This window comes from Streptomyces sp. NPDC058674 (assembly GCF_042716505.1).
Lineage (GTDB): Bacteria > Actinomycetota > Actinomycetes > Streptomycetales > Streptomycetaceae > Streptomyces.
Map to the genome: position 1 here is coordinate 1 of NZ_JBHXSC010000067.1, position 40,826 is coordinate 40,826.

General features: G+C 70.3%; 39 protein-coding genes and 11 pseudogenes. 17 read left to right on the forward strand and 33 right to left on the reverse strand.

What is annotated here, in order from left to right; all coding sequences use genetic code 11:
* Together ACFWU6_RS27315 and ACFWU6_RS27320 are read right to left on the reverse strand one after the other, a co-directional pair.
* Positions 1 to 632 (reverse strand): cbb3-type cytochrome c oxidase subunit I (locus ACFWU6_RS27315; RefSeq protein WP_383983572.1); only part of this gene is annotated, 632 nt, incomplete at its 3' end.
* Positions 633 to 726: 94 nt separating this feature from the next.
* Positions 727 to 1,266, reverse strand: coding sequence for a metallophosphoesterase family protein (locus tag ACFWU6_RS27320; protein ID WP_383983599.1), 540 nt, complete (start codon positions 1,264 to 1,266; stop codon positions 727 to 729).
* Between the two features lie 286 nt (positions 1,267 to 1,552).
* Between ACFWU6_RS27320 and ACFWU6_RS27325 the strand changes: the two genes are divergently transcribed.
* Both ACFWU6_RS27325 and ACFWU6_RS27330 read left to right on the forward strand, forming a co-directional pair.
* Positions 1,553 to 2,098, forward strand: coding sequence for an isochorismatase family cysteine hydrolase (locus tag ACFWU6_RS27325; protein WP_383813235.1), 546 nt, complete (start codon positions 1,553 to 1,555; stop codon positions 2,096 to 2,098).
* 153 nt (positions 2,099 to 2,251) lie between these two features.
* Complete coding sequence (locus tag ACFWU6_RS27330; protein WP_383813237.1) at positions 2,252 to 2,551, forward strand: hypothetical protein; 300 nt, start codon at positions 2,252 to 2,254, stop codon at positions 2,549 to 2,551.
* An 861-nt stretch (positions 2,552 to 3,412) separates the two neighbouring features.
* On the opposite strand, the gene ACFWU6_RS27335 is transcribed toward ACFWU6_RS27330, so the two are convergent.
* The 3 genes from ACFWU6_RS27335 to ACFWU6_RS27345 all read right to left on the reverse strand — a co-directional run bounded on the left by ACFWU6_RS27335 (position 3,413) and on the right by ACFWU6_RS27345 (position 4,792).
* The gene (locus ACFWU6_RS27335) at positions 3,413 to 4,057 is read right to left on the reverse strand and encodes a helicase associated domain-containing protein (protein ID WP_383813192.1); all 645 of its coding nucleotides are present in this window, start codon (positions 4,055 to 4,057) and stop codon (positions 3,413 to 3,415) included.
* A 66-nt stretch (positions 4,058 to 4,123) separates the two neighbouring features.
* Positions 4,124 to 4,465 (reverse strand): helicase associated domain-containing protein, encoded by a 342-nt coding sequence (locus ACFWU6_RS27340; RefSeq protein WP_383983574.1) that lies wholly within the window; start codon positions 4,463 to 4,465, stop codon positions 4,124 to 4,126.
* A gap of 99 nt (positions 4,466 to 4,564) precedes the next feature.
* Entirely contained in the window at positions 4,565 to 4,792 is a 228-nt protein-coding gene (locus ACFWU6_RS27345; protein ID WP_383813196.1) for a hypothetical protein, read from the reverse strand.
* A gap of 475 nt (positions 4,793 to 5,267) precedes the next feature.
* Here ACFWU6_RS27345 and ACFWU6_RS27350 point away from each other — a divergent pair, with 475 nt between their 5' ends.
* Positions 5,268 to 5,720 carry a GNAT family N-acetyltransferase gene (locus ACFWU6_RS27350; protein WP_383813197.1) on the forward strand — a complete coding sequence of 151 codons (453 nt, stop codon included), beginning with the start codon at positions 5,268 to 5,270 and terminating at the stop codon, positions 5,718 to 5,720.
* Positions 5,721 to 5,748: 28 nt separating this feature from the next.
* Here ACFWU6_RS27350 and ACFWU6_RS27355 read toward each other — a convergent pair whose 3' ends face one another.
* The 12 genes and pseudogenes from ACFWU6_RS27355 to ACFWU6_RS27410 all read right to left on the reverse strand — a co-directional run bounded on the left by ACFWU6_RS27355 (position 5,749) and on the right by ACFWU6_RS27410 (position 17,388).
* Positions 5,749 to 6,123 carry a transposase gene (locus tag ACFWU6_RS27355; protein WP_383813199.1) on the reverse strand — a complete coding sequence of 125 codons (375 nt, stop codon included), beginning with the start codon at positions 6,121 to 6,123 and terminating at the stop codon, positions 5,749 to 5,751.
* Positions 6,124 to 6,430: 307 nt separating this feature from the next.
* A pseudogene (locus ACFWU6_RS27360) lies at positions 6,431 to 7,237 on the reverse strand (IS5 family transposase).
* A gap of 69 nt (positions 7,238 to 7,306) precedes the next feature.
* The gene (locus ACFWU6_RS27365; protein WP_383983576.1) at positions 7,307 to 7,711 is read right to left on the reverse strand and encodes a transposase; all 405 of its coding nucleotides are present in this window, start codon (positions 7,709 to 7,711) and stop codon (positions 7,307 to 7,309) included.
* A 409-nt stretch (positions 7,712 to 8,120) separates the two neighbouring features.
* On the reverse strand, positions 8,121 to 8,387 hold the full coding sequence (locus ACFWU6_RS27370; protein ID WP_383983578.1) for a hypothetical protein: 267 nt from the start codon (positions 8,385 to 8,387) through the stop codon (positions 8,121 to 8,123).
* A gap of 214 nt (positions 8,388 to 8,601) precedes the next feature.
* A pseudogene (locus ACFWU6_RS27375) lies at positions 8,602 to 9,236 on the reverse strand (aminotransferase class I/II-fold pyridoxal phosphate-dependent enzyme); the annotation flags it as partial.
* Positions 9,237 to 9,590: 354 nt separating this feature from the next.
* A complete protein-coding gene (gene rbsD / locus ACFWU6_RS27380) occupies positions 9,591 to 9,980 on the reverse strand; it encodes a D-ribose pyranase (RefSeq protein WP_383811768.1) in 390 nt (129 codons plus the stop codon).
* Positions 9,977 to 10,879: a ribokinase gene (locus tag ACFWU6_RS27385; RefSeq protein ID WP_383811771.1), complete on the reverse strand. Its 903-nt coding sequence runs from the start codon at positions 10,877 to 10,879 to the stop codon at positions 9,977 to 9,979. The genes rbsD and ACFWU6_RS27385 overlap by 4 nt, the downstream gene beginning before the upstream one ends.
* Positions 10,880 to 10,955: 76 nt before the next feature.
* Entirely contained in the window at positions 10,956 to 12,905 is a 1,950-nt protein-coding gene (locus ACFWU6_RS27390) for a substrate-binding domain-containing protein (protein ID WP_383811774.1), read from the reverse strand.
* Complete coding sequence (locus tag ACFWU6_RS27395; protein WP_383811777.1) at positions 12,895 to 14,415, reverse strand: sugar ABC transporter ATP-binding protein; 1,521 nt, start codon at positions 14,413 to 14,415, stop codon at positions 12,895 to 12,897. Before ACFWU6_RS27395 ends, ACFWU6_RS27390 begins: the two co-directional genes overlap by 11 nt.
* Complete coding sequence (locus ACFWU6_RS27400; protein WP_383811780.1) at positions 14,412 to 15,428, reverse strand: LacI family DNA-binding transcriptional regulator; 1,017 nt, start codon at positions 15,426 to 15,428, stop codon at positions 14,412 to 14,414. The genes ACFWU6_RS27395 and ACFWU6_RS27400 overlap by 4 nt, the downstream gene beginning before the upstream one ends.
* A 494-nt stretch (positions 15,429 to 15,922) precedes the next feature.
* The gene (locus tag ACFWU6_RS27405) at positions 15,923 to 16,543 is read right to left on the reverse strand and encodes a zinc-binding alcohol dehydrogenase family protein (RefSeq protein ID WP_383983580.1); all 621 of its coding nucleotides are present in this window, start codon (positions 16,541 to 16,543) and stop codon (positions 15,923 to 15,925) included.
* A 38-nt stretch (positions 16,544 to 16,581) separates the two neighbouring features.
* Positions 16,582 to 17,388, reverse strand: a pseudogene (locus tag ACFWU6_RS27410) (IS5 family transposase).
* Between the two features lie 287 nt (positions 17,389 to 17,675).
* On the opposite strand from ACFWU6_RS27410, the gene ACFWU6_RS27415 reads away from it, so the two are divergent.
* Positions 17,676 to 18,332 carry a hypothetical protein gene (locus tag ACFWU6_RS27415; protein WP_383983582.1) on the forward strand — a complete coding sequence of 219 codons (657 nt, stop codon included), beginning with the start codon at positions 17,676 to 17,678 and terminating at the stop codon, positions 18,330 to 18,332.
* Positions 18,333 to 18,401: 69 nt separating this feature from the next.
* On the opposite strand, the pseudogene ACFWU6_RS27420 reads toward ACFWU6_RS27415, so the two are convergent.
* From ACFWU6_RS27420 to ACFWU6_RS27435, 4 genes and pseudogenes are all read right to left on the reverse strand, one after another.
* A pseudogene (locus ACFWU6_RS27420) lies at positions 18,402 to 18,558 on the reverse strand (IS630 family transposase); the annotation flags it as partial.
* 342 nt (positions 18,559 to 18,900) lie between these two features.
* On the reverse strand, positions 18,901 to 19,119 hold the full coding sequence (locus ACFWU6_RS27425) for a hypothetical protein (protein ID WP_383811789.1): 219 nt from the start codon (positions 19,117 to 19,119) through the stop codon (positions 18,901 to 18,903).
* Between the two features lie 275 nt (positions 19,120 to 19,394).
* Positions 19,395 to 19,580, reverse strand: a pseudogene (locus ACFWU6_RS27430) (GYD domain-containing protein); the annotation flags it as partial.
* A 905-nt stretch (positions 19,581 to 20,485) separates the two neighbouring features.
* Entirely contained in the window at positions 20,486 to 21,010 is a 525-nt protein-coding gene (locus ACFWU6_RS27435; RefSeq protein ID WP_383807053.1) for a hypothetical protein, read from the reverse strand.
* A gap of 447 nt (positions 21,011 to 21,457) precedes the next feature.
* On the opposite strand from ACFWU6_RS27435, the gene ACFWU6_RS27440 reads away from it, so the two are divergent.
* From ACFWU6_RS27440 to ACFWU6_RS27450, 3 genes and pseudogenes are all read left to right on the forward strand, one after another.
* Positions 21,458 to 22,777 carry a helix-turn-helix domain-containing protein gene (locus tag ACFWU6_RS27440; protein WP_383983601.1) on the forward strand — a complete coding sequence of 440 codons (1,320 nt, stop codon included), beginning with the start codon at positions 21,458 to 21,460 and terminating at the stop codon, positions 22,775 to 22,777.
* 113 nt (positions 22,778 to 22,890) lie between these two features.
* Positions 22,891 to 23,091: pseudogene (locus ACFWU6_RS27445) on the forward strand (DUF6368 family protein); the annotation flags it as partial.
* Positions 23,092 to 23,242: 151 nt separating this feature from the next.
* Positions 23,243 to 23,404: pseudogene (locus tag ACFWU6_RS27450) on the forward strand (DUF6368 family protein); the annotation flags it as partial.
* A 176-nt stretch (positions 23,405 to 23,580) separates the two neighbouring features.
* Here ACFWU6_RS27450 and ACFWU6_RS27455 read toward each other — a convergent pair.
* From ACFWU6_RS27455 to ACFWU6_RS27480, 6 genes and pseudogenes are all read right to left on the reverse strand, one after another.
* Positions 23,581 to 23,793 (reverse strand): hypothetical protein, encoded by a 213-nt coding sequence (locus ACFWU6_RS27455; protein WP_383807058.1) that lies wholly within the window; start codon positions 23,791 to 23,793, stop codon positions 23,581 to 23,583.
* 194 nt (positions 23,794 to 23,987) lie between these two features.
* The gene (locus ACFWU6_RS27460; protein WP_383983584.1) at positions 23,988 to 24,794 is read right to left on the reverse strand and encodes a hypothetical protein; all 807 of its coding nucleotides are present in this window, start codon (positions 24,792 to 24,794) and stop codon (positions 23,988 to 23,990) included.
* A gap of 148 nt (positions 24,795 to 24,942) precedes the next feature.
* Positions 24,943 to 25,194 (reverse strand): annotated as a pseudogene (locus ACFWU6_RS27465) (hypothetical protein); the annotation flags it as partial.
* Positions 25,195 to 25,571: 377 nt separating this feature from the next.
* Positions 25,572 to 26,474 (reverse strand): MBL fold metallo-hydrolase, encoded by a 903-nt coding sequence (locus tag ACFWU6_RS27470; RefSeq protein ID WP_383983586.1) that lies wholly within the window; start codon positions 26,472 to 26,474, stop codon positions 25,572 to 25,574.
* 51 nt (positions 26,475 to 26,525) lie between these two features.
* On the reverse strand, positions 26,526 to 26,984 hold the full coding sequence (locus ACFWU6_RS27475) for a hypothetical protein (RefSeq protein WP_383983588.1): 459 nt from the start codon (positions 26,982 to 26,984) through the stop codon (positions 26,526 to 26,528).
* Between the two features lie 202 nt (positions 26,985 to 27,186).
* Positions 27,187 to 27,630 (reverse strand): annotated as a pseudogene (locus tag ACFWU6_RS27480) (MFS transporter); the annotation flags it as partial.
* A gap of 128 nt (positions 27,631 to 27,758) precedes the next feature.
* On the opposite strand from ACFWU6_RS27480, the gene ACFWU6_RS27485 reads away from it, so the two are divergent.
* The 3 genes from ACFWU6_RS27485 (at position 27,759) to ACFWU6_RS27495 (ending at position 30,094) form a co-directional block, all read left to right on the forward strand.
* A complete protein-coding gene (locus ACFWU6_RS27485) occupies positions 27,759 to 27,968 on the forward strand; it encodes a hypothetical protein (RefSeq protein WP_383983590.1) in 210 nt (69 codons plus the stop codon).
* Positions 27,955 to 29,346: an amidase gene (locus ACFWU6_RS27490; RefSeq protein WP_383807038.1), complete on the forward strand. Its 1,392-nt coding sequence runs from the start codon at positions 27,955 to 27,957 to the stop codon at positions 29,344 to 29,346. Before ACFWU6_RS27485 ends, ACFWU6_RS27490 begins: the two co-directional genes overlap by 14 nt.
* Before the next feature lie 154 nt (positions 29,347 to 29,500).
* Positions 29,501 to 30,094 carry a TetR/AcrR family transcriptional regulator gene (locus tag ACFWU6_RS27495; RefSeq protein WP_383807035.1) on the forward strand — a complete coding sequence of 198 codons (594 nt, stop codon included), beginning with the start codon at positions 29,501 to 29,503 and terminating at the stop codon, positions 30,092 to 30,094.
* Between the two features lie 362 nt (positions 30,095 to 30,456).
* Here ACFWU6_RS27495 and ACFWU6_RS27500 read toward each other — a convergent pair.
* Both ACFWU6_RS27500 and ACFWU6_RS27505 read right to left on the reverse strand, forming a co-directional pair.
* Positions 30,457 to 31,547 (reverse strand): annotated as a pseudogene (locus ACFWU6_RS27500) (IS630 family transposase).
* Positions 31,548 to 31,694: 147 nt separating this feature from the next.
* Positions 31,695 to 32,282: a hypothetical protein gene (locus tag ACFWU6_RS27505; RefSeq protein ID WP_383807032.1), complete on the reverse strand. Its 588-nt coding sequence runs from the start codon at positions 32,280 to 32,282 to the stop codon at positions 31,695 to 31,697.
* Positions 32,283 to 32,648: 366 nt separating this feature from the next.
* On the opposite strand from ACFWU6_RS27505, the gene ACFWU6_RS27510 reads away from it, so the two are divergent.
* The 3 genes from ACFWU6_RS27510 to ACFWU6_RS27520 are packed head-to-tail and all read left to right on the forward strand — an operon-like array spanning position 32,649 to position 34,482.
* A complete protein-coding gene (locus ACFWU6_RS27510; RefSeq protein WP_383983592.1) occupies positions 32,649 to 33,395 on the forward strand; it encodes a hypothetical protein in 747 nt (248 codons plus the stop codon).
* Between the two features lie 2 nt (positions 33,396 to 33,397).
* Positions 33,398 to 33,835 (forward strand): phage holin family protein, encoded by a 438-nt coding sequence (locus ACFWU6_RS27515; RefSeq protein WP_383807026.1) that lies wholly within the window; start codon positions 33,398 to 33,400, stop codon positions 33,833 to 33,835.
* Positions 33,811 to 34,482, forward strand: a complete 672-nt coding sequence (locus ACFWU6_RS27520; RefSeq protein WP_383807024.1) for a DUF3618 domain-containing protein — start codon at positions 33,811 to 33,813, stop codon at positions 34,480 to 34,482. The genes ACFWU6_RS27515 and ACFWU6_RS27520 overlap by 25 nt, the downstream gene beginning before the upstream one ends.
* Before the next feature lie 24 nt (positions 34,483 to 34,506).
* On the opposite strand, the gene ACFWU6_RS27525 is transcribed toward ACFWU6_RS27520, so the two are convergent.
* A complete protein-coding gene (locus ACFWU6_RS27525; RefSeq protein ID WP_383807021.1) occupies positions 34,507 to 34,911 on the reverse strand; it encodes a hypothetical protein in 405 nt (134 codons plus the stop codon).
* A 338-nt stretch (positions 34,912 to 35,249) separates the two neighbouring features.
* Between ACFWU6_RS27525 and ACFWU6_RS27530 the strand changes: the two genes are divergently transcribed.
* The gene (locus tag ACFWU6_RS27530; protein ID WP_383807018.1) at positions 35,250 to 35,660 is read left to right on the forward strand and encodes a rodlin; all 411 of its coding nucleotides are present in this window, start codon (positions 35,250 to 35,252) and stop codon (positions 35,658 to 35,660) included.
* A 144-nt stretch (positions 35,661 to 35,804) separates the two neighbouring features.
* On the opposite strand, the gene ACFWU6_RS27535 is transcribed toward ACFWU6_RS27530, so the two are convergent.
* Complete coding sequence (locus ACFWU6_RS27535; protein ID WP_383807015.1) at positions 35,805 to 36,053, reverse strand: helix-turn-helix domain-containing protein; 249 nt, start codon at positions 36,051 to 36,053, stop codon at positions 35,805 to 35,807.
* Positions 36,053 to 36,550, reverse strand: a complete 498-nt coding sequence (locus tag ACFWU6_RS27540; protein WP_383807012.1) for a DUF2975 domain-containing protein — start codon at positions 36,548 to 36,550, stop codon at positions 36,053 to 36,055. Before ACFWU6_RS27540 ends, ACFWU6_RS27535 begins: the two co-directional genes overlap by 1 nt.
* Before the next feature lie 213 nt (positions 36,551 to 36,763).
* Here ACFWU6_RS27540 and ACFWU6_RS27545 point away from each other — a divergent pair, with 213 nt between their 5' ends.
* The gene (locus tag ACFWU6_RS27545; RefSeq protein ID WP_383983593.1) at positions 36,764 to 38,272 is read left to right on the forward strand and encodes a glutamate synthase subunit beta; all 1,509 of its coding nucleotides are present in this window, start codon (positions 36,764 to 36,766) and stop codon (positions 38,270 to 38,272) included.
* Between the two features lie 139 nt (positions 38,273 to 38,411).
* Positions 38,412 to 38,984: pseudogene (locus tag ACFWU6_RS27550) on the forward strand (helix-turn-helix domain-containing protein); the annotation flags it as partial.
* A gap of 514 nt (positions 38,985 to 39,498) precedes the next feature.
* Here the strand turns inward: ACFWU6_RS27550 and ACFWU6_RS27555 are convergent.
* The gene (locus tag ACFWU6_RS27555; RefSeq protein ID WP_383983595.1) at positions 39,499 to 40,170 is read right to left on the reverse strand and encodes a helix-turn-helix domain-containing protein; all 672 of its coding nucleotides are present in this window, start codon (positions 40,168 to 40,170) and stop codon (positions 39,499 to 39,501) included.
* 106 nt (positions 40,171 to 40,276) lie between these two features.
* Between ACFWU6_RS27555 and ACFWU6_RS27560 the strand changes: the two genes are divergently transcribed.
* A partial coding sequence (locus ACFWU6_RS27560) for an MFS transporter (protein ID WP_383983597.1) occupies positions 40,277 to 40,826 on the forward strand: 550 nt, incomplete at its 3' end.

Consider the following 40,826-nt stretch of genomic DNA (forward strand, 5'->3'; position numbering starts at 1 on the left):
AGCAGGATGTTCCACGTGAAGATCGGCATCCGGAACATCGTCATGCCGGGCATCCGCATGCAGATGATCGTCGTGACGAAGTTGACCGAGCCGAGGATCGTGCCGAAGCCCGCGAGCGCCAGACCCATGATCCACATGTCGCCGCCGATGCTCGGCGTGCGCACCTTGCCGCTGAGCGGGGTGTAGGCCGTCCAGCCGAAGTCGGCCGCGCCCTGGGGGGTGAGGAGGCTCGCCACGACGATCAGCCCACCGAAGAGGAACAGCCAGAACGACAGCATGTTCAGGCGGGGGAAGGCGACGTCGGGTGCCCCGATCTGCAGCGGCATGATCGCGTTGGCGAACCCGGCGAAAGTCGGCGTCGCGAAGAGCAGCAGCATGATCGTGCCGTGCAGGGTGAAGATCTGGTTGTACTGCTCGTTCGAGACGATCTGCATCCCCGGTCGAGCCAGCTCCGCCCGCAGCAGCAGCGCCATCACGCCGCCGATGACGAAGAACCCGAACGACGCGATCAGGTACAGGTGTCCGATCTTCTTGTGATCGGTCGTCGTCAGCCACGACACGATCACGCGTCCGGGGGTGCGGCCCGGTACGTGGATCGGGGTAACGGGCTCGGTCGAGGTCGACGTAACCACACAAGATCCTTCTCGCCAGGACAGACGGAACCGTCCGGCCATGCTGTCGTCTCGCGGCCCGGAGCGGCCGACCTACGGCGCGACACGCGCCGGCTCACCCCCTCGGCGCAACTTGCCCGGGCGCGGGGGGCCGGGGCCGGGCCGGCAGTCGGTGGAGGCGGACCTCGCGCAGGGCTCCGTCCGTGACGTGGGCCGTCATGTAGGTGTGGTGCGGCTGCTTCCTGCGGTCGGTCGGAGAGCCGGGGTTCAGCAGGCGCAGACCGCCCGGGGCGAGGGAGTCCCAGGGGATGTGGCTGTGGCCGAAGACCAGTACGTCCAGGTCGGGGAAGCTCTGCGCGCACCTGCGCTCCCGGCCCCGGGCCGGCCCCGTCTCGTGCACCACGCCGAACCGCACGCCTTCCAGGGTCGCGTACGCGACCTCGGGCAGGCGGCTCCGCAGTTCCGGGCCGTCGTTGTTCCCGTGGACCGCCAGGAGGCGACGCGCCCGGCCGCTGACCAGGTCCAGGGTCGCCGCGTCCGTCCAGTCCCCGGCGTGGAGTACGAGGTCGGCCCTGTCGATCTCGGCCATGACCTCGGGCGGCAGGACCTTCGCCCGTCGTGGAACGTGCGTGTCCGAGATGAGCAGCAGGTACATACCGGTCACGGTAGGTCCTGTCGTCACAGTAGCGCCGGTCAGGCCCGCGGTGTCCGGCTCCGTGCATCGCAAGGTGTCCGGCGCGGGCGGGCGCACTGCCCCTCGCTGCGTTGCGGGGCAGGGCGAACCGATGAAAGCTGATGCCATAGCCATGCATGGCGGTGGGCATCTGGATGACCCGCCGCTCCCCCTGCGCAGGGGGAGCCCGGTGCTCCGCACTCCCCCGCGCGCGGCCCGGGCCGGCCGGTGCGCCGCGAGCGGGGCCCGTGACGAAAGGCTGCTTCCCATGGCGCGGACGGCACTGGTCGTGATCGACATGATCAACGCCTATGAGCACGAGGATGCCGATGTGCTCGTCCCCTCCGTCCGCCGGGCGCTGCCGGGCATCGTCGCGCTCCTCGCGCGCGCCCGGTCGAGCGGCTCTCCCGTGATCTACGTGAACGACAACTTCGGGCAGTGGCGCTCCCACCACGGTGAACTCCTGCGGGTTGCCCTCGACGGCCGTCACCGCGACCTCGTCGAGCCCGTCGCCCCCGACGACGAGTCGCTCTTCGTCGTCAAGGCCCGTCACTCGATCTTCTTCGAGACGCCGCTGGCCTATCTGCTGGGGCAGCTGGGAATCGAGCGGCTCGTCCTGTGCGGGCAGGTCACCGAGCAGTGCGTGCTGTACTCCGCGCTGGACGCGCACGTCAGGCACTACCGGGTCACCGTGCCCACCGACGCCCTCGCGCACATCCACGCCGACCTCGCGGAAGCGGCCCTGCAGATGATGCGGCGCAACATGTCTGCCGAGTCCTGCCGCGTCGACGAAGTCGTGTTCGACGCCCCCTGACGCGTCCGTCCGGAGCGGGGCCGGGCAGCGGGTGCTGGGTGCGGGCCCAGTGCTTGAGCTGGTCTTGACCCGGGCCCGGTTGGCGTTGTCCTCGCGGTGACAGATGTGGACGTGCGGCCCCCGGCACTGGCCACATGTGGTTTGCTCGCGAAGGTGCAGGTCGACCAAGCGCAGCCCGCACAACTCGCGGCTCCCGCCCCGGCGCCCGCGGGCGCGGGCAGCGGTGCGAAGGTGTCGGGCAAGGCGCGGCAGGCGTTCGAGCGGGGTGTGGAGGCGCTCGCGCAGTACGTCGCGCGGGAGGGCGGCCTGCCCGCGCGCTCCGTGGTCGAGGTGCTGCCCGACGGCGCCGAGCACCGTACGGGGATCTGGTACGGGAATCTCAAGGCCCGCCGCGACAAGCTCGAGCAAGCCCAGCTGGCCGCGCTCGCCGCACTCGGGGTGGAGTGGGCTTAGAGCTGGGGTCGGACGGACTCCTCGCGAACCGTACGTATTGCGTACATCGCACCGGCCTTCCTGGACCTACGGGCAGCGCAGGGAGGAGGGCTCTGCTCAGGCTGAGCGGGGTGCATCGTCGTCAAGGCGCTGTCTGAGACGGAAGAGAGCGGCGATGTCCGCTCTGGCGTGTGGCACCGGCCCCGTGGATCGCGGCGATGCTGCTCGCCTTGCGTGTCTCCGTCCGCACGTACGGTGGTGGTCTTGTATGTGGCAGGTGCGAATCGGAATCGCCCGGAGCCCCCAGGCCACCCGTACGCTCTATGTACGCAATATGTTCGGTTGATGCGACCGCTGGGTCTGCGGGCTGTTCGGCCGCAGCGTGGGCGGGGGTGTCTCCCGGACGTAGGGCTGGGGTGGCTGCGCCCCTCTCCGGGTCGATTCCGCCCCCTCGGCCCGGTGGTGATCTGCAGGGATGTTTCAGCAGGCATTGAGCGTCCTGCTGACACGTACTCCCCGGCGGCGGGGCCGGTCCCCGGCGAGGCCAGGGGGCCGGTCTCCAGCGAGGCCAGCGCGAGCTCCAGAGCGGCGACCGCGTGCACCACGACTGCTTCATCGGTTCCCGGCCGGGCGCGGGCGAAGTCGGCGAACACGGCGGCGGCGCGCGGCCACGTCCCCGGCGCCATCGGCATCGGGCCCTCCCACAGCGGCACGACCCGCACCCGGGCCGCCGACTTCATCAGCCGGTCGAACTCCTCATTCGTATCCACGCGGTCCCCTCGTCGTCCGTGTCGCGTCTGCTGTACCTGCTACAAGTCCGGACCGGGCCCGGACGTTACGGTCCGGCCAAGCCGGGCCGGGCCGGGTCCTGCGGCACCGGGACTACCGGGCCCGTCCGGCGCCCCTGGCCGGTGCGGCCTGCCGACGGTGGGCGGGGAGCGCGGCTTCCGCCGCGGCCTGCCGGCCTGGAGCCGCCGCGGCAGCCGGGGTGGTGGTGGAGCGGGAGCGGGCCGCCGCCGGGGACACCCGGACGCGGGACCCGGGCGCGGCCGGGGCAGGACCTCGACCACGGAGCGAGCGGGCAGGCCGCCCCCGCGCGACGTACTGCGCGAGCGCCTCCACACCATGCTCGAACGCCTGCCGCGCCTTGCCCGAACCGCCCGTCGCCGTACCGGCCGCATCCGGCTTGGGGGCCGGTACGGGCGTCTGGACGGGCGTCACGCCGAGCGTGGTTAGCCGTTCCTGTTGCTCAGTCGACAGCTGCGCCCAGGCGCGAGCCTGCCGTGCCAGCCATCGTCCGAGGTCGTCGCCGTCGAAGATGACGCCCGGCGCGATGTAGGGCAGGACTCCGCCGGTGTCGACCAGGTCCGCGAGGATGCGGTGGTGGCGTTGCCAGTCCAGTGGCCAGGGACAGTTCCAGTCCGGGTCGATCGCGGTCAGCCGCTGCGCGCGGGTGCGGGCCCGTTCCGTGTCCTTGCCGAGGCCGCCTCTCCGCCGGAGGTTGGCGATGTGCTGCCCGATCGGCACGGGCCGGTCGGCGCCTTCCCGCGCGGCGTACTGTGCGAGGGCGGCCAGGCCCCGCTGGAACGCCTGCTACGCCCTGCCGGTACCGCTCTTCGCCGCACCGGCCGCGGCCGGTGCGGGTGACGGCGCCTGGGCGGGCATCACGCCGAGCGCGGCAAGTCGTTCCTGCTGTTCGGGGGATAGCTGTGCCCAGCCGCGGGCCTGCCGCGTGAGCCATCGCCCGAGCTCGTCGGCGTCGAAGTGGATGCCGGGCTGGATCGCGGGCAGGACTCCGCCGGCCACGGTCTCGGCGAGCTGGGCGAGGGACTCGAGCCGGTATACCCGGGTCCGCAGGAACGCCGCGATCGTCTCCGGGTCGCACCGCCCCGCTCCACGCCGCGGGCGCGTACGGGCGGATCGGTGGGCCCTCACGACGTGGCGCGGCGTTCCAGCAGACGCTCGACCGGGTGACCGTGCCGACGGAGACCTTGTGATTTCTCTACGCGGCAGCGGGCTTCGAAGGGCCTCCGGTCAGGCGACCTTCTGGCGCCGGGGCCTCTTCCGCGTCTTCACGCCGCCGACGATGAGCACCAGCCCCGCGGCGACGACGCCGAGGTAGGCGGTGGACGGGAGGTCGACGACCTTGTGCATCCAGCCCCACTCCGTGCCGAAGAGGGTCTGCGAAGCGAAGCTGACAAGCCCCTGGGCTCCTACGACGTAGCCGATGCTTTCGACGGTGTATCCGATGGTAGTGCGCATGGATCAACCCTCTCGCGGCGGTGCCGCAAGATCGTCCTCTTCAGGGCGGAAAACGCAGTAAGCCAAAGGATGCAGTCGCATGCGGCCCGTCCTCGGCGGGCCAAGGCCGATCAGGAGCGGTCGACGCGGCTATTGAAGGCGATCGACGAAGCCAGCGACGCCGCTCCGGGGGAGGTGACGGAGTTCGAGCGGATCGTCCTCTACGGCGTCGCCGAACTCCCCGGCCGTGGCTTTATTCACGGGTTGTGGGTTCTGGCACAGATCTTGGGGAGCCGTCGCGGAGCGTCATTCCAGCGTTCGATTACCAGGGTCTCATGAGACCGCCGCGTGTCCTGTCCGTCTCCCCAGTACCCGTCCACGAGCCGGGGAGCCCGCGAGAGGCGGCCGGGTCCGACAGTAAATCGATCTTGACGTGCCCGACGTGTGTGGTGTCGAGTTGACGGTGAGAAGTGGCACCAGTGCATAGGGGATCGACATGTTCATAGCAGAAGAGGGCGTTTTCGATCCTGTTGAGATGTTGAACCTCTACGACTCGGTCGGCTGGGAGGGCTACACCAGCGACGTCGACAAGCTCTGCCGCGGTCTCATGAACTCTCACCTCGTCATCACGGCACGAGACGGATCGGGAGCGCTCCTCGGACTGGCACGGACCGTCTCCGATGACGAGCACATCTGTTACGTCCAGGACGTCGTGGTCAATCCGGCGAACCACAGGCAGGGGGTTGGCCGGGCGCTGGTCGAGCACTTGATGCGGCGCTACTCCCACTGCCGGTTCCTCCTCCTGTCCACGGACCACGAGTCGTCATCTGAGGGCAAGCGCAACCACGCGTTCTACCGGAGCCTGGGATTCCTGTCCTACGAGGAAAAGGAGATGGCAGGCTTCGGACTGCCAAGGAACCGTCCCGACCTGCGCGATACAACTCCGTAGGCAAAAGATCCTGAGGAGTTGCGGAGTGTTACTGGAGGAGGATCATCTTGCGAAGTAGTTCGAATCCGGCTCGGCCGTAGAGCTGCCGCTTGATCTTCTTGATGCGGTTGACGGCGCCCTCGATGCTGCCGGAGCTCCAGTCGAGAGTGAGCCCGGCTGTCACGGCGTCGAGGTCTCGGAGCAGGTGGAGTGCGAAGCCGGTGAGGCCGGGTAGCTGGCTGGCGTCGACTGCGTCGATCCAGGTGGGGAGCGTTAAGCCGAGGCGGTCGGTGAGTATCTCGCCGAAGTCGCGGACGTGTCCGGCGGCCTTGTCCAGTTCGGGGCAGCGGGCCAGGACCTCCTTGAGGCCGGCCCGGTCTTCCTCGTTCAGGGTCGTGGGGTGCCGGGTGAGCCAGCCGGTCACCTCCCGCACCGTCGGCGGCCGCGGCGGCGCGCCAGTCGGAGCCCCGCGGAGGTGGCGATGTGGGAGCGGACCATTTGGTAGGTGACGGGCGCGTTGTCGACAAAGAGTTCACTGTGGAGGTGGGTGACGCTCGTGCATCCCGCGGCGAAGCGTCGCTCCAGGTAGGGCTTGTAGGGGGCCAGTCTGCTGGGTCGGGGGCGATTCTCGTGTCCTGCCAGCGTGCGGCGTTCGCGTACCGGAGGACGGTGTTGAGGCCCCAGCCCAGGTGCCGGGCGATCGCCCGGCGTGAGTGGCCTTACTGATCGTTTCAGAATGAGGTTCGGAGTCGTCGTAAGCAGATGATGCTGCAGGCGAGTTGGAGGAGACCGAGGTGAAGGTCGGCTCGTATCTCGTAGCGGATTCGAAGGCGTTTGAACTGGTGGAGCCAGGCGAAGGTGCGCTCGACGACCAGCGGGTCTTGCCCAGGCCGGAGCCGTGAAGTGTGCCGCGGCGGGCGATCTTGGGTGTGGTGCCGCGGGCCCTGATCAGACGACGGTACTTGTCGAAGTCGTAGCCGCGGTCCGCGAAGAGTTGGCGGGGCCGGTGACGTGGCCGTCCGCGAAGCCCGCGGATGCGGGGTATCGCGTCGATCAGAGGCATGAGCTGGGTGACATCGTGACGGTTTCCGCTGGTCAGGGAGACGATGAGTGGGGTTCCGTGCCGGTCGACGATGAGGTGGTGCTTGCTCCCCGGGCGGGCGCGGTCAACTGGCGAAGGTCCGGTGTGAGCCCCCCTTTGAGAGCTCTGACGTGCGAGGCGTCGATCGAAGCGTCATCCATGTCCAGCAGCCCGGAGGTCCGCAGCTCGGTCGGCAGGACTTCGTGGAGGCGGGGCCACACGCCGGCCTCGGTCCAGTCCCGAAGCCGGCGCCAGGCCGTCACACCGCTGCAGCCGATCCGCTCGGCGGGAACGTCCCGCCAGCTCACTCCCTTGCACAGCACGTAAACGATGGCTCTCAAGGCGGCACGGCATCCACCGGCAGTCGCCCGGGATACCGAAACCACCTGGCCGGCCGCCCCGGCAACAACGGGGCCACACGTTCCCACAAGTCATCAGGCACGAGATCAGCAGACACACCTCAGATCCTGCCGACACCACACCCAACTACCAAGCCCCGCAACGAATCTCATTCTGAAACGATCAGTTAGGCCAGGAGCTCGTGGACCAGGGCGTGTGCTGCCTTCTTCCGCTCGGCCCGCCGGCCGACGGGCTCCGAGTCGTCCTGTGGTCGACCGGAAACCAGTCCGGTGGCCTCTGGCAGCATGCCGCTGGGCGATGGGTTGCGCAGGCAGTCGCGATGGGCGGCGACGCAGGTCTCCACGGCTCGGCCGAGACCCTGCCACAGATGGAACCTGTCAGCGACCTGCAGAGCTCCGGGGGCACCGCGCCGGGCACCCTCGGCGTAGGCGCCCGCTCGGTCCCGGCAGATGATCTCGACACCGGGGTAACGAATCAACCACCCGGCCAGCGGCCCGGCTTCACGGGTGGGGAGCACATCGACCACGCGATGGTCTTCGACGCTGATGCCGGGGCACAGGTGCCTGGTCACGGGGTGCCGTTGAGGCGTCAAGGCATGTGAGCTATGTAGCAGCTCTTCACATGCCTAACGGCTATCCGAGGATTCTTCTGGCATGTTGGTGACCAAGTTGGACGATGTGGTCCGCTGCCCTGGCGCTGGTAACTGCAGTGCTCCATCAATCGAGGTCTGCGAACGCGGGTGGATCACGCCAGGTCCTCCCATGTCCACGAGGTGGCGACACTCCCATCGGGCTCCCGCCCGAGTCGGAACTGCTCTAGCTGGCTGCTGATCTTGATGAATTGATGGAAGCCCCCTGCGGCAGGAAGCCGTGCAACCAGGCCGGCGACCTGCTCGTCCGCCCCGACCGCTCGCAGGCTGTCCAGCAGCCTGGCCACCAAAGACGGGTTGTCGACGGCGATGTCAGCGGCGGCCCGTGTGGCTAGGGCGGCGATCTGCTCGTCCGCAGGACCGGATCGCTGATACAGCGACGCACGGTATCCCGGCTCGGCGCACCCATCACCAGGCGCTCTTCGGCGTCGGTTGCGGCGATGTCCTTGGCGATCTCATCCAGGATCGGCATACCCGCCGCCAGGTACACCTCGTAAAGCAGGTCCTTCAGCTCTTGCAGAGGGCGCGGCCATCCCACCCGTGCCCGTTCCAGCGGCCGCGGCCGCTTCACCGAACCGCCCCCCGTGTCGCGACTCATCGCATCATCGTTCCCCACCCCCGTGCCCGGCATGGGCTGAACAGCCCGAATAGGCGACTTGGTTCGCGCCTTGTCGCAACCGGGAGTCGATCTTCCTGCAGGTCCGAACGTGGATAGCGAGCCGGCCGGCTACCCACCCGCTGACCACAATCTGTGGAGGTCCCATGTCCCGCACGCGCCTGACACGCCGCGAGCGCCTGGTACTGGCTAGTGCCGCCCTCGGCGGTGTCGTCCCCGTCACCATGCTCTTGATCTTGGAGAGCTGGTCGGCGAACAGGCCTGTGACGCCCTGCGCGTCGCGGACGCGCTGATCGGCCACCGCGTAGCCGACCCTGGCTCCGGGGGCAGCACCGTCTTGGCGAAGGAGCCCAGATAGACCACGCGACGGCCGGTGTCCAGCGCCTTGAGGGTAGGCCTTCCCCCACCGCGGTGGAACAGGCCGTACGGGTTGTCCTCCAGCAGGAGGATGTCCTCCTGCTCGGCCACTTTCAGCAGTGCGCGCCGGGTGGCCAGGTCCATGCTTAGACCGGACGGGTTGGCGAAATCGGGCATCACGTAGCACGCCCGCGGGCGCTGCCCCCGCTGCCTCGCGCCGCGGATCTGCGCGACCAGGTCGTCCAGGTCGATGCCCGCCGCGCCGCCGGCGACGGGCAGGACGGGCATCTCGACCAGCCGTGCCGCGCCGGTGAGACCGACGTACATGGGCGAGACCGAGAGCAGGACGTCGCGCGGGTCGGCGCGCAGCGCCCGCAGGACCAAGAACATCGCCTCCTGGCAGCCGACGGTGACCACGACCGACTCCGGGTCGGCGTCGATGCCCTCGTCGCACGCGAGGCTGCGGGCGATGAGGCCCGCTCGTTCGAGACGGGCCGCCCCACCAGCGGAGCGGCCCGCTCTGAGGTTTTCCCCAGCCGTGACGGCTCCGGTAGGCACGGCGCGTGCCCCGGCCTCGGACCACCGCCGGTACCGGCGGCACTTCCGGCCGTGGCCCGCCGTCCAGGCGCGCGTACCTGGTCAGCGGACCCGCAGGGATCCTGCACGGACCCGGTCACGGCCGATCGACCTTTCACCCCGACAGTGGTAGCCCGGGGCGGTGGCCGCGCGGGGGGACTCCGGGAGGGTTCGCAGGGTTCCTGGCGGAGAGCGAAAGGCCGAGGGGACCCGGTCGACGGACCGGGCCCCCTCGAAACCGTACTGGTGGTCTCAGAAGAAGACGCCGCAGCGCAGCAGCACGTTCGCGTACGGCCGTGCCTCGCCCGTGCGGACGACGAGCCGGGCTCCCGCCGACAGCTGCTTGAGGCGCCCGTGCGGGACGAGGTCCAGGGCGGGGAAGTAGCCGTCCAGCAGCTTCGACACCTGCGGATTCGCCCGCCGTACCTCCTCCGCCGCCGTTGCCCGCTCGACGACCAGCTCCGCCAAAAGCCCGTCCAAAACCTCCGCGAACGCCGGCACTCCGGCCCGGAAGGCCAGGTCCACCACCCGCGGGCCGTCCGGTACGGGCATGCCCGCGTCGCACACCAGCACCCCGTCACCATGGCCCAGTTCGGCCAGGGCACCGGCTAGATGCCGGTTCAGTATTCCGGCCTTCTTCACAAGGCAGCAACCTCCGCCGCTGTCGGGAAGGACACCTGCGCGCCCTCCTTCGTCACTGTCGCCGCCCCGGCCCGAGCCGCGTACGCCGCCGCTTGGGCCAGGGACTCGCCGGCACCGAGCCGGTAGGCCAGCGCGGCCGTGAACGCATCGCCCGCGCCCGTCGTGTCCACCGCGTCCACCTGCACAGAGGCGACACGGCCGGCGCCCTCCGCCGACGCCACCAGCGCGCCCTCCGAGCCCAGCGTCACCACCACCGACCGCGGGCCCTTCGCCAGCAGGATCCGCGCCCATTCCTCGGGAGCGTCCCCGACGGCGGAGTTGCCCAGGATCACCTTCGCCTCGTGCTCGTTGACGATCAGCGGGTCGCAGGCCGCCAGTACCTCTGGCGGTAGAGGGCGCGGCGGCGACGGGTTCAGGACGAAGCGACTGCCGGGCGCCAGATTCCGTACAACCTCCACCACGGTCTCCAGCGGGATCTCCAACTGCGCCGAGACCACCCGGGAGCGCTGGAACAGGCACCCGGCGGCGCGCACGTCCTCCGGGGCCAGCCGGGCGTTCGCGCCCGGCGAGACGACGATGCTGTTGTCCCCGGTCGGGTCGACCGTGATTAGCGCGACCCCGGTCGGCGCACTGCCCACCAGGACACCCACCGTGTCGACACCGGCCTTTCGCTGGGAGTCCAGCAGCAGCCGGCCGTGCGCGTCGTCGCCGACCCGGGCCAGCAGAGCCGTACGGGCACCGAGTCTGGCGGCGGCGACCGCCTGGTTGGCGCCCTTACCGCCCGGGTGGACGGCCAAGTCGGAGCCGAGTACGGTCTCACCGGCACCCGGCCGGCGCTCCACTCCGATCACCAGGTCGGCGTTGGCCGACCCCACGACTAGGAGGTCGTAGTCGTACACAAGTTGTCTCCCCACGTGAGTGACATGGCCGCGCTGTCCCACCGGTGGTGGACGACCGCCCGGCCGTTGCCCGATGTCAGCCGCTGAAGCCGGCGACGTTCTCCTTCGTGACCACCTTCACCGGCACCTTCACCGTCTCCTCGACTTTCTCGCCCTGGAGCGCCTTTAGGGCGTTGTCCACCGCCATCCTGCCGAGCTGCGACGGCTGCTGTGCCACGGACGCGTACAGCGTGCCGCCCGCGACGGCCTTGAGTCCGTCCGGCGTGCCGTCGAAGCCGACCACCGAGACCGACGTGCCGGCCCTGGAGCCCAGCGCCTTGACCGCGCCTAGGGCCATCTCGTCGTTCGCGGCGATGACGCCCTGGACGTCCGGGTGGGCCTGGAGCAGGTTCGACATCACGTCGAGGCCCTTGGTGCGGTCGAAGTCGGCGGGCTGCTGGGCCACGACCTGGATGCCGGGGTAGGCCTTGAGGCCGTTGGCGAAGCCCTGGGCGCGCTCGCGGGCGGCGGAGGTGCCGGCCTGGCCCTGCAGAATCACGATCTTGCCCGTGCCGCCCAGCTTGTCGGCGATGGTTTTAGCGGCGAGTTCACCGCCGGCGACGTTGTCGGAGGCGACCAGCGTGTCAACCGGAGCCTTGTTGACGCCACGGTCCACCGCGATGACCGGGATCTTCGCCTTGTTGGCCACGTTCACCGAGTTGCTGGCCGCGTCCGAGTCCACCGGGTTGACGATGATCGCGCCGAGGCCGGCACTGGTGAAGTTCTGCAGCTGGTTTGCCTGTTGGGACGCGTCGTTCTGGGCATCCGTGACGGTCAGGTCTACGCCCCGCTTCTTCGCCTCGGCTTGGGCGCCCGCCTGGATCTGCACAAAGAAGGGGTTGTTGAGGGTTGACAGCGACAGGCCTATTTTCGGGCTGCTTGTGGCGGAGGAGCCGTTGTGCAGGAAGGACGTGGCACCGACGATCGCGACGGTGACCACGGCCGCGAGCGCGTACGTCGCCGCCTGCCTGCCCTTGTCGCCACCGGTGCCCGCCGCGACCGGCGCCGCCCCGGCCTTGCGGCGAGCGGTGTCGAGCAGCACCGCCAGCGCGATGACGACACCGATGACGACCTGCTGCCAGAACGCGGAGACGTTCATCAGGTTCAGCCCGTTGCGCAGCACGGCCAGGATCAGCGCGCCGATCAGTGTGCCGGACGCCTTGCCCGTGCCACCCGCGAGGGAGGCGCCGCCGATGACGACCGCGGCGATCGCGTCCAGCTCGTATCCGTCAGCGGCCTGCGGCTGCGCGGAGGACAACCGGGCCGCGAGCACGACACCGGCGACGGCGGCGAAGACGCCGGAGAAGGCATAGATGGCAAGTTTCTGCTTCTTCACGCGCAGGCCGGACAGCCGCGCAGCCTCCTCGTTGCCGCCGATCGCGTACATCGAGCGGCCGATGTACGTCCGGCCGAGGACGAAGGCGGCGATCAGGCCCATGACGACCATCACCAGCACCGGCACCGGCAGCCAGCCGCCGAGCACGTTCCCGAGGTGGGAGACCGAGTCGGGGAACGCGATGGGGGAGCCCCCGGAGATGACCAGGGACAGGCCGCGGGCCACGGACAGCATGGCCAATGTGGCGATGAACGGCGGCAGCTTGCCGTAGGAGATCAGGATGCCGTTGACCAGTCCGCAGACGATTCCCGTCGCTATGGCGAGGAGTACGGCGAGGAAGACCGGAACACCCGCCGAGGTGGCGCTCCAGGCGAGGACCGTGGCCGACAGTGCGGCGACCGAGCCGACCGACAGGTCGATGCCCGCCGAGACGATCACAAAGGTCACGCCGAAGGCGAGGATGGCGGTCACGGCCGCCTGGACGCCGACGTTGAGCAGGTTGTCCGCCGTCAGGAAGTCACCGGACAGTGCCGACATCCCGATAAAGAGAACGATGAGCGCGGTGAGCGCGCCGTTGTCGAGCAAGAGGCGTCGCAGGCCTGCGGAGGCGCCACCCGCGCCTATCGTGCTCTTGAGCGTGTCAGTGGCCACGGGAGGCCTCCGTTCCGGTCGAAGGAGTGCTGACGGCGAGTGCCATCACGGTGTCCTGGGTCGCCTCGTGGGCGGAGAGTTCACCGGCGATCCGGCCCTGGGCCATCACCAGCACCCGGTCGCTCATGCCGAGCACCTCGGGAAGATCGCTGGAGATCATCAGGACGGCCGCGCCGGCGGCGGTGAGTTCGTTGACGAGGTGGTAGATCTCGACCTTGGCGCCGACATCGATGCCGCGCGTCGGCTCGTCGAGGATCAGTACTTTGGTGTCGGCGAGCAGCCACTTGCCGATGACGACCTTCTGCTGGTTGCCGCCGGAGAGTGTCCGCACGTGCTGGCCGAGTCCGGCCATCCGCACGCCGAGTTGCTCGGCGATCCGCCCGGCGGCCGTGCGCTGGCCCTTGAGGTCGACGAGTCCCGCCCGCGTGGCCGACCGCAGCGTCACCAGACCGAGGTTCTCCTCGACGGACGCGTCCAGCACCAGGCCCTGTCCCTTGCGGTCCTCCGGGATGAGCCCGATGCCGGCGGTCATCGCCGCGTTGACGTCGTACTTGGCGATCGGGGTGCCGGCGACCTTCACGGTGCCCTGGTCGTACGGGTCGGCCCCGAAGACCGCCCGTACGACCTCCGTACGGCCGGCTCCGACGAGCCCCGCGATGCCGACGACCTCGCCGGCGTGCACCTCGAAGCTAACGTCGTGGAAGACACCGTCCTGGGTGAGCCCCTCGACGGACAGCAACGCAGCTCCGCGGTCGCCCCGTTCGCGCGGGTACTGCTGCTCGATCGAGCGCCCCACCATGAGCCGTACAAGCTCGTCCTCGGGCGTGGAGGCCGGGACCTGCCCGACGCTCCGGCCGTCGCGGATGACGGTCACCCGGTCGCCCAAGGCGGCGATCTCCTCCAGGTGGTGCGTGATGAAGACGATCCCGACGCCGTCCTCGCGCAACCTGCGCACGATCGCGAAGAGCTTCTCGACCTCCTCAGAGGTGAGCACGGCCGTCGGCTCGTCCATGATCAGCACGCGCGCGTCCAGGCTGAGCGCCTTGGCGATCTCGACCATCTGCAGGCGTGCGATGCCGAGCTCACTCACCCGCGCGCGGGGCGACACGTTCACGCCCACCCGTGCGAGGAGGACCTTGGCGTCCGCCTCCATCCTCTTCCGGTCGATCATGCCGAAGCGGCGCGGCTGGCGCCCCAGGAAGATGTTCTCGGCGACCGTCAGGTCAGGCACGAGGTTGAACTCCTGGTAGATGGTGGCGATCCCGAGCCGCTCGGAGTCCTGCGCACCCTGGATGCGTGTCTCCTCACCCCCGGCCAGGATGCGCCCGGCGTCGGGGGTGTAGGCGCCGGAGAGCATCTTGATCAGGGTGCTCTTGCCCGCGCCGTTCTCACCAAGCAGCACATGCACCTCGCCCCGGCGAAGGTCGAAGTCGACGCCGTCCAGCGCCACCACGCCCGGGAACGTTTTGCGTATGCCCTCGATGCGCAACAACTCGTCCGCGTTGCTCACGACTGGCTCCTGTTCGTTACGAGGTTCTCGCCGCAGGAGCGGCGTACGACGAGGCGGGCGGGGAGGGTGACGGACTCGCCGGGCCGTCCCTCGATGCGGTCGACCAGGGCCCGTACGGCGGCCCGGCCCAGCTCGCCCGTCGGCTGGGCGATCGCGGTGATCGGCGGATCGGTGTGCACGAACCACGGGATGTCGTCGAACGCGGCCAGCGCGAGGTCGTCCGGCACGCGCCGGCCACGGGCACGCAGCGCGTCCAGCGCGCCTAGCGCCATCAGGTTGTCGGCCGCGAACAGGACCTCGGGCGGCTCGGCCAGGGCCAGGAACCCCTCGGTGACCCGCCGGCCGCTCGCGGCCTGGAAGTCGCCCTGCCCTATGTAGGTGTCGGGCAGTTCGAGCCCGTACGCGCCGAGCGCCTCCCGGAAGGCCTCGACGCGCTCCCGGCCGGTCGTGGTCGCCGCCGGGCCCGCGATGATCGCGAGCCGTCGGTGCCCGAGCCCGTGCAGATGCGCCACGAGGTCCCGTACGGCGGCCCGCCCGTCAGCCCGGACGACTGGCACGTCCACGCCCGGGATCCACCGGTCAACGAACACCATGGGCGTCCCGGCCCGGGCGGCATCCAGTATCAGCGGCGAGCCGCCGTCCGTCGGGGAGATGAGCAGGCCGTCGATCCGGCGGTCCAGGAGGTTGCGTACGTGATGGTCCTGGAGCTCGGGCCGCTCGTCGGCGTTGCCGATGATGACGCTGTAGCCGAACGCGCGGGCCTCCTCCTCGACGGAGCGGGCCAGTGCGGTGAAGTACGGGTTCAGTACGTCGCTGATGACCAGGCCGAGGGTGTAGGTCTGGTCGGTGCGCAGGGAGCGGGCGACGGCGTTCGGGCGGTAGCCCAGGGTCTCGACGGCGGCCAGCACGCGGGTGCGTGCGTCGGCGCTGACCGACGGATGGTCGTTCAGCACGCGCGAGACCGTGGCGACGGAAACGCCCGCCTTGGCTGCGACGTCCTTGATGCTTGCCACCGCCGCTCCACCTCCTTGTGGTTCAGTCGTGCGAGTACCGGGTGGGCACTCGTGGAATCGATTACATCGACGGGTGCATGGAATCGATTCCACGCATGCAAAACAAGACCCCCGGGACACCTCTTGACCGGATCGTGATCTCGCGGGGCGCGGGCCGGCGGACCACGCCGGCCATAGCCGCCCGCGATCGGCGTGATGTGCAGCAGGTCGCCCCTGCCGGCCGTCGACTCCGCGTTCTTGCTCCCTACGCGGATGCGATGCGGCGGTGGTGACGGCGGGCACGTTCGGTGGCCCACGCGGGAGCCCACCAGGTTCTTCACCGCCACTGAGCCCGCCTCGCGGCCTCGACGGTCCGGAAAGGTGACACCGTGGAAACCGGCCTCCGCACCCCCACGTACCCGGCTGCCTGCCAGGTGTAGGGCGCGGAGGCCGGGGGGTGGGCCAAACACTGGTGTGGCGAGCGGGCCTCCGGTTTCAGGAACCGCGGCGAAGGCTCAGCGCGAGGTGTCGAGCACCAGCTTGCCGACCGTCCTGCGTGCGGGGAGGTCTTCGTGGGCTCTAGCCCCTTCCGCGAGTGGGTAGACGCGACCGACCCGGGGTGAGAGGCGTCCGTCCTCGACCATCTCCAGCAGCTCGGACAAGTGATCCTGGTACATGCCGGGGCGGCCGGTCGCGTGCATCAGCCAGAAGCCGACGGCCGCCCGGGACCGGCCCATCAGCTGAGCGGCATGGACCGGCTCCGGCGCCTGCCGGCCGGCCATGCCGTAGGTGACGAGCCGGCCGAAGGGCGCGAGGGCGGCGAGGGACTCCTCGAAGACCCGGCCGCCGGCCATCTCAAGGACTACGTCGACCTTGCGGCCCCCGCTGGCCTCCGCCAGCCGATCCTTCAGACCCTCCGCGTCGGCGTCGACCGCAACGTCCGCGCCCAAGGCGAGGGCGAGGTCGCGTTTCTCCTGCGTCGATGCGGTGGCGATGACACGTCCGGCCCCGAACGTCTTGGCGAGCTGGACGGCGGTTGAGCCGGTGCCCCCGGCGCCGGCGTGCACTACGACCGATTCGCCCGGGGCGACGCGTCCGCTCGTGCGGAGCAGGTGCCAGGCGGTGAGGCCCTTCATCCCGTCGTTTCATCCCGGATTGCCGGGATGGGGTTAGTTCAGGCTCCGCGCCAGCTGGGGGTGGATTCGGCGGTGAGTCTGCGGGTCATGAGGTTGATCATCGCGAGGTGGATCATGGCTTCGGAGCGGTGTGGGTAGGCTTCGGAGTCGCGGGCCAAGCGGCGGTGGTTCGTCAGCCATCCCAGCGTGCGTTCGACGGTCCAGCGACGGGGCAGGACGGTGAATCCCCTGGTGGTGGGGTCGCGGCGGACGACGTGCATGTCGATGCCGAGGGTGGCGGCGTGCTCGACGAGGTGCTGGCGGTAGCCGCCGTCCACCCAGGTCTTGCGGACGGTGGGGTGCTCGATGGCCAGGGTCGATGAGGGCCTGGCCGGCGATCGAGTCCTGCACGCTCGCCGCGGTGACCACGACGGCCAGGAGGAGTCCGCCGGTGTCGATGACGATGCTCCGCTTACGGCCGACGATCTTCTTGCCTGCGTCGATGCCTTGTTCACGGGCCGGCACGTTGGTGGAGGTCTTGATGCTCTGTGCGTCGATGACGCAGGCGGTCGGTCCTCCTCCCGGCCCTCTTGCCTGCGGACTTGGCGGCGGAGGAGACTGTTTCGCTGATCGAAGACTCCTTCCTCCTGCCAGCGCGCGAAGTACGCGTAGACCGTGTTCCAGTGCGGGTAGTCGTGCTGCAGACAGCGCCAGGGGATCCCGGTCCGGTTGGCGTAGAGGACCGGGTTCAGGAGGCTGCGCAGGTCGTGGTCGGGCGGCCGGCCGATGTCCAGTCCACGACCGCGGCGCTCGGATCGCCACGCGGTCAGGACTGGCTCGACCCACTCCCACCGAGCATCGGACAGATCGCTCGGATAGCGGCGGGGTGTTCAGGCATGGTCTGAACTACCCACCTGCCCCAGGCGCGCGGACCGGCGCCCGAAGCACACGGCGCGAAGCCCGGCATCTTGGGACCAAACAGAAGCAGCCAGGCCAACACGGCGCCGGAATCGCGACTCGTGCACCACCACTCACAGCGACCTCAGCGGCCCCAGACGAAGTGAAGCCCAAACCAAAAGACAACCGCGCAAACTTGGGCTAAACACCCCTTTTAAGGAGGGATGGCTCCCTCCGGTCGCGGTACGGTCCTTCCATGTCCCGATCAGCCGATATTGCCCTCTCTCAGCCCCCCGTCACCGCGGACGACCTCGACCTTGCCGTGCAACTCGCCGTGACAGTCCTTCGCGAGGCGCCCCCAGCCGCGTGGGAAGGCAAGGCCGGTTCGCTGGAATGGGACTGCTGGGAAACCGTTGAGCACCTCAGCGACGACCTCTTCGCCTACGCTGCGCAACTGGGCCCCAAAACACCGCCCTTGAATGGCGAGGTTCCCTTCGTGTGGGAGAGCCGACGTCCCGGCGGCCCAGCGAACGCCATTCACGCGAACCGTAAGGCGGGGCCCGTCGGCCTGCTGCAGGTCCTAGAAGCGAGCGGCGCGCTGCTGGTCGCCATGGTGCGCACGACGCCTTCGCAGACCCGCGCTCACCACGTCTTCGGCGTCTCGGACCCCGAGGGTTTTGCCGCGATGGGGATCGTGGAGACCCTGGTGCACACGCACGACCTGGCACAAGGGCTCGGTCTCGCGTGGAGCCCGCCTGCCGATCTGTGCTCTCGGGTGCTCGCTCGGCTGTTTCCGGACGCACCGTCGTCCACGGATCCCTGGCCCACCCTCTTGTGGGCCACCGGACGCGCCGAACTATTTGGACACCCCCGTCTCACCACATGGCGGTGGGACGGCGCACCCCGGGCATAGGCTCAGGCGTCTCCGCCGCAAAGGAGAAGTTCGCTCGGGAGTGCCTGGTCAGGCTGCTGCTGAGATCGGTCAGCCCCAGCGGATGCCTTCTCGCTTCGGATGCGGGCACGTTCCTACGCTCGGCGGCCAGGACGTCACGGCGGCGGGCGTTGGCGTTGCGCCAGCGCAGGTAGACGTGCAAGGCCCGGGTCTGCACGGTGTGGTTGGAGTTGGAGTTGGAGTTGGTGCCAGGCGGCATCCACGCCCAAAACACCCCACCCACGGCATCCGACCGGCACCGCACACGCCCCGCCCCATGGCGAGCCCGGCCTGCTGCCGGTGAGCGGGGACCACCGGCTTCGACGAGGACCTGGCCGGGTCTTACCTGATTGCCGGGGCGCGCAGATCTGCCGCCGAATCCGCTCGGGGGCGGGCGATGAACGCCCGACACTCCGCGCGAAGTTCTCCACACGGACAGGGTCTGCGCGCCGCGTCAACGAGGCTGGGTCAGTCCACTACCGAGGAGCAGACCGTCGGCACGAGCGTCTCGGGTCACGGTAGCGAGCCGACGACTTTGGGTCGTACGTGCTCAGTAGCCGCTGCTGCCGTAGACCCGCTGGCCATCGTACGTGCCGCCCTGGCAGTACCAGTAGCCACTGCTGTGCTTTGCCGGGTTTCCGCCAGCGTACTTGCAGTCTGCCCAGGACACCTGGGGTGCGGCCGCCTCGGCCGCGAAGGACGCAGTGACGCTCATTCCTGCGAAGGCCAGGGTTGCGAGGGTCAGGCCGAGCAGTCGTCGAACGCGCATGGCTTACTCCTCTCGAGGTTAGCCCGTTTGGGTCTTCCCAGAATGACTGCTCGACGTGTCCGCGGCACGCGCGGTTACTCCAATCGGGTGACCCTGAGGGGGGCCTTGACCTGCTGAAGGCCCGACATTCGAACGCGACCCCTGTTCATGATCTTACGCTTCGACAACCTTGATCATCAGGGGTCCCGTTCGTTTGCCAGCCGGCAGATCCCGCGAAGGGCCGCACCTGCGCGAACCGCTCATCTCGTCACCCGAGAACGCATTGGCCTGGACCGCTACGCGCCCGGCGCCCGGTACTGGACTCGTTCGGCTTTACGCAGGGCATCCATGGTTTCATCGACGGTCAGGAGAACTGTCGTCTCGAACGAGCTAAGCGCGCCGCCTCCACCAAACGCCAGAGCAACCGCGGCCATGGACACGTTGTCGGGGGCCTCCCACAGGCTGTAGCCGTCGTGCCGGCCGAAGGCGTACCAGAAGCCATGGAGCTTCCCGCCGACCGACTCGTGCGGCCTTTGCGCGGTCCTCGGGGTGGACGATCAGCCTCGCCCAAGTTCCCGGTGTGTAGCTGAACCTCTATAGGTAGAGCGGCATCAAGTCTCCCTTTCGTTCCGCCAAGGAATGGCCCGGCGAGGCAGGAAACGCGCCGATGCGGCCCACGTATCCCCCGACGACAGCGGTGCCGCAGGAGGCGATAGCGGTAGTGATGTCCACAACAGCATCGTGAACGCTTGCAGGGCTTGATCGGTAGGCGCCGCTCGCAGGCAGCCGCCGGCTCGAAACCAATCCTCGCAAGCGTCCCGTCAGCGCCCTCCATCACCGCTGGCACGCGCTTAAAGGGCCGTGGGTGCACGGCGTATCGACTGCCGTATATCAGTGACCGGTGCGGCTCGCATGCCTCGCGTCCCGCGAACGCCCTCAGTCGGCTCATTGCGTTCCTCAGCGCGCTGCAGGAGGAATTGGGCGGCGCCGGACCCGTTTTCGGGGAGGGCGTGGTTCGCTACCGAGGGCAGGAGTTCGACGAGATCCGAAAGTGGATGGAACCAGGCCCGAAACCGACGGCCCCACCTCAGGGGCCGCGCCCGTGGAGCAAGCATCTGCCGACCACCACGGCACGGTTCGCGGCCCATTCCCAGCGATGCGATCACCCTATTGAGGTGGGCCAGGCGATCGTGCGTATTGGGTGCACGCGGCGTGCCCCAAAGACACCGGGAAGGCATCTGGTGCCCCAAGTGAGACGTTCACCTCGGTGGACTACTGATCCCTCGCCCGGGGGGCCCGGGCGCACCCGGTACGCGTCCGGGCCGGGCGCCGAACCCTTCGCCCCCCCTCACTCGCACGTCCGGGCCCGGGGCGGAGCGGCCCGCCGTCAGCGGCTGCTCGTAGTCCCGATGTCGCTGATGTGGTTGTACCGCTCCATCAGCACGAAGAGCTTGGTCTTCTGCGTCGTCTCCCCGCTGCCGTAGGTCAGGGTGACGATGACCTCACGGCCGTGACCCACGGTCCCGTTGTCGGTCACCGTCCACTGCGCGGGGACGTTCTGGGCGCGCAGGACGCCGTCCACCCCGTTCTCCTCCTCCCAGGCCGCCAACCGCCCGGCGAAGTCGGGCGTCAAGTAGTGCTCGCGGAGCGCCGTGGCCAGCGTGGCGTCCGGGTCGGCGTAGTCGCCCTTCGCGTCGATGTACGCGCCGTAGAAGTCGGCGACCCGGGTCACCGCCTGGCCGGGCGTGCCGCTGACCGGCCGCGGCGCGGCGGTGGACGCCTTCGCGGAGGAAGGGACGGACGCCTGTGCCGACGCCTGTGCCGACAGACCCAGTCCGACAGCCAGGACGAGGCCGGTGGCGACCGCCGCGCGGCGGTGCGAACGACGGTGTGCGAGGGACTTCCTGTTCATGTGCGTCTTCCTCTTCTGGTTGGTGTGCGGTTGTTCTCGGCCGGTTCCGGCTCTCGTGCCGAAGCGGCCGACCGACGTGTCGCCACCTCGTCACCCTCCGTTGCGGCACAGGACGGCACGACTGCCCGATCGGACAGGAGTGCGGGTGTCCTGACCGGTGCCGCGACGAGTACGGCAACCGGCATGGTGAGCGTGGGTGACGACGCATCAAGCGCGGTGGCCGTGGAAGCAACCGTCAGCGCCTGTGTGTCGGGTGTCGCCCCGCCGCCGGTTGGTGGCCCGGCCCTGGTCGGTGCGACACCAAGAGCATGGGCGGTCACCGCAGGCCGGCGCAACGACTGCCACCCTTTCGGCGACGATGGAACCATCCCAGCCCATCTGACGTGCAGGGATATGAGTGCCCGGGATGCAGGCTGGGCGGGCGAACGACGGAGTGTAACGGTGCCGATGCGGGACGATGTCGAGGAGTTCGCGGCGCTGCTGCGCGAACTGAAGGACCGCACGGACCGGAGCTACGGCTCCCTGGCCCGCCGCCTCAACATGAACACCTCCACGCTGCACCGGTACTGCGCGGGCGAGACGGTGCCGCAGGACTTCGCGTCCGTGGAACGGCTCGCGGCCTTCTGCGGGGCGAGTCCGCAGGAGCGGCTCGAGCTGCACCGGCTGTGGCTGTCGGCGGTGGCGGCTCGGCAGCGGGTGCGTACGGCCGATACGGCGGAGGCGACTGGTCCGGACCAGGACACGGACACGGACACGGACGGGAGCCTCGTCGAGGCGCGCAGCTCCGCGGAGCAGCTCGGGGACGATCCCGGCCCGGACGAGGCCGCCCCCTCCCCCACCCCCCGCCCGTGGTACCGCCACCGACGAGTCCTGGCGTCCACCACGGTCGCCTGCGCGCTGCTCGCGACTCTGTGCGGCACGTTCGCCCTGTCGCACGGCCGCTCCTCCGAAGCGGACGCCGCACGCCCCGCGGGCCGGCGGACGACCGCCCCCGACACACGCCACCGCTCGGCGAACCCGTCGGCCGTCACCTCCCCCTCCCCGTCCCGGAACTCCGCGTCGCCCGGCGACCGGCAGAAGGCTCCCGCCCCATCCGCCACCCGCGGCGGTTCCACGTCGGCCGCGAAGCCGGACACCGGCCTGCCCCTCACCTGGAGCACCGACTCCCTGGTCTGGGACAAGGGCTGCGACCACGACTACGTCGTCGACAGGCCGCCCGCACAGGTGCCTCCGCCGCCGGTGCAACAGGACGCCGGTGTGTGGGCGGCGACGCAGGACGCGGTGCACGGGCGGCAGACGAGGGTGCGGATCTCGCTGCAGGGGCGGTCGTCCACGGCTGTGGTTCTGGAGGCGCTCCGCGTTCGCATCGTCAGCCGCGGCAACCCGGTCGCGGGCAGCGCGTACGCCATGGACCAAGGCTGCGGCAGCGACCTCACGCCCCGCCGCTTCACGGTGGATCTGGACATCGATCGCCCCATCGCCAGTCCGAGGGACGGCGCCGACAGTGCGCACACCTTGCCGGCCGTGCAGTTCCCGTACCGCGTCTCCGCCGAGGACCCGGAGGTGCTGCTGGTCGCCGCGACGACACAAACCTACGACGCCCGCTGGTACCTCGAACTCGACTGGTCCTCCCAGGGCCGCACCGGCACCATCCGTATCGACGACAACGGCCGCCCCTTCCACACCACCAGCATCAAGGGGATGCCGCACTACTGGTACGGCACGAACGACGCGGGCGAGCGCGCCTGGGTCCCCTACGACAGCTAGTGCTCTGACCGCATAGGTTCGCCGGGTTGGCGGCGTCGGTCCTCGGACCGGCTGGATTCGGTGTGGGAACAAAATTGAGCGGTCGCGGAGCCGATCAAAGCTAGGCTCCCAGCATGTCTGGTCCGACGTTGGTGATCGAGTTGGCGGAGCCGCTCTCCCCGGCTGCGCTGCGGGAGTTCCGCGTGCTGATTTCGGGGCTCTCCTCCCACTTCGACGAGAAGCGGCCCAGGTTCTTCGATGTCAATGTGCCCGCAGAGCGACTGGGCGTCGAGGACAGGCGAGGGGAGGACTGGCGAAAGCCGTTCCCGCTTCCACTCCTCGGCAACGCCACCGCGGACGAGGAGCTCACGGTCCTGGTGGGATTCAATCCGCAGCGCGAGGGACTGGCGTCGGCCCTTCCTGGTCTACTTGATGCGGCCCGGTGCCGGCGACGAGAGCACCTTCGAGGCTTAGCACGCGGACGAGCCCGAGGTGGAGATCGTCCTCGGCTTCAGACCGACCCATGCCGTCAATGTCAGCGCCTGCTGCAGTCGCGAGATCGACCACGTGACCACGGCCCTGCTGACCGCCGCTGTCATGGACGTCATCGGAGGCGTGGCCAAAGCCGAGCTGGATGCCCGACACTCCCCCACCGGCCGATGCTCGCCGGAGTGGAGTCCACTCCCACCCGATGGACATCGCGATGGGCTCCACCCACTCGGTGGACTCCACTCCCACCGGTGGCCGCCACGGTGGGCTCCACTCTCCACTCGGGTGCATCGGCCCGCCCAGACGCCGGATGCGGTGGAGTCCACCGTGCCCGCTCATCCCCGGCGACGGCGCGACCGGGCGGGGCCCCACGCGGAAGGCCGGCCACCGGGGTACTGCCTTGTGCGGGAGCGGTGTCGGATGGGCGGCGGCTTCGGCGCGGGGTGCAGCGCCGCGCGCAGCCGGCTCGCGTCGGCGAGCTCCGCCAGGCGCTCCAGCCGCTCCGGCGAGATGTACGTCGGGATCGGGTTGACCATCGTGGCCTCCATGCTTCGGCGATCACTCCCCCGCACCCTCGCCGACCCCGGACGCCTCCAGGTCGTAAGCCGCGGCCGCGTCCCGACTGCTGGCGCGGCGGCCTCGCTGTCTGTTCCGCAGGACGGTCCCGGTCCTGCGGCGCGACTGGTGACCCGAAGGAGTACACGATGACGTCCCACGGACACCTGGTCCGTGGGACGTTCCCTCAGCGGGGACCCGCTCCCCTGCCCTGGTCCGGCTGCGCCGTGGGGTGCCGCTGCTGCTGGCCGCCCGCGTCGGCGGCCGGGGCATGCTTGGCCTGAGTCGCCTGCTTCGTCTGGTCGGCCTGCTCTTCGACCGTGCGGCCACGGGCTTCGGACGCGTGGGTGATCGCGGCGATCCGGGCGAGGTTCTGCGGTGAGGTCACCCACGTCGCCGGGTCCGTCGTGCGGCCCTCCAGGTACTCCTGCGGCATCGCGGCCTGCTGGTGGACGTGGATGGCGGCGGCTCGCTGCGCCGGAGTCAGGGCGGCGTCCCGGCCGGGGTGGTCGACGGCGTGCGGCGCGGCCTGGTCGTGGTCGTGGTCGTGGTCGGGTGGTACGGCCGACGCGGTAGCGGCCGACGCGGTCTGCGCTTCGTCGCGTACGGCGGGCGGCGCGGTGAGGACGGCGCGGATCGCGTTCTGCAGGGTGAGGCTGGCGACCCGGGCTCGCTCGTACCGGCTCGACTCCCGGGGCGGCTTCCCATCGTTGCCTACGATCCACCAGCGGGTGGGCCAGGCGAAGTCGGCGGTATAGGTGAGCTGATCCGGGGCCGGGGCCCGCCGGCCCTTCTGGGGCACGGTGAGCTGACGGCCGTAGCGCTCCAGGGCCCGATTGGCGATGTAGCTGTCGATTCGGGGCGGGAGCGCGCGGCCCCGCAGGGTCTCCAGCAGGTGCCGACGCGCTTCGGCCAGGACGTGCCGGCGGGCGAAGACGTTGCGCACGGTGAAGACGACCGCGGCGACGTCGACGGCGGCGAGCGCGGTGTCCACCCGTGGCCCCACCCAGGCCCGCCGCCCCGGCCGCCTGGCACCGCTGAAGCAGCCCGTCGACCATCCGCTGCCCGAACTTCAGGAGCGCGGAGACGCGCCACCACGCGAGCAGCTGATCCAGCGGACGCGGGGGCTTCTTGTCCGGGCGGGTCTCCTGCGCCGCCCACCACGCCAGACCGTGGCGGGCGCGCTCGCTGGGCAGCCGGCCGTGCTTCTGGATGTAGTCGTCGGTGATGCCCTCCAGGACGTTCTCGATCCGTCGGCGGCGGGTGGCCGACCAGTCGATGAGTTCCTGGTCGACCCCGGCTATCTCCATCACGGGGCGCAGGCCCGGCGTCACCTCCCGGGGCACCGTCGCCAGCCCGAGCTCCTCGCACACCTCTACAGCGGAACGGGACATCCCGATTGCGCCTACATACGCGCTGGACACGGTCCGCCTGTACCAGCACGTCGTGGCGGCCGGGACGCTCTACACCCTCCAGATGACGACCGTGGTCTGCAGGTTTTCTGTATGTCTCATTCAGGGGACACCTCTCGCTGTCTCACGATCTTGTCCCTTCGAGGCTGCAGGTCAGCGTCGGCCGATTCGATCCCCGCCAGATACGACTGCAGCGCGGGAAACCCATCGACTCGAGCCGGCTATCCCCCGTACGTAGACGCCCTTCGCGTACTTGTCCCTGGCGTGTTCGACCTCGGCGGCGAATTCGAGAGGAGCGGCCCTGGTGGGGTCCGAGGGGCGGCCATACCTGCGGTGACCGGGGCGGCGTGGCAACGGCATCAGGAAGCGGGGACGGGCTCCAATCGGTAGGCGTCCCCGTGGGCGATCACGCGGCCGGCGGTGGGCGGTGCGAAGTGGGTGCCGAGGAGGAGGGTGTCCGTGCCGGCGAGGGAGCGGAGCAGCTTGCGACGGGTGGCCTCGGACTGCCGCGGGTCGATGTCGACGCAGGAGCCGATGACGGGGTGGGCGAGCTGGACGGGGTGGTGGACGCAGTCGCCGGAGATCAGTGCCGTCTCACCCTGGGTGGTCAGTTCCACGGCGACGTGGCCGGGGGTGTGGCCGGGTGTCGGGATCAAGCGCAGGCCGGGGGCGATCTCGGCCCCCTCGTGCGGGACGTCGACCGTGCTCAGCAGACCCGCCTGTTCGACCGGGATCACGGAGTCGCGGAACATCTGTTCGCGAGGCTCCTCCATGTCGTACGTGGCCCAGAACTCCCGCTCGGTGCGGGAGGTGAGGTAGCGGGCGTTGGGGAAGGCGGGGACCCATTCGCCGTTCACCTGCCGTGTGTTCCAGCCGACGTGATCGGCGTGCAGGTGGGTGAGGATCACCAGGTCGACGGAGTCCGGGGGGAAACCGGCGCCGGTGAGGTGCTCCAGGAAGTCGGTCCGCAGGTCGTGCCAGGCCGGGTTGGCACGCTCCTTGCCGTTGCCGATGCCGGTGTCGACGAGAACGCGCAGCCCGTTCACGACGAACGCGAAGCTGTGGCTGTCGATGTGCAGAATCCCGTCCTGGCCGGCGAAGTGGGGGTGCAGCCAGTCCTGGGCGGTCACCACCTCAGGGGTGGCGTCGGGCAGCAGCCAGGGTCCGGTCGCGGGCGGCAGGGCGACTTCGTCGATGCGGTGGACTGTGACGCCGCCCACGGCCCAGGAGGGGATGGGAGTGGTGCCGGGGGAGGTGTGCATGGTGTGTCGTTTCCTTTGGTTCTCTTCGGCGGAAGCGGTCGGTTGTTCTCTTCAGTGGGAGCGGTCGGCTTCGGGGCGGGCCGCCCCGTGTCGTGACGCGGTGAGTGCCGCCAGGGCCGCCAGAGCGAGGAGAGCGGCGGTGATGGCGTAGGCGTGTGAGGTGGCCCCCAGCCCGTAGTGCTGGGTGGCGGCGCCCGCGGCGACGGCGGGCAGGCTCATGGAGAGGTAGCTGAGGATGTAGTAGGCGGCCAGTGTCGCGGCGCGGTCCCGCTCGTCGAGCGAGGCGAGGAGCATACGCAGCGCCCCCTGGGAAACGGCGCCGAAGGCGATGCCGGCCAGTACCGCGCCGCCGTAGACCGCGGGCAGCCCGGCGCCGTGCAGACCGCTCAGGGTCAGGGCCGCGGCGGGCAGGACGGACAGGCAGCCGCCGATCGCCGTGGCGCGGGGCGGCCTGCGCCGCAGCGCCCATACGGTGAGCGCGGCGGTGGCACTGAAAATGAAAAAGACCATGCCACGGGCTGCTTGCGGGGCGTCGGGGGCCACCAGGCCTACGAGGGCCGGGCCGAGGGAGGAGTAGAAGCCGCCCAGCGCCCAGACGGTGCCGACAGCGGCGCCCGCGGCCAGCAGGGTGCGGCGGACCGGGGGCGGAGACGAGCACGCCGGTGGCCATACCGGCGACCGGGGTGACGGTGTTGGCCAGGGCGGACCGGCCCGGGCGCCGGGGGTTCTCCAGGTCGAGGAGCGCCGCGCCCGCGGCGCTGGTGGCCGCGCCGGTGGCCGCTCCTTGCAGGACCCGGGCGATGGTCAGGGAGCCCGCGCCGTCCGCTGAGGCCAGGAGGACCATGGAGGCGGCCGCCATGAGCAGGGCGCCTGCCAGGACGGGGCGTCGCCCCAGGTGGTCGGAGAGCGCTCCGGTGGTGAGCAGGGCCAGCAGCAGGGCCAGGGCGTACGCGCTGAAGACCACGGTGACGGCGAGCGCGGAGAGGCCCCACTGGTCCTGGTAGAGCGGGTAGAGCGGGGTCGGAGCGCTGGACGCGGCCAGGAGGGCCGCGAGTATCGACACGTCGAGGGCGAAGGAAGCCGTGCGCCTCTTCGTACGGGCGCGGGCGGCCCGATGGGCGACGTGCGCGGGTGCGTCGGACATGACGCCGGGCATGGGACTCCTTCCGTAAATGCAATGAATTTGCGTTAACCCGACAGTAGGACCTATGGTCGAGTTAAAGCAAACTGTTGGCTTTTAGTGCGGGGGGCTTCGTTGCCACGCCCCCTGATCAGGAGAAACCCGTGCCCTCCGTTGAACTCACGCCGCCCGAGGCCGCCCGCTGGGCCGCCCGTGCCGGACTTCCGCTGCCCGATGACCGCCACGCCGCAGTCGCCGCCACCGCCAACCACATCCACTCCGTCGTCTCGGTCCTGCGTGACCTGGACTTCGGGGACACCCCGCCCGCCGGCGCCTACCGCGCCGGAAAGGAGAAACACGATGCAGCCGTATGAGCTGACCCTCGCCGACGCCGCGCAGCAGATCCGGGCCCGCCGGCTGTCCCCCGTCGAGCTGGTGGACTCGGTCCTCGAACGCATCGACCAGGTGGACCCGCACGTCGAGGCGTACGTCGCGGTCACTGCTGAGCAGGCCCGCGGCGCGGCGCGGGAGGCCGAGCAGGAAGCGGCCCGCGGCATGTTCCGGGGCTCGCCGCACGGCGTCCCGGCCGGGCTCAAGGACCTGATCGACGTCGCCGGTTCGCCCACCAGCGCCAGTTCCCGGGTCCGGGCCGGCCACCGCGCCGCCGCCGACAGCACGGTCGCCGCCCGGCTGCGGGCCGCAGGCTCCGTCCTGGTCGGCAAGACCCACACCCACGAGTTCGCCTACGGCCTGACCACCCCGCAGACCGCCAACGCCTGGGACCGCGGCCGGGTCGCGGGAGGCTCCAGCGGCGGGTCCGCCGTCGCGGTGGCGGCTGGGGCGGCGATCTTCGCCCTCGGCACCGACACCGGCGGGTCGATCCGGGTTCCCGCCGCGCTGAACGGGGTCGTCGGCCTCAAGCCGACCTACGGGCTGGTGCCGCGCCACGGCGTCACATCGCTGTCCTGGTCGCTGGACCACGTCGGCCCGGTCACCCGCACCGTCGAGGACGCGGCCCTGGTCCTGAACGTCCTCGCCGGGCACGACCCGCGTGACCCCGCCTCGCTGGACGCCCCCGCCGTCGACCACCGGCCGGAACGGGAGCCGGACCTGGCGGGCGTGCGCGTCGGGGTACCGCGCAACTACTACTTCGACCATGTCGACGCGGAGGTGGAGACCGCCGTCCGCCGGGGCATCGCGCAGTTGGAGACGCTCGGCGCCCATCTCGTCGAGATCGACATCCCGATGAGCCGGTACATCCAGGCCACGCAGTGGGGGCTGATGGTTCCGGAAGCCACCGCCTACCACGAGGGCACACTGCGTACCGTCCCCGAGCTGTACCGGGCGGACGTCCGCATCCTCCTGGAGGCCGGTGAGCTGATGGGCGCGGGCGACTATCTGCGTGCCCAGCGCTCCCGGACGCTCATGCAGGAAGAATGGGCCCGCATTCTGGAGAAGGTCGACGTGATCGCCGCCCCGGCGGTCCCGATGACCGCGGTGAAGACCGGCCAGGAGAGCGTCACCTGGTCCGACGGCTCGACCGAGGCCGTCTCCGACGCCTACGTGCGTCTGTCCTCCCCAGCCAACATCACCGGAGTGCCCGCCCTGTCCGTCCCGGTGGGCCACGACACGGCAGGCATGCCGATCGGCATGCAGCTGCTCGGGCGACCCTTCGGCGAGCGGCAGCTGCTGCGAGTGGGCCACGCCTACGAGCGGACGCAACCCGCCCGATCGCTCGCGCCGGCCGCCTGAGAGCGGCCTGCGGGGCGGGCAGTTCCGGACCGGCCCCTATGCCGTTCGGCTCCGGTCGGGATCAGGACCGGGTGCCCGCAGCGAGGGGGCCCTGGTGCGCCGTCGAGCCAGCACGCTCCTCCTAAACGCAAGAACTGTGCTTTAAGGTGGAGTCATGAGTCGTAAGCCGATGATGCGCCCCGGCGGGCGCAGTGCACGGGTCCAGGCTTCGGTGCACACCGCTGTCCGCGACATCCTGTCGGAGCGGGGCCGCGACGCGGTGACCGTCCCGCTGGTCGCCCAGCGCGCCGGAGTCACCCCCTCGACGATCTACCGCCGCTGGGGCGACCTTCAGGAGCTGCTGTCCGACGTCGCGGTGGAGCGCCTGCGGCCCGACACTGCGCCGGAGGACCACGGTGACCTGCTGTCCGACCTGACGGCCTGGGCCGAACAGTTCCTTGACGAGATGTCGTCCCCCTCCGGCCGCGCCTACATCCGTGACGCTCTGCTCGGCGACCCGGACGGCAGCTACGCCGGTCAGTGCTCAGCCTACGCGGCCGAACAGGTCGACGTCATGCTCGCCCGCGCGATCGGCCGCGAGGAGAACACTCCCGACGTCGAGACGGCGATGGACCGCGTGGTCGCCCCCATGATGTACCGCATCCTCTTCCGCCCGGCCGGACTCGACGCCGCGTACGCCCGTCGGCTCGTGACCGAGCTCCTCGACGGCTCCCGAAGAACGCGTCCGCGAGCACCCAGAACCGGCTGAGCATCCCCATGAGCCGGCTCTCGCTGCGAACGAGGTCGGCCAGATCGAGAGAACGGGCAAGCTCGCGTCGAATCCGGCTGGGTATCTCCGGCGGGCAGGCCTCAGCCCACAGCACGTCTTCGATCCCAAGCCTCTGCGCCGTACTCGCATAGCCGTTGGCCAAGAGGAGCTGCGCAACGGTGTGGAGGTCGCTGTCGGGGACCTGGGCGTAGCTCCGCTCGACCCGCTCGCTCTTCGTCCCGTCATCCGAATTGGGCGGCATGCCCACCTTCTCGAAGGCCTCGTTGAGCGTGGCGTGCGTGTTCGAGCCGAGATGAGAGGCGACGTCGCCGACCAGCTGTCGAAGAGTTGAGCGATCCCTGCTAGTGACCTGAGTCAGAGATTCGGTGGCAGTAGCCGGCGACTTTGTCGAGGATCTCGTCGGCTGTCTTCGTCCAGACGAAGGGCCTGGGCTGGTCGTTCCAGTCGGTCAGCCAGGCCCGGATGTCGCGTTCGAGGGCCTGGACGGAGCGGTGGACTCCACGCTTGAGCTTCTTCTGTGTGAGCTCGGCGAACCACCGCTCGACCAGGTTCAGCCAGGACGCGCTTGTGGGCGTGAAGTGCAGGTGAAAGCGCGGGTGCGCCAGCAGCCACTTCTTCACGTCGGGCGTCTTGTGGGTCGCGTGGTTGTCCAGGATCAGATGGACCTGGAGACCGGCCGGGACTTCCTTGTCGAGCTTGGCCAGGAACTTCTTGAACTCGATGGCCCGGTGCCGTCGGTGCAGTGAGCCGATCACCTTCCCGGTCGCGACTTCAAGGGTTGCGAAGAGGGTGGTGGTGCCGGCGCGGATGTAGTCGTGGCTGCGGCGCTCTGGAACACCGGGCATCATCGGCAGGACCGGTTGGGACCGGTCCAGAGCTGGATCTGCGACTTCTCGTCCACGCAGAGGACCAGGGCCTTCTCCGGCGGGTCGAGGTAGAGACCGACGACGTCGCGGACCTTGTCAATGAAGAACGGGTCCGTCGACAGTTTGAAGGTCTGTGAGCGGTGCGGGGCGAGCGCGAACGCCCGCCAGATCCTCGAGACCGTCGACTGCGACATCCCCGTCGCCGCGGCCATCGACCTCGTCGACCAGTGGGTCGCGTTCTTCGGTTTCTCCTCGAGTGTCCTGACGATCACTCGCTCCACATCGGCATCGGTGATCTTCCGTGGCACACCCGGCCGGGGATCGTCACACAGGCCGTCCAAGCCGTGCTCCAGGGAGCGCCGCCGCCAGGTGCGGACCGTGTCCGGAGCGATCCGCAGCCGACGGGACACCTCCATGATCGAGCGGCCGTCTGCGCACTCCAGCACGATCCGCGACCGCTGAGCCAACGCCTGAGCCGTCGAACGACGACGTGACCAGCCCTCCAGCACAGCACGCTGGGCATCGGTCACCGACAACGGCGGAATCTTCGGACCAGGACGACTCATACCGAACTAACGACACCGACCTGCGGTAATAGTGTCGGCCCTGTCAGCTGTCTGCCGGCAGCAGCTTCTTGATCGCCGCGACGGCGGTCTGCGGTTCGTCGGCGTGGCAGCGGACCGTATGAACCTCCGCGCGCCGCCCTAACAGGCTTACGGTGGTGACGGTTGGGTCAGCTGGTCGGCGACGAACCGCTCGGCGTGCTCACGGCGCAGCACGGTGGGGTCGTGCCTGGCGTCGGCGGCGTCGGCTTGAAGGAAGACGCCCAGTTCGACGGCGGCGCGGCGCATCTGTTCGAATGGGCCTCTGGTGCGGGGGCACTGCGGGGAACGGAGCCACTCGGCGAGATGCTCCCAGAGCAGGTCGCGGAGCCACCGCTGCGGAACGGCGGTGATGTCGAAGTTGCTCTGGGCGTTCTTGAAGCGTCGTCCGAAGTGATCGGTCTCCAAGAAGCCGGCGTCCTTCGTGTCTGAAGGGCTGTAGTAGACGCAGCGCAGACTGTTGCCACCTGCCCAGATGATCTTGCGGACTTCGGAGTTCATCTGCTTACGGGACAGGTCTTTGTAGCCCTCGTCGTGCAGGTCCATCAGGGACGTAATGCCGCCTCGTCGGCAATGCCTGACGAGATTCCTGATGCCGTTGGTGGTCCACTCGGAGTGCTGTGCCGACTGGGCATGGGTGTGCAGGCCCCACTGGATCTCGGCCTTTAGCAGAGCTGGCAGGCCGTGGAGGTTAAGCATCCCAGGCTGCGTGACGGGCTCCGTGGTGGCGCACCAGCTATGGAACGCCTACTCGTCACCGTAGGTCACAGGGAGCGGCTTGCCGTCTTTGAGGGGGCGCGGGAGTTCTGTGACCGGGCTGCTCCCGGGCGGTTGTCGATGTTGTACCGGTTCAGATGTTGGAGGCACAGCCCTAATGATGTGCAGGCCAGGAACGGGCATCGTGCGTTGCACAGGCCGTACTCTGTGCTCTCACCCGCTTCTCTCGCGCTCTCACCCGCTTCGAGGTACGGAACCGCAATGAATGCCGCGAGCCGTGGGTGATGGGCCCAAAGAGGGGCAAGCGCTTGGTAAACGGTCATTCGATCGATTTCACCAGGAGGAGCCTTGAGTGACTTCCAGGACTCGAGCCGCCGGCACGAAAGCAAGCCGACGGCGGTAGCACACACCGTTCAGGACAAGGCCGCCGAGGGCGCCGCGCTGGTCGGCGACAAGGCCGCCGACGTGGGCGGTACGGCCAAGGAGCAGGCGGCCCATGTCGTCGGCGAGGCCACCGCGCAGGCCCGGGACCTCGTGGGGGAACTGCGCACCCAGCTGACGGGGCAGGCCGAAACCCAGAGCCGGCGCCTGGCGGAGACCGTACGCCGCCTCTCGCAGGAGCTGCGGGAGCTGGGCGACAACGGCAAGCCCGACTCCACCATGGCGGACGTGGCCCGTCAGATAGCCGGTGGCGGCGACCAGATCGCCGACCGCATGGAGAAGCGGGGACCGGACGGTCTGGTCAGCGACCTGCAGGCGTTCGCCCGTCGCCGTCCCGGCGTCTTCCTGGCCGGCGCGGCCCTGGCGGGCTTCGTCGCCGCACGCGTCGGCAAGGGCGTCAGCGCCGCCCCGGAGAGCGCCGGAGCCCCCACGGGGGGCGCCGCCCCGGCAGCCCCGCCGCCCGCAACCGGTGCACCCGGTCCCGCAGGACTGACCCCTCCCGGGCGGAGCGGGCTCCCCGGAGGCTACGAGGACCCCCTCGACACGTACGGCCAGTCACAGCCGCCGCACGTGACGCCGACCCCGCCGGCGTATCCGCCGACGAGCTCTCCGACGTACGGCGGCCCGCCGCGGCATCCCGGGGAAGGGGTCTGATCGTGGCCCTCTCTTCGCACGAGCGGCCCACGGCACCCGCCGCGCCCCCGTCCCCAGGAGCCGTCGAGCCGTCGATCGGCGATCTCATCGGCGAGATCGGCCAGGACCTGTCCCGGCTCGTGCGTGACGAGATCGAGCTGGCGAAGGCGGAGATCAAGCAGGAGTCCGCCAAGGCCGGCAAAGCCGTCGGGATGCTCGGCGGCGCCGGCTACGCCGGGCACGTGGCGCTGCTGTTCGCCAGCCTCACCGTCGTCTTCGCCCTGGCCAATGTCATGGACATCGCCTGGGCCGCCCTGATCGTCACCGCCCTGTGGGCCGTGGTGGGGGCGGTGTTGTACTCGATGGGCCGCAAGCGGCTGCGTGCCGTCAACCTCAAGCCCGAACAGACCGTGGAGACCCTGAAGGAGGACGCCCGATGGGCACGACACCCGATGAACTGAGGAGCGACGCGGAGTACCGCCGCGCGCACCTGGCCCGCAACGTGGACCTGCTGGCGGACAGGGTCACCCCCGGCAAGGTCGCCCGCCGCAAGGCGGACTCGATCCGGCGTCAGGTCAGCGGAGTGAAGGAGCGTGTGATGGGTACGGCGCAGGATGCGGCGCACGGGACCTCCGGGACCCTGCACCAGGCCACGGACAGCATCACGGAAACGGCCCGGGAGGCCGGCGGCACCGTCCAGGAGGCGCTGCAGCAGGCCCCCGCACAGGTCAAGCGGCACACCCAGGGCAGCCCCCTGGCCGCCGGACTGATGGCATTCGGCGCCGGGATGCTCGCGGCGGCCCTCCTGCCGACCACCGACGTGGAGGAGCGGGCGGGACGGCAGCTGCGCGAGCACTCCGACGAGCTGATCGAACCCGTCCGGCAGACCGCCGTCCAGGCCGCCCAGGAAGTCAGGGAAGAACTGAAGGAGCCGGCCGCCCACGCGGTGGAGTCGGTGAGGAGCACCGCTCAGGAAGCTGTCTCGGCCACCACGGAGCACGCCCAGAACGCCGGTCAGCAGACCGCGGACGGGCTGCGCGAGGTCGGGCACGACACCGCCGACGAGGTACGCGGCAACTCGGGCGGTCAGCGGCCGCCCGCCCCGTAGCGGAACGGGCGCGGGCCAGCCGGCTCAGCCGGCCTCGGCGACCAGCCGGTGGTAGTCCAGGTCCGCCGGGCCGGTCGCTTCCACGGCCACCTGATCCCCGTCCAGGGCATCCGCCAGCGCGGTCCGGGCCCGGCTGTAGGAGTCCTGCTCCCGGGGGGCGGTCGAGGCCGGCAGCCAGGTGATGGACACGACCCTGTTCTGCCGCGTGCCGTCCGCGCTCGCGAACGGCAGGTCGTAGAGGGCGAGGCGGGGCCGGTCGGTGGGCAGTGCCGAGAGGAGTTCGTCGTGCGTCAGGTTGCCCTGGTACTCGACGACGAGGGAATCCGAGGAGGCGTTGAGCCGGTAGATCACGGTGTTGACGTCCGCCTTCCCCTTCAGCTCCCAGAACGCCCCGATACAGCTGTCGTCCACGGCGATGTCACGGTTCACGACGGAACTCCTCCCATGCGGCATGCGGCCCCGAGCACTCCAACGACCCGCCCGCCGCCTGGTTGCGCGTGCGGAGGACGGGTGCCGGAGGAGGGCTCGGCTCCCCGTCCCGCGCCGCTGGTGTGCGGGGGCCGTTCAGCCGGAGATCTGCTGGGGTCCGTCGGTGCGGCCGACGCTGATCTTGCGGGGCCTGGCGCGACGCAGTGGCGCGTCACCGCGGTGCGGCGGTTCCGGAGGGCGTTGACCGCCAATCGGGTGATCCGGAGAAACCTGTGCGGGATCGGCCCGTTGATCACAGCGCTCACCACCCCCGCACTCGCGCAACAGAGAGACCTGTGATGATCAAGAAGATGCTGGCCACCGCTGCCGCCACCGCGTCGATCCTCGGGGCGGGCGCCGCCGTCGCGGCCCCGGCCATGGCCATCGGCAACGACAACGGCGTCAACACCGTCAACGGCAACGGCTCCCAGCAGATCTACGGCAACCAGGCGACCCACGGGGACCTCAGCCCGCAGCTCGGCCTGGTCCAGGGCACGCTGAACAAGCCCTGCATCGGCCTGCCGGCCAAGGTCAACGCCCAGTCGCTGATCGCTCTGCTCAACATCGGCGTCCAGGACATCAACGTCCTGTCCAACCCGCAGAACCAGCAGTGCACCGAGAACTCCACCCAGGCCAAGGGCGACGAGCCGCTCTCGCACATCCTCAGCAACATCCCGGTCCTGTCCGGCAACGCCTCCGCCGGCAGCTGACCCAGTCCCCACCGCGAGCCGGGGCCTCCGACGCCCGCACGAGTGCCACGGGGGCCCCGGCCCGACCCACCCGCGCCCGCGGATTCATCCGCGGGCGCGGGCCTGTTCTGGAGGGCGCGCCGGGAGCCGGCGAACCGGCCCGCATCACGTCGCGCCGGAGCCGACGGCGTCCTGTCGCGGCGCGTCCTCATCGGGCTCCCAGCGCAGCAGGTCGCCGGGTTGGCATGCGAGCGCCTCGCACAGGGCGGCGAGCGTGGCGAACCGCACGGCTTTGGCACGGCCGTTCTTGAGCACGGCGAGGTTGGCCGGGGTGATCCCCACGCGTTCCGCGAGCTCGCCCACGGACATCTTCCGCCGGGCCAGCATCACATCGATGTCGACGGAGATCGGCATCAGATGACCTCGTCCAACTCGGCCCGCAGATGGGCTGCTTCGACATCGCGGGCGACGGCCTGCGCGAGCAGCGTCCGGAGCACGAGCACGATGAGGGCGACCCCGAGGACCCCCGTGCCGGCTCCGCCGATGAGCAGCACCACGCCCGGCGCGACGGCCTCGCCCGGCGCGAGGACCACCCCCAGGGCGAAGACCAGCAGGGCGGCTGCGACGACCGCGCCGACCACCACGTCCACGTGGCGGAAGGCGGCATGGGAGAAGACCGTGCCGCGTTTCACCATCGCCACCAGCCGCCACACGCACACCAGGACCACCTGGACCGCCACGACGCCCAGGACCGTGATCACGAGGAACGGGGCGCGCAGGTACGCGTACTCCGCCCTGAGCCCCTCCAGGTCGGCGGCGAGCAGCGGCACCATCACGGCTTGCACGAACACCGTGCCGGTTCCCAGCATCGCCAGCACGGTACGCAGCGCGAACACCGTCAGTCTTCCCATGACCTCTCCCCTGATCGAGCAACGATGGAAATCTATCGACAGTCGATAGGTGAAGGCAAGTGGGGCAGCACCGCCGGCCGGCGTCGAGGAGTGACGCCCGGGCCCCGGACCCGGCCCGGCACGGCGGGGCAGGAGTGCGATATAGGCCGAATGGGGAATGAAACGTACGCTTCTGGTACTGCGTGTACGCCGCGACGATCCGGGAGGCGACGCGTGACCGATCCGTTCGGCTTCCTGAAGGTCCCCCGCCGGCCCGTCCCCGCCCGCCCCGTGGAGGAGCGGCTGGGCGACTGGCGCGAGGTCCACGCGGGCCAGGCGCTCCTGCCGCTCGTCTCGGAACAGGCGGGCCGCTGCATGGACTGCGGCATACCGTTCTGCCACACCGGCTGCCCCCTGGGGAACCTCGTGCCGGAGTGGAACGCGTACGCGGCGAGCGGCGACTGGCACGCGGCCTACGAGCGGCTGCACGCGACGAACAACTTTCCGGAGTTCACGGGCAGGCTGTGCCCGGCCCCCTGCGAGGACGCCTGCGTGTTGGCCATCAACGCCGATCCGGTGACCATCAAGAACGTCGAGCAGGCGATAGCGGATGAGGGCCGGCGGCGCGGCTACGCCGTGCCCCGCCCGCCGGAGCGGCGGAGCGGGCGGACCGTGGCCGTCATCGGGTCGGGGCCCGCCGGGCTGGCCGCGGCCCAGCAGTTGACCCGCGCCGGGCACTCGGTCGTGGTCCACGAGCGGTCGGACCGGTTCGGCGGCCTGCTGCGCTACGGCATCCCGGACTTCAAGCTGGAGAAGGTCCACCTGGACCGCCGGATCGAACAGATGCGGGCCGAGGGGACCGCGTTCGCCGCGGGTGCGGACATCGGCGGCGCGGTCGGCGCGGCGGAGCTGCGCAGCCGATGCGACGCGGTGGTCGTCGCGGTCGGGGCCGGCGAGCGCAGGGAGCTGCCGGTCACGGGCCGGGCGCTCGGAGGCATCCACCAGGCCGTGGACTACCTGACCTGCGCCAACCGGGTGCGGGAGGGCGACTACGCGCGGTCGCCCCTGTCCGCCGAGGGCAGGCACGTGGTGATCGTCGGCGGCGGGGACACCGGCTCGGACTGCCTGGGAACGGCCCTGCGGCAGGGCGCGCTCTCCGTGGTCCAGCTCGACATCAACCCGGAACCGGGCGCCGCCCGGCCCGACGGCGAACCCTGGCCGGTGTACCCGAAGGTGTACCGGATCTCGCACGCCCACGAGGAGGCACGCGGGCGAGGGGGCCGCGACCCCCGGCTCTTCTCCTGCGCCACCCTGCACTTCGAGGGCGATGCCGCGGGCCGGGTACGGGCACTGCACCTGAGCGCCGTCGAGTCGGCGGGCCGCAGCCCGCTGGCCGGCACGGAGCAGGAGATCCCGGCGGAGCTGGTCCTGCTGGCCCTCGGGTTCTCCGGTCCCGAACGGTCGGGCGGGCTGTGCGAGCAGTTGGGCCTCCGGCTCGACGGGAGCGGCAACTTCGCGCGCGACGCGGCGTTCTCGGCCGTCGGCGGGCACGCGCCCGGGGTCTTCGTCGCGGGGGACGCCGGGCGGGGGCAGTCGCTGGTGGTGTGGGCCATCGCGGAGGGCCGGGCGGCGGCGGCCGCCGTGGACCGCTACCTGACGGGCTCCACCGCACTGCCGGCCCCGGTCGCGGCCCATGACGTGCCCATGACGGCCCTGGGGCGCATGCGGTACGGAGACCGGTAGCCCGCGGCACGAGTACGCGGACGGGTCCGCTGACGGCCCCGCGCCGGGATCGGGACCGGCGGCGCCGCGCCACTCCCCCAGTCGTGCGCAGTCGTCGCCGCTTCGGCAAGTCGCCTTGCCGTCATGGCAAACTGGCGGCATGGACGACGACATCGACCGGGCACTCGACGCGGTGGGCCCCCGGCTGCGCGCGCTGCGCCGGCAGCGCGAGACGACGCTGGCCGAGCTGTCCGCGACGACCGGCATCTCGGTGAGCACGCTGTCCCGGCTGGAGTCCGGCACCCGCCGGCCCAACCTCGAACTGCTGCTCCCCCTGGCGCGGGCCCACGGTGTCACCCTCGACGAGCTCGTCGGCGCACCGCCGACCGGTGACCCCCGGATCCACCTGCGCCCGGTCAGCCGCCACGGAATGGACATGGTGCCGCTGACCCGCCGGGCCGGCGGCATTCAGGCGTACAAACTGGTGATCCCGGCAGGGAGCAGGCGCAGGGTGCCCGACCCCAAGACCCACGAGGGCTACGAGTGGCTGTACATCCTCAACGGACGGCTGCGGCTGGTACTCGGCGAGAAGGACCTGGTGCTGTCACCGGGCGAGGCGGCGGAGTTCGACACCCGCGTACCGCACTGGTTCGGCGCCGCCGACACCGAACCGGTCGAGTTCCTCAGCCTGTTCGGCACCCAGGGCGAACGGGCGCACCTGCGCGCCCGCCCCGGGGCACGCGCAGCCCTCGTTGTCCCCGGCCGCACCCCCGCCGCGCGCCCGGCCGCCGACACGTCGTCCGCGGATCGCCGACGGACCGAGAGACGGCGACAGACGCCGAGAGATGGGGAAGCGATGACGCTCGACGAAGGCCGGCGGGTGCGGCTGGCGACGGAGATCAGGCTGTTCGATCCGGTCGCGGTGGCGGACGACCGCTCCTCGGAGCCGGCCGCCGCCTTCACCGGCTCCCTGTCGCTCGCGGCAGGTACCGAGGGCACGGTGGAGCGGGCCGTCGAGCACCACCAGCAGAGCGGGGCGGTCCGCGAGTACGTCCGGCTGAAGTCCCTCCTCGACGACTTCGGCCGTGACATGCCCGCGGAGAGCAAGGGGCGGCTCGAAGAGCAGGTCCGCTCCCTGGAACCGGAGTGGATCGCCCACGAGCGACGGGGGCCCGTGACCACCGTCCGCGTCCGCTTCGACAACGGGTTCATCCTCGACGAGGTGCCGGACAGCCTCTTCGTCCCCCTCACGTCCGGCTGACCGCAGCCGCCCCGGTCACCGTCGTGCGGGGATCGGGAGCCGAAGGCCCCGTCCGCACGACGGCCTGGTCGCCGCGGGGTCCGAAGAGGTGCAGGACCTCCGCGGCGGTGGTGTTCGCCGGGCCGAACCAGTGCGGTTCCCTGGTGTCGAACTCGGCCGCCTCGCCGGGGCGGAGGGTGAACTCCCGCTCGCCGAGGATCAGACGCAGCTCGCCCGCGAGGACGTAGAGCCACTCGTAGCCCTCGTGGGTCACCAACTTGGGCTCGCGGGGAGCCAATACCTGCTTGAACACCTGCACCCGCCCGGGGTAGCGCGTCAGCGGCACGACGATGTTGCCGTGGCCCTTGCGCAGTGGTTCCAGGTGTACGCGGGGGTCACCGCTGGCCGGTGCGGCGACCAGCTGGTCGAGTGCGACGCGGTGCGCGCGGGCGAGCGGGACGAGCAGGTCCAGGGTGGGGCGCCGTTTGCCCGATTCCAGCCGGGACAGCGTGCTGACGGACAGGCCGGTCGTGGCCGCGACCGCCTCCAGCGTGAGCCCGCGGTCCCGGCGCAGCGCGCGGAGCCGGGGGCCGATGCCGTCGATCAGCTGCTTCAGTTCGGCGTCCGCCCCATCGTGGGGGCCGTGGGGGGCCGGATCGGTGGCGTCGGTGGCGTTCATGGGTTCATTTTTGCAGTCTTCGCAAGTTCGCTGGGCTGCGGCCGCCGTCCCGTCCGAGCATTCCACGGCAAGGACGTTCCCCCGTGAGAGGCAGGCAGTGGCCGCCATGACCATGACCCATCCCGTTCGGCTCCCGTCCGTTCCGAGCGCGCGCAGACGCTGGACGGTGCTGGCCGTCTGCTGTCTCAGCATGTTCCTGGTGGGCCTGGACACCACCGTCGTCAACGTCGGCCTGCCCGCCATCGGCCGGGGCCTCCAGATCGGGACCCACGGTCTCGAATGGACGGTGGACGCCTACACCCTGGTCCTGGCGGGCCTGCTCATCTCCTCCGGCGCCCTGGCGGACCGGTTCGGGCGCCGTCGGGTCTTCCGGTGCGGTCTCCTCGTGTTCGGCGCGGCCTCGCTGCTGTGCGCGCTCGCTCCGTCGGCGGGCGCGCTCATCGCGGCCCGTGCCGTCCAGGGCGTCGGCGCCTCGATGCTCAGTCCGGTGGCGCTGGCGATCGTCGTGAACGCGATGCCCGACCCGCGGGAGCGGGCCCGGGCGATCGGGGTGTGGGCGTCGGTGTTCGGGCTCAGCATGGCCGCCGGACCCGTCACGGGCGGCGTGCTCGTCGAGCACTTCGGCTGGCGGTCGCTGTTCTGGATCAACGTACCGG

Excerpts from the sequence above, each read along its gene's own strand:
- ACFWU6_RS27320 (WP_383983599.1), bottom strand. The coding sequence starts at position 1,266 with ATGTACCTGCTGCTCATCTCGGACACGCACGTTCCACGACGGGCGAAG.
- ACFWU6_RS27325 (WP_383813235.1), top strand. The coding sequence starts at position 1,553 with ATGGCGCGGACGGCACTGGTCGTGATCGACATGATCAACGCCTATGAG.
- ACFWU6_RS27345 (WP_383813196.1), bottom strand. The coding sequence starts at position 4,792 with ATGCGCACTACCATCGGATACACCGTCGAAAGCATCGGCTACGTCGTA.
- ACFWU6_RS27350 (WP_383813197.1), top strand. The coding sequence starts at position 5,268 with ATGTTCATAGCAGAAGAGGGCGTTTTCGATCCTGTTGAGATGTTGAAC.
- ACFWU6_RS27370 (WP_383983578.1), bottom strand. The coding sequence starts at position 8,387 with ATGAGTCGCGACACGGGGGGCGGTTCGGTGAAGCGGCCGCGGCCGCTG.
- ACFWU6_RS27405 (WP_383983580.1), bottom strand. The coding sequence starts at position 16,543 with ATGAAGGGCCTCACCGCCTGGCACCTGCTCCGCACGAGCGGACGCGTC.
- ACFWU6_RS27415 (WP_383983582.1), top strand. The coding sequence starts at position 17,676 with ATGTCCCGATCAGCCGATATTGCCCTCTCTCAGCCCCCCGTCACCGCG.
- ACFWU6_RS27425 (WP_383811789.1), bottom strand. The coding sequence starts at position 19,119 with ATGCGCGTTCGACGACTGCTCGGCCTGACCCTCGCAACCCTGGCCTTC.
- ACFWU6_RS27435 (WP_383807053.1), bottom strand. The coding sequence starts at position 21,010 with ATGAACAGGAAGTCCCTCGCACACCGTCGTTCGCACCGCCGCGCGGCG.
- ACFWU6_RS27440 (WP_383983601.1), top strand. The coding sequence starts at position 21,458 with ATGCGGGACGATGTCGAGGAGTTCGCGGCGCTGCTGCGCGAACTGAAG.
- ACFWU6_RS27455 (WP_383807058.1), bottom strand. The coding sequence starts at position 23,793 with ATGGAGGCCACGATGGTCAACCCGATCCCGACGTACATCTCGCCGGAG.
- ACFWU6_RS27470 (WP_383983586.1), bottom strand. The coding sequence starts at position 26,474 with ATGCACACCTCCCCCGGCACCACTCCCATCCCCTCCTGGGCCGTGGGC.
- ACFWU6_RS27475 (WP_383983588.1), bottom strand. The coding sequence starts at position 26,984 with ATGGTCTTTTTCATTTTCAGTGCCACCGCCGCGCTCACCGTATGGGCG.
- ACFWU6_RS27490 (WP_383807038.1), top strand. The coding sequence starts at position 27,955 with ATGCAGCCGTATGAGCTGACCCTCGCCGACGCCGCGCAGCAGATCCGG.
- ACFWU6_RS27495 (WP_383807035.1), top strand. The coding sequence starts at position 29,501 with ATGAGTCGTAAGCCGATGATGCGCCCCGGCGGGCGCAGTGCACGGGTC.
- ACFWU6_RS27505 (WP_383807032.1), bottom strand. The coding sequence starts at position 32,282 with ATGCTTAACCTCCACGGCCTGCCAGCTCTGCTAAAGGCCGAGATCCAG.
- ACFWU6_RS27520 (WP_383807024.1), top strand. The coding sequence starts at position 33,811 with ATGGGCACGACACCCGATGAACTGAGGAGCGACGCGGAGTACCGCCGC.
- ACFWU6_RS27530 (WP_383807018.1), top strand. The coding sequence starts at position 35,250 with ATGATCAAGAAGATGCTGGCCACCGCTGCCGCCACCGCGTCGATCCTC.
- ACFWU6_RS27535 (WP_383807015.1), bottom strand. The coding sequence starts at position 36,053 with ATGCCGATCTCCGTCGACATCGATGTGATGCTGGCCCGGCGGAAGATG.
- ACFWU6_RS27540 (WP_383807012.1), bottom strand. The coding sequence starts at position 36,550 with ATGGGAAGACTGACGGTGTTCGCGCTGCGTACCGTGCTGGCGATGCTG.
- ACFWU6_RS27555 (WP_383983595.1), bottom strand. The coding sequence starts at position 40,170 with ATGAACGCCACCGACGCCACCGATCCGGCCCCCCACGGCCCCCACGAT.